This is a genomic window from Nostoc sp., assembly GCF_036919675.1.
Taxonomy (GTDB): domain Bacteria; phylum Cyanobacteriota; class Cyanobacteriia; order Cyanobacteriales; family Nostocaceae; genus Nostoc.
The window spans coordinates 57,672-115,342 of sequence record NZ_JBALCP010000022.1 but is presented as its reverse complement, the minus strand read 5'-3'; the positions used below and the strand labels follow the sequence as shown (position 1 = coordinate 115,342).

At 42.6% G+C, this 57,671-nt stretch carries 52 protein-coding genes, 1 tRNA gene and 2 pseudogenes (2 of these 55 cut by a window edge); 19 read left to right on the top strand and 36 right to left on the bottom strand.

The window, feature by feature from the left end; all coding sequences use genetic code 11:
• The 6 genes from V7K49_RS02535 to fdxB form a co-directional block, all read right to left on the bottom strand.
• On the bottom strand, positions 1 to 141 hold the 5' portion of the coding sequence (locus tag V7K49_RS02535) for a cupin (RefSeq protein ID WP_335204392.1). Its footprint begins 471 nt before the window's first position; only the first 141 of its 612 coding nucleotides appear in the window; it begins with the start codon at positions 139 to 141; the stop codon falls past the left edge of the window.
• A 202-nt stretch (positions 142 to 343) separates the two neighbouring features.
• On the bottom strand, positions 344 to 829 hold the full coding sequence (locus tag V7K49_RS02530; protein WP_335204391.1) for a hypothetical protein: 486 nt from the start codon (positions 827 to 829) through the stop codon (positions 344 to 346).
• A 72-nt stretch (positions 830 to 901) separates the two neighbouring features.
• Positions 902 to 1,501, bottom strand: a complete 600-nt coding sequence (locus V7K49_RS02525; RefSeq protein WP_335204390.1) for a cytochrome c oxidase subunit 3 — start codon at positions 1,499 to 1,501, stop codon at positions 902 to 904.
• 468 nt (positions 1,502 to 1,969) lie between these two features.
• The gene (gene ctaD, locus V7K49_RS02520) at positions 1,970 to 3,658 is read right to left on the bottom strand and encodes a cytochrome c oxidase subunit I (protein WP_335204389.1); all 1,689 of its coding nucleotides are present in this window, start codon (positions 3,656 to 3,658) and stop codon (positions 1,970 to 1,972) included.
• Positions 3,659 to 3,761: 103 nt separating this feature from the next.
• The gene (locus tag V7K49_RS02515) at positions 3,762 to 4,754 is read right to left on the bottom strand and encodes a cytochrome c oxidase subunit II (protein ID WP_334872443.1); all 993 of its coding nucleotides are present in this window, start codon (positions 4,752 to 4,754) and stop codon (positions 3,762 to 3,764) included.
• A 521-nt stretch (positions 4,755 to 5,275) separates the two neighbouring features.
• Positions 5,276 to 5,569, bottom strand: a complete 294-nt coding sequence (gene fdxB / locus V7K49_RS02510; protein WP_298918453.1) for a ferredoxin III, nif-specific — start codon at positions 5,567 to 5,569, stop codon at positions 5,276 to 5,278.
• Positions 5,570 to 6,643: 1,074 nt separating this feature from the next.
• Here fdxB and V7K49_RS02505 point away from each other — a divergent pair.
• Complete coding sequence (locus tag V7K49_RS02505; protein WP_335204434.1) at positions 6,644 to 8,239, top strand: helix-turn-helix domain-containing protein; 1,596 nt, start codon at positions 6,644 to 6,646, stop codon at positions 8,237 to 8,239.
• A gap of 222 nt (positions 8,240 to 8,461) precedes the next feature.
• Here V7K49_RS02505 and V7K49_RS02500 read toward each other — a convergent pair whose 3' ends face one another.
• Complete coding sequence (locus V7K49_RS02500) at positions 8,462 to 9,439, bottom strand: sucrase ferredoxin (protein ID WP_335204388.1); 978 nt, start codon at positions 9,437 to 9,439, stop codon at positions 8,462 to 8,464.
• 832 nt (positions 9,440 to 10,271) lie between these two features.
• On the bottom strand, positions 10,272 to 10,442 hold the full coding sequence (locus tag V7K49_RS02495; RefSeq protein WP_335204387.1) for a hypothetical protein: 171 nt from the start codon (positions 10,440 to 10,442) through the stop codon (positions 10,272 to 10,274).
• Positions 10,443 to 10,543: 101 nt separating this feature from the next.
• On the opposite strand from V7K49_RS02495, the gene V7K49_RS02490 reads away from it, so the two are divergent.
• Positions 10,544 to 11,296, top strand: a complete 753-nt coding sequence (locus V7K49_RS02490; protein WP_335204433.1) for a Mut7-C RNAse domain-containing protein — start codon at positions 10,544 to 10,546, stop codon at positions 11,294 to 11,296.
• 18 nt (positions 11,297 to 11,314) lie between these two features.
• On the opposite strand, the gene V7K49_RS02485 is transcribed toward V7K49_RS02490, so the two are convergent.
• Entirely contained in the window at positions 11,315 to 11,536 is a 222-nt protein-coding gene (locus V7K49_RS02485; RefSeq protein WP_335204386.1) for a hypothetical protein, read from the bottom strand.
• Between the two features lie 114 nt (positions 11,537 to 11,650).
• Here V7K49_RS02485 and V7K49_RS02480 point away from each other — a divergent pair, with 114 nt between their 5' ends.
• On the top strand, positions 11,651 to 12,637 hold the full coding sequence (locus V7K49_RS02480; protein ID WP_335204384.1) for an ROK family protein: 987 nt from the start codon (positions 11,651 to 11,653) through the stop codon (positions 12,635 to 12,637).
• 383 nt (positions 12,638 to 13,020) lie between these two features.
• Here V7K49_RS02480 and proB read toward each other — a convergent pair whose 3' ends face one another.
• The 10 genes and pseudogenes from proB to V7K49_RS02430 all read right to left on the bottom strand — a co-directional run bounded on the left by proB (position 13,021) and on the right by V7K49_RS02430 (position 22,093).
• Positions 13,021 to 14,130 carry a glutamate 5-kinase gene (gene proB / locus V7K49_RS02475; RefSeq protein WP_335204383.1) on the bottom strand — a complete coding sequence of 370 codons (1,110 nt, stop codon included), beginning with the start codon at positions 14,128 to 14,130 and terminating at the stop codon, positions 13,021 to 13,023.
• Between the two features lie 396 nt (positions 14,131 to 14,526).
• Positions 14,527 to 15,066, bottom strand: a complete 540-nt coding sequence (locus V7K49_RS02470) for a YqeG family HAD IIIA-type phosphatase (RefSeq protein ID WP_335204382.1) — start codon at positions 15,064 to 15,066, stop codon at positions 14,527 to 14,529.
• A 53-nt stretch (positions 15,067 to 15,119) separates the two neighbouring features.
• A pseudogene (locus V7K49_RS02465) lies at positions 15,120 to 15,371 on the bottom strand (hypothetical protein); the annotation flags it as partial.
• Between the two features lie 338 nt (positions 15,372 to 15,709).
• On the bottom strand, positions 15,710 to 16,282 hold the full coding sequence (locus V7K49_RS02460) for a DUF3727 domain-containing protein (RefSeq protein WP_334872431.1): 573 nt from the start codon (positions 16,280 to 16,282) through the stop codon (positions 15,710 to 15,712).
• Positions 16,283 to 16,422: 140 nt separating this feature from the next.
• Complete coding sequence (gene ruvX / locus V7K49_RS02455; protein ID WP_335072473.1) at positions 16,423 to 16,920, bottom strand: Holliday junction resolvase RuvX; 498 nt, start codon at positions 16,918 to 16,920, stop codon at positions 16,423 to 16,425.
• Complete coding sequence (locus V7K49_RS02450; RefSeq protein WP_335204381.1) at positions 16,901 to 18,157, bottom strand: GNAT family N-acetyltransferase; 1,257 nt, start codon at positions 18,155 to 18,157, stop codon at positions 16,901 to 16,903. Before V7K49_RS02450 ends, ruvX begins: the two co-directional genes overlap by 20 nt.
• Before the next feature lie 205 nt (positions 18,158 to 18,362).
• Positions 18,363 to 18,569 carry a hypothetical protein gene (locus V7K49_RS02445; RefSeq protein WP_298918420.1) on the bottom strand — a complete coding sequence of 69 codons (207 nt, stop codon included), beginning with the start codon at positions 18,567 to 18,569 and terminating at the stop codon, positions 18,363 to 18,365.
• Between the two features lie 145 nt (positions 18,570 to 18,714).
• Complete coding sequence (locus tag V7K49_RS02440; RefSeq protein WP_334872425.1) at positions 18,715 to 19,206, bottom strand: hypothetical protein; 492 nt, start codon at positions 19,204 to 19,206, stop codon at positions 18,715 to 18,717.
• Between the two features lie 195 nt (positions 19,207 to 19,401).
• A complete protein-coding gene (locus V7K49_RS02435; protein ID WP_335204380.1) occupies positions 19,402 to 21,561 on the bottom strand; it encodes a pentapeptide repeat-containing protein in 2,160 nt (719 codons plus the stop codon).
• A gap of 187 nt (positions 21,562 to 21,748) precedes the next feature.
• On the bottom strand, positions 21,749 to 22,093 hold the full coding sequence (locus V7K49_RS02430; RefSeq protein ID WP_298918411.1) for a hypothetical protein: 345 nt from the start codon (positions 22,091 to 22,093) through the stop codon (positions 21,749 to 21,751).
• Positions 22,094 to 22,153: 60 nt separating this feature from the next.
• On the opposite strand from V7K49_RS02430, the gene V7K49_RS02425 reads away from it, so the two are divergent.
• Both V7K49_RS02425 and V7K49_RS02420 read left to right on the top strand, forming a co-directional pair.
• Complete coding sequence (locus tag V7K49_RS02425) at positions 22,154 to 22,276, top strand: hypothetical protein (protein WP_335204378.1); 123 nt, start codon at positions 22,154 to 22,156, stop codon at positions 22,274 to 22,276.
• Positions 22,277 to 22,476: 200 nt separating this feature from the next.
• Positions 22,477 to 22,908 carry a hypothetical protein gene (locus V7K49_RS02420; RefSeq protein WP_335204376.1) on the top strand — a complete coding sequence of 144 codons (432 nt, stop codon included), beginning with the start codon at positions 22,477 to 22,479 and terminating at the stop codon, positions 22,906 to 22,908.
• 53 nt (positions 22,909 to 22,961) lie between these two features.
• Here V7K49_RS02420 and V7K49_RS02415 read toward each other — a convergent pair whose 3' ends face one another.
• The 6 genes from V7K49_RS02415 to petB form a co-directional block, all read right to left on the bottom strand.
• Complete coding sequence (locus V7K49_RS02415; protein ID WP_334872416.1) at positions 22,962 to 23,333, bottom strand: hypothetical protein; 372 nt, start codon at positions 23,331 to 23,333, stop codon at positions 22,962 to 22,964.
• A 447-nt stretch (positions 23,334 to 23,780) separates the two neighbouring features.
• Complete coding sequence (locus V7K49_RS02410) at positions 23,781 to 24,971, bottom strand: glycosyltransferase (RefSeq protein WP_335204375.1); 1,191 nt, start codon at positions 24,969 to 24,971, stop codon at positions 23,781 to 23,783.
• A gap of 10 nt (positions 24,972 to 24,981) precedes the next feature.
• Positions 24,982 to 25,971, bottom strand: a complete 990-nt coding sequence (locus V7K49_RS02405; RefSeq protein ID WP_335204374.1) for a GDP-mannose 4,6-dehydratase — start codon at positions 25,969 to 25,971, stop codon at positions 24,982 to 24,984.
• Positions 25,972 to 26,600: 629 nt separating this feature from the next.
• Positions 26,601 to 27,044, bottom strand: coding sequence for an ATP-binding protein (locus tag V7K49_RS02400; protein ID WP_273768440.1), 444 nt, complete (start codon positions 27,042 to 27,044; stop codon positions 26,601 to 26,603).
• Between the two features lie 651 nt (positions 27,045 to 27,695).
• Entirely contained in the window at positions 27,696 to 28,178 is a 483-nt protein-coding gene (gene petD / locus V7K49_RS02395) for a cytochrome b6-f complex subunit IV (protein ID WP_334722787.1), read from the bottom strand.
• A 261-nt stretch (positions 28,179 to 28,439) separates the two neighbouring features.
• Entirely contained in the window at positions 28,440 to 29,087 is a 648-nt protein-coding gene (petB, locus tag V7K49_RS02390) for a cytochrome b6 (protein ID WP_334722788.1), read from the bottom strand.
• Positions 29,088 to 29,638: 551 nt separating this feature from the next.
• On the opposite strand from petB, the gene ctpA reads away from it, so the two are divergent.
• From ctpA to aroQ, 3 genes are all read left to right on the top strand, one after another.
• Positions 29,639 to 30,883, top strand: coding sequence for a carboxyl-terminal processing protease CtpA (ctpA, locus tag V7K49_RS02385; protein WP_335072456.1), 1,245 nt, complete (start codon positions 29,639 to 29,641; stop codon positions 30,881 to 30,883).
• A gap of 107 nt (positions 30,884 to 30,990) precedes the next feature.
• The gene (locus tag V7K49_RS02380; RefSeq protein WP_334872401.1) at positions 30,991 to 31,152 is read left to right on the top strand and encodes a hypothetical protein; all 162 of its coding nucleotides are present in this window, start codon (positions 30,991 to 30,993) and stop codon (positions 31,150 to 31,152) included.
• Positions 31,153 to 31,244: 92 nt separating this feature from the next.
• Complete coding sequence (gene aroQ, locus V7K49_RS02375; RefSeq protein ID WP_335204373.1) at positions 31,245 to 31,925, top strand: gamma subclass chorismate mutase AroQ; 681 nt, start codon at positions 31,245 to 31,247, stop codon at positions 31,923 to 31,925.
• A 140-nt stretch (positions 31,926 to 32,065) separates the two neighbouring features.
• Here the strand turns inward: aroQ and V7K49_RS02370 are convergent, their stop codons facing one another.
• From V7K49_RS02370 to V7K49_RS02360, 3 genes are all read right to left on the bottom strand, one after another.
• Positions 32,066 to 32,311, bottom strand: a complete 246-nt coding sequence (locus V7K49_RS02370; protein ID WP_335204372.1) for a hypothetical protein — start codon at positions 32,309 to 32,311, stop codon at positions 32,066 to 32,068.
• A gap of 54 nt (positions 32,312 to 32,365) precedes the next feature.
• Complete coding sequence (locus V7K49_RS02365) at positions 32,366 to 36,946, bottom strand: AAA family ATPase (RefSeq protein ID WP_335204370.1); 4,581 nt, start codon at positions 36,944 to 36,946, stop codon at positions 32,366 to 32,368.
• A 753-nt stretch (positions 36,947 to 37,699) separates the two neighbouring features.
• On the bottom strand, positions 37,700 to 38,434 hold the full coding sequence (locus tag V7K49_RS02360) for an MBL fold metallo-hydrolase (RefSeq protein ID WP_335204369.1): 735 nt from the start codon (positions 38,432 to 38,434) through the stop codon (positions 37,700 to 37,702).
• 290 nt (positions 38,435 to 38,724) lie between these two features.
• On the opposite strand from V7K49_RS02360, the gene V7K49_RS02355 reads away from it, so the two are divergent.
• Positions 38,725 to 40,245 carry a site-2 protease family protein gene (locus V7K49_RS02355; RefSeq protein WP_335204432.1) on the top strand — a complete coding sequence of 507 codons (1,521 nt, stop codon included), beginning with the start codon at positions 38,725 to 38,727 and terminating at the stop codon, positions 40,243 to 40,245.
• Positions 40,246 to 40,753: 508 nt separating this feature from the next.
• Here V7K49_RS02355 and V7K49_RS02350 read toward each other — a convergent pair.
• The 3 genes from V7K49_RS02350 to V7K49_RS02340 form a co-directional block, all read right to left on the bottom strand.
• On the bottom strand, positions 40,754 to 41,320 hold the full coding sequence (locus V7K49_RS02350) for a phycobiliprotein lyase (protein ID WP_335204368.1): 567 nt from the start codon (positions 41,318 to 41,320) through the stop codon (positions 40,754 to 40,756).
• 75 nt (positions 41,321 to 41,395) lie between these two features.
• Positions 41,396 to 42,076 (bottom strand): HEAT repeat domain-containing protein, encoded by a 681-nt coding sequence (locus tag V7K49_RS02345; RefSeq protein WP_334722794.1) that lies wholly within the window; start codon positions 42,074 to 42,076, stop codon positions 41,396 to 41,398.
• Positions 42,077 to 42,363: 287 nt separating this feature from the next.
• Positions 42,364 to 42,448: transfer RNA gene (locus V7K49_RS02340), tRNA-Ser, on the bottom strand.
• Between the two features lie 107 nt (positions 42,449 to 42,555).
• On the opposite strand from V7K49_RS02340, the gene V7K49_RS02335 reads away from it, so the two are divergent.
• From V7K49_RS02335 to V7K49_RS02315, 5 genes are all read left to right on the top strand, one after another.
• Positions 42,556 to 42,924, top strand: a complete 369-nt coding sequence (locus V7K49_RS02335; protein WP_335204367.1) for a 2Fe-2S iron-sulfur cluster-binding protein — start codon at positions 42,556 to 42,558, stop codon at positions 42,922 to 42,924.
• 70 nt (positions 42,925 to 42,994) lie between these two features.
• Positions 42,995 to 43,540: a thermonuclease family protein gene (locus V7K49_RS02330; protein ID WP_335204431.1), complete on the top strand. Its 546-nt coding sequence runs from the start codon at positions 42,995 to 42,997 to the stop codon at positions 43,538 to 43,540.
• Positions 43,541 to 43,602: 62 nt separating this feature from the next.
• Entirely contained in the window at positions 43,603 to 44,415 is an 813-nt protein-coding gene (locus V7K49_RS02325; RefSeq protein WP_334872386.1) for an inositol monophosphatase family protein, read from the top strand.
• A 74-nt stretch (positions 44,416 to 44,489) separates the two neighbouring features.
• Positions 44,490 to 45,440 (top strand): J domain-containing protein, encoded by a 951-nt coding sequence (locus V7K49_RS02320; protein WP_335204365.1) that lies wholly within the window; start codon positions 44,490 to 44,492, stop codon positions 45,438 to 45,440.
• On the top strand, positions 45,440 to 46,654 hold the full coding sequence (locus V7K49_RS02315; RefSeq protein ID WP_335204362.1) for an ATP phosphoribosyltransferase regulatory subunit: 1,215 nt from the start codon (positions 45,440 to 45,442) through the stop codon (positions 46,652 to 46,654). Before V7K49_RS02320 ends, V7K49_RS02315 begins: the two co-directional genes overlap by 1 nt.
• A 211-nt stretch (positions 46,655 to 46,865) precedes the next feature.
• Here the strand turns inward: V7K49_RS02315 and V7K49_RS02310 are convergent, their stop codons facing one another.
• Together V7K49_RS02310 and V7K49_RS02305 are read right to left on the bottom strand one after the other, a co-directional pair.
• Complete coding sequence (locus V7K49_RS02310; RefSeq protein WP_335204361.1) at positions 46,866 to 48,095, bottom strand: TIR domain-containing protein; 1,230 nt, start codon at positions 48,093 to 48,095, stop codon at positions 46,866 to 46,868.
• Positions 48,088 to 48,246, bottom strand: a complete 159-nt coding sequence (locus V7K49_RS02305) for a hypothetical protein (RefSeq protein ID WP_335204360.1) — start codon at positions 48,244 to 48,246, stop codon at positions 48,088 to 48,090. Before V7K49_RS02305 ends, V7K49_RS02310 begins: the two co-directional genes overlap by 8 nt.
• A gap of 399 nt (positions 48,247 to 48,645) precedes the next feature.
• On the opposite strand from V7K49_RS02305, the gene V7K49_RS02300 reads away from it, so the two are divergent.
• Both V7K49_RS02300 and V7K49_RS02295 read left to right on the top strand, forming a co-directional pair.
• Positions 48,646 to 48,870, top strand: a complete 225-nt coding sequence (locus V7K49_RS02300; protein ID WP_104907250.1) for an indolepyruvate ferredoxin oxidoreductase subunit alpha — start codon at positions 48,646 to 48,648, stop codon at positions 48,868 to 48,870.
• A gap of 91 nt (positions 48,871 to 48,961) precedes the next feature.
• Positions 48,962 to 49,690: an ABC transporter ATP-binding protein gene (locus V7K49_RS02295; protein ID WP_335204358.1), complete on the top strand. Its 729-nt coding sequence runs from the start codon at positions 48,962 to 48,964 to the stop codon at positions 49,688 to 49,690.
• 535 nt (positions 49,691 to 50,225) lie between these two features.
• On the opposite strand, the pseudogene V7K49_RS34495 reads toward V7K49_RS02295, so the two are convergent.
• Both V7K49_RS34495 and V7K49_RS02290 read right to left on the bottom strand, forming a co-directional pair.
• Positions 50,226 to 50,443 (bottom strand): annotated as a pseudogene (locus tag V7K49_RS34495) (hypothetical protein); the annotation flags it as partial.
• 937 nt (positions 50,444 to 51,380) lie between these two features.
• A complete protein-coding gene (locus V7K49_RS02290) occupies positions 51,381 to 52,703 on the bottom strand; it encodes a hypothetical protein (RefSeq protein ID WP_335204357.1) in 1,323 nt (440 codons plus the stop codon).
• 623 nt (positions 52,704 to 53,326) lie between these two features.
• Here V7K49_RS02290 and V7K49_RS02285 point away from each other — a divergent pair.
• Positions 53,327 to 54,049 (top strand): carbonic anhydrase, encoded by a 723-nt coding sequence (locus V7K49_RS02285; RefSeq protein WP_335204356.1) that lies wholly within the window; start codon positions 53,327 to 53,329, stop codon positions 54,047 to 54,049.
• A 395-nt stretch (positions 54,050 to 54,444) separates the two neighbouring features.
• Positions 54,445 to 55,953, top strand: a complete 1,509-nt coding sequence (locus tag V7K49_RS02280) for a UbiD family decarboxylase (RefSeq protein WP_335204355.1) — start codon at positions 54,445 to 54,447, stop codon at positions 55,951 to 55,953.
• Positions 55,954 to 56,041: 88 nt separating this feature from the next.
• Here the strand turns inward: V7K49_RS02280 and V7K49_RS02275 are convergent, their stop codons facing one another.
• Positions 56,042 to 56,923, bottom strand: coding sequence for a TauD/TfdA family dioxygenase (locus V7K49_RS02275; RefSeq protein WP_335204354.1), 882 nt, complete (start codon positions 56,921 to 56,923; stop codon positions 56,042 to 56,044).
• A gap of 288 nt (positions 56,924 to 57,211) precedes the next feature.
• Between V7K49_RS02275 and V7K49_RS02270 the strand changes: the two genes are divergently transcribed.
• Positions 57,212 to 57,671 carry the 5' portion of an SH3 domain-containing protein gene (locus tag V7K49_RS02270; protein WP_335204353.1) on the top strand. It continues 80 nt past the right edge of the window, so the window shows 460 of its 540 coding nt (coding positions 1-460); the start codon lies at positions 57,212 to 57,214; its stop codon lies off the right edge, out of view.

The following is a 57,671-nucleotide window of genomic DNA, read 5'->3' as shown; positions in this document are numbered from 1 at the left end:
GTCAACTCTATTGAGAACATCTTCCACCTCAGTTAAAAACCGATAAAGGCGGTAATTTTCTCTCAATAAATCCCATGCTCTCACAGATTTACAGGCTTGATACTGACCGTCCCCCGTTAGCAGCCAATCCTTACCTTTCATAACTTTTAAATTGATAGCTTATAAGATTGGAGGACAATGATTGGAGAGACATTAGGAACACTGCCTACATCAAGTTTAGTAGGTATGTTAATAGGAGGAATGATAGAGTTACTATTAGTACCCGCTCCCAAGAGGGAGTAAGAGGAATACGATGTAGTAGATAACCAATTGTTCATGATTGTTCACCTTGATTCTTGACTAATTAATCATCTTCTTCTGCTGGACGTGTCAAAATATCCAGCAGAATTCCGGCTCCAAAATCATTCTTTTCGTCTATTTCTTTGACTTTAGTGCTGATTTCTTTTGCTTGCTCAAGTTCTCCTAAATTTGCTAGAACTAATCCAGAAGCAGCATAAGCATATAAGTACAATCGAATTTGTGGGTCTTCTTTACGATTGACTAATATAGGCTTAAGTTGCTCCCAGTCATCAGGGAATTTCTCTCGCTCTTTAATTTTATCTAATAATTTAACTGTTGTTTGCAAAGCCAAAGAATAATTATTTTTATAATAGAAATATCTATATGCTGCTACCAATACATCTGTATTTTCACCAGTTTTGGCTAAAGCTTGTTGAATATAATTTTCCGATTCTGATGTATTTTCCCAGCTTTGTGCAGCTAAAATTAATAATTTTTTGATGTCGTCTGGAACCTGAAACCATGAGAATTTGTTTGCATCAAGTTGCATAATAATCTCTTTGAGAGTTAGGAGTTAGAAGTTAGGAGTTAGAAATTCTTAACTTCTAACTTCTAACTTTTGTTAAAACAAAGTGAGAACGTACACCAAAGTGAATAACACAATCCAGATAATGTCTACGAAGTGCCAGTAAATTTCTGTCATTTCGATGAAAGTATGATTGGTTGCAGAATACTCACCAGAACGACGCGATCGCCACAATACACGTAATATCAATAACAGTCCCACAAAAACGTGCAAACCGTGGAACCCGGTCATGATATAAAAGCAGTTGGCGAAGACGTTGGTAGTCAGCCCGTATCCTAAAGTCGAGTACTCATAAAGCTGACCACCCAAGAAAATTGCACCCATGATTGCAGTAATTCCATACCACAGTTGCATTCCCTTGACATCATTCTTTTTAATCGCCGTATCACCGAAGTGAATGACGAAACTACTAGACACCAAAATAATGGTGTTAATCGTCGGTACGAGTAGTTCTACTTCACTCCCTTCTGGAGGCCAAACGGCTGTAGTACTTCTAAAAAACAAATAAGTGGCAAAAAATCCTCCAAACATCAGGGATTCAGAGGCGAGGAACGTCAACAGTCCCCAAACTCTTAAATCTGGATGTTCTTCGTGTACTACACTGTGATCTTCGCTCGTTGTTGTAGCTATAGTCATAGATTTATTGACAATATTATCCACTGTGTCTGTTGTGGAAGCTTGAATAAAGAATGAAGTCTGAAGCGGCAAATTTTCATTCCTCATCCAAAATCCTTATTTAACCAAACTCTTCACTTGTTCAGGAATTATCAAAATTCCGAGTTTCAAGTTATGAAGTTCAAATTTCGAGTTCTAATCTCGGAGTTCCGAATAATAATGCTCAAGTTTCGAGTTCCAAGCTCGGAGTTCCGAGTAATAATGCTCAAGTTTCGAGTTCCAAGCTTGGAGTTCCGAGTAATAATGCTCAAGTTTCGAGTTCCAAGCTCAGAGTTTCGAGTTCCAAGCTTGAAGTTCCGAGTTCTAAGCTTGAAGTTCCAAGTAATAATGCTCAAGTTCCGAGTTCCAAGCTTGGAGTTTCGAGTTCTCAAATCAAATGACTAGAAATTGCAGTCACCTTGAGTGCGATCGCACTACTCACTCTACTAACTAAGCAGTAGCTTCCGGCGTTGCAGATGGCTGTATTTTAGTACTGTGACCATGACCGTAGTCATAAGGCCCATGAGTCACAACCGGCAACACTTCCCAGTTTTCAATTGCAGGTGGTGAGCTAGTTGTCCATTCTAAGGTCAAAGCTTGCCAAGGATTATCACCTGCCAAGGGCCCCTTTAGCCAACTATAGATAATGTTGATGGCAAAGGGAATTACCGATATCCCCAAAACAATTGAACCATAGGTACAAATTTTATTGAGGTCGATAAATTGGGGGTCATACATTGCCACTCGTCGCGGCATTCCTTGCAAACCCAACTCGTGCATGGGTAAAAAGGTCAGATTAGTGCCGATGAAGGTGAGGGCAAAGTGAATGCGACCCCAGGTTTCATTCAGCATTCGTCCGGTCATTTTGGGGAACCAGTGATAAATGCCGGCGTAGATGCCAAACACGGAACCGCCAAACAGAACGTAGTGGAAATGTCCTACAACATAATATGTGTCGTGGATGTGAATATCAAAAGGGGCTGTTCCCATCGTCACACCACTTAAGCCGCCCATGACAAACATGGACAACAAGCCAATGGCGAAAAGCATCGCACTAGTGAAGCGGATTTTACCACCCCAGAGGGTAGCAACCCAGGCAAAAATTTTAACGCCAGTGGGAACTGCAACGATGAGAGTGGAGATGGTGAAGAACATCCGCATCCAACCGGGTGTACCACTGGTAAACATGTGGTGTACCCAGACGAACAGACCGACAGCGCAGATTGCTACACTAGAATAAGCGATCGCTTTATAACCAAAGATTGGCTTGCGGGAGTGAACTGGAATTACCTCCGACATGATGCCGAAGATGGGCAGAATCATTAAATATACTGCCGGGTGAGAATAAAACCAGAACAAGTGTTGATAAATTACAACGTTACCGCCTGCATCTGGTTTGAAGAAGGAAGTACCAAAGTTGAGGTCAAACAACAGCAGAATTAAACCCGCTGCTAATACAGGTGTGGAGAGAAGTGCCAGCAGGGAGGTTGCCAAGATTGCCCAGCAAAACAAGGGCACTTGATCCCATTTCATGCTAGGAACCTTCATCAACAAAATGGTGATCACAAAGTTCAGCGAACCCAAAATTGAGGAAGTTCCCACTAAAACGATCGCAAGTATCCACATAGTTTGAGCGATTGGTGCTGTGACCAAGCTCAAGGGTGGATAAGCTGTCCAACCCGATTGCGAACCGCCAAAGATGAAACTACCTAATATCAGCGCCCCTGCTGGTGGATTTAACCAAAATGCGACTGCATTCAGCTTCGGGAAAGCCATATCCCTAGCACCGACCATCAAGGGCACCAAATAGTTACCAAATCCCCCAATGGCGCTAGGGACAATCCACAGGAAGATCATGATCGTCCCGTGATTGGTCATGAAAGCGTTATACAGATTGGGGTCGAGTACGTCTGATTCTGGTGTTGCTAATTCGACCCGCAGAGCGATCGCCATCAGCCCGCCGATCAGATAGAACACAAAGGCCGTTACTAGGTATTGGATACCAATAACTTTGTGGTCAACATTAAATGTAAAATAGTCTTGCCATTTCCACGCCTGCGGATGGGAGGTGTGGCCAGCCACCATTTCCGGTTTATTTTCTTCTGGTGGAGTATTTCGGGGAAATTCTACCTGCGTCATATTTTTTACCACTATGCGGAGTTCAGGGTCAAACGTCCAAAGTAATTAAATGTGACTCTTGTACAGACGCGTGACTTTTGTACAGACGCGATTAATCGCGTCTCTACTCTTGACTCATGACTACTGACTCTAGAGTTGCTGCACTAATTCCCATATCATGGGTGTGGGGTGCGAGAAACTCTGATATTGATAAGTCGGCTGGATTAACTGCAACGACTTGATTTAGGTTTTCCTTTTGAGCAATCTGGTTTTCTGTCCGCCAGCTTTTATATTCTTCTGGTGTGTGGACAATTACCTGTGTCCGCATTGAACCGTGATAACCACCGCACAACTCAGCACAAACTACGGGATATGTACCTGGTTTGGTGGCAACAAATCGTAGTTCCGTAGGGATACCAGGAAGCGCATCTTGTTTCAGGCGGAAGTTTGGCACCCAAAATGAGTGAATTACATCTTGTGCTGAAAGGTTAAGTTGCACATCAGCACCGACGGGAATGTGCAATTCCCCAGAGGTAATGCCACTATCAGGGTAGTTAAATAACCAGGCGTACTGCATCCCTTTGACATCAACAACTAAGTCGGCTGGTTTGTTTAAGGTTTGAGGAGACGCGCCGATACCAATTGTTGGGGCAATTGACGGGGCAGTTGTTGCTTGGGAAGTATCGCTTAATGTGGCAGCAAGAGCGGTTCCCGGCATCTGAGCAACATGAGCTGCTGAATGAGGATGACCCGCAGGATCAAAGCCTCCCATTCGGTTAAAAACATCTACACTGTAGATGCCCAAGAGGAGGACAATCACTGTTGGAATTGCTGTCCAAAAGACTTCTAAGGGCAAGTTACCTTCTATTGGCACGCCATCGGTATCGTCACCCGGACGGCGACGAAACTGAATCAAAAAAACTACAATTGTTCCTTCTACCACCAAGAAGAGTGCGATCGCAATGGTAAACATGACGTTGAAAAAACCGTCTACCAAAGGCGCTTGTAGCGATGCTTGCACCGGCATTAGAGTGTGGTTTTGACCAATCCAAATGCTGATTGCTGTAACTACTATCCCAGCAACCAGAGTCCATAGTGAAACAGGAACTTGTTGCATACATGCTACCTGCTTTGTAAACCGTCTTTTAAGGTGTGATTTTCTGGGTTTTGGGCATTGGGCATTGTTATCTATTCCCTGTTCTCCATTCCCCATTCCCTGTTTGTAACTACTAGGTTTTACATTTTCACAGGGCAGCGTTTTTTGTTTTCACTTATTAACTTTCTAACGTGCAGTCATAAAAAATGGGGGAAACTTCCAGATTTTTTCCATATCTTTCCCCCATAAAATTACAAATTATATTTCCACTCCTATGAAAAAGGTAGCCCCCTGCTTTCAGAAAAGCTAGCTGTTCCAAGAGGGCACTGTAAGACCTAATATTGATTAGGCTATATTAGCAGCAAGTTTAAATTTGTTAATAGCTAACAATTTGCAATTTACGGATTTGTTCACTGTGAACTTTGTATCTAGCTCCAGTAAATATTTAGTATTCCCCTCAAGTTACCTTGCCTAGCACATTTGCGCTTTATACAAACAGTGCCTCCTTGAATGAACAACAATTTTGACTAACTCCAAAAACCTTAATTGCTTAATTCGACATGGGTGTAGCAGTTCTTGGGACAAATCCGTGAACACGCTTCACAACCAATACAGTTATCTGGAGAAGTAACTGCCATTACTTTGCGTTCAACTTCTTCTTCATCTTCATCTTCCACAAACTCCCCTTCTTCATTAAGTGCCTTCAAACCTAGCACATTGTACCCGCATACTTTAACGCATCTGCCACAGCCGATACATTTTTCTTTGTCAATTTCCTGAGCAAATTTTGGTGTCCAAGTCTTACCGCCAAATGTCAAACCAGTGAGTTGTGCCATGAAGAAATCCTCGACAATTTTGCCTGTCAATCTGTTTGGACTTTAATCATATTATCCTAATATTTTATTTCTTTATATTCAAAACTTACTTTTATCTCATCAAATTTCGATAACCTTGAACACAATTTTATATCCTTTTTTATTTCAAATATTAGATGAAATTTATTCCCAATAATAATTACGAATGTTTAAGTTTTCCTCGTTCCTATGCTCCGCATGGGAAGGCATTCATAGAGTCTCTGACTCAATGTCTGACTGGAGGCAGCAGCCCCTAATCAAGCATTTTTATGCAGAGCATAGGAACGATAGAAGGATAAATTGAGGGTTTGCAACCTACCTCCGTGAGTAAAGCCTTATGTAGATTCAGTTTCTAACCGCTGATTTAACTATTATTTCTAGCAAATGCAACTATATCTATAATAGTAATGATATTATTTTTCAACTATATTTATGTTTAGGCAAATAAATTTAGATAAACAGTATATTTGTATACAAAAACACATGTTCATTAATTACAATTTAATATCTGCAATATGTATTTTATAAAGCAACAATAATTATCAATTTAGTTTGATTCAAATATTTAGATGAATGCTGACAAAATAAATATTACTTTTTGCCTTCAATAAACAGAATCAATTTATGAATGAACTGTGATTTTTATGGCAGAATATTATCATGCATCAAATATTCAAGTTATTAATAAACTAGAGAAAGTCCAATTAGAATAGGCTTAAATATTTCCGAAAACCAGTTTATGGTCAAAGCTAAAATGTTCATTAAGTATGTAATTAAATAAATGTTAAGTTTTTTTTGTAAGCTCAGTACGAACAAATTCATCATTTTTTTTATGAAATGTATAGTTAATAAAGAAGTTTTATTAGGCTGATTTTTAAAGTCTTAAATAGCTTTCAATTGGATGTAAAGTCAAAATATGGATGTGGGGAGTAAGTGTGGTGAGAAAATATTATTCTCACCAGAAAGATAATGTGGTAGCGAGTCATGAAGAAACAGGACTCATCCAGGGGAGACCTGAACCAGACATCTCAACGATTAGAGTGGGAAAAGAGCCATATGCCTTATACAATTCCTAACAACAGTTGCGTTGGATGTGACAACTGCCGCCCCCAATGTCCTACGGGTGCAATCAAAATAGAGAACAATGAATACTGGGTTGATCCTGGTCTTTGTAATAATTGTGAGGGCTATTATTCAGAACCCCAATGTGTGATAGCTTGTCCAACGAATTCTCCAATTCCCTGGCAGGCGAAAAAGGGGAGATGCAAAGTTGAACCTAGAGATGCTACCAGCTTAGACTTGTTTTCTAACGGCAAGAATAACCCATTTGCTTCGGCGATCGCTATTTGGGAAGCTTGTAATGTATTGGCGCAACGCACATCGCTACATTGGGAAACTGATGAAGAAGGCTACCTATCTTATGGGCGACAAGTCAACCAAGGCCGAGGTGCGATCGCCTTTCACATCCAAGATCCATTTAAAGTTAGCGACAAGGCCACAGATTTAGCAGCAATTGAGGGACTTGACATTAGAGCCGCTTGCATACATCTGATTTTTGCAGCTTATGCCACAGCCTTAGAGCAACCTTGGGAGCAAGAATTTGCGATCGACGAGCGACAAATTGAGAAATATTTGGGGATGGAGAAACGCAAGGACTTGAGCAAAGCTGCCAAGCTGGCTTTAATGAAAAATATCGTTCAGCAAGCTTGCTCACTGATTATCTCGATTGATTGGCCTCAACAAGGTCGAATTAATGGATTCTCTGTTACAGGCAGCCGCTTATGGCACTTGGTGGACATTCAGCACCACTTTCAAGAAGACAATCTTGGATGCAAATATCTTGTTGGGCTAACTTTTAAAGTCAGAGCAGGCGTATGGGCACAATATTTCTTAAACAAACAAGCATGTAAAGAGCGAACTGCATTCTATCAATACGGTAGTCTCCCCAAAACGCTACTAACCACAGTCATGAGCATTTGGCAGCAACATGAAGGTGCAGTCCGACTAATGCTATGGTTGCTGTTTAAAACCAAAATGGGCAAAGAACAACGCATTACTATTCCTACCTTGCTGCGGATTGCTTACGGTGAAGAAAAAGTTGCCCTTGCATCCAGACAACGGGAAGAACGCAAACGTCTACTGCGAACTTTTGAAAGCGATTTGGAAATTCTCAATCATTATGGAATGAAACCACTTTTCGACCCAGTTACTTACCCACCAGAAATTCAACCTTTGTGGGCTAAGTTAGTTGATCTTCCTGAAGATCCAGATGAAGCATTAGAATTTTGGACTAATGACGGTGGTGCTGAAACTCGTCTCACAGACACAGGCCCCCGTGGTAAGTGGAATCTGCTAATGAATGCGCGGATTTTGGCTTTTGAACTCCCACCAGAGTGGGAACAGCAAATCTCAGAATCAGAAAAAAAGAAAACAAGAACTGCTAAAGCCAAAAGCAAGCCCAAAACTACAAACGATTTGCTGGGTGAACAGATTTTGCAGGCGCGAAAAAGTTTGAATCTCTCCCAAAGGGAGTTGGCAAAGCTCACAGGTAAAAGCCAAAGCTGGATTCGAGATATCGAAAATGGTCGTTTAAAAGCCAAATTAGAAGACCAAGTACTGTTACGAAAAGTACTAAATATGGCTCAATCTTGATTTTGGATTTGGAATTTGGGTTTTAAGTGAGGAGTTGTACTAATTTTCCAAAATCAGGCTACAGATACAAGCCTGGAAACCCAGATGAAATCTGACTGACTTTCTTAATTACGTTAGAGTCTGCGTACCCCTACGGGGAAGCAAGCTACACGCAGCGTCTCACCGAGAGCATCATTACGAATTACGAATTATCGAATTAGGTAGATGCATACCCCTAGCTTTTTATGCACTATAACTCATCACCTTACTAGAACTAAGCCAAAGACTAGCTATAGCATATTTAGTGACGACCAACTCTTGTGTAGCATTGCATGAACTCTTCAGTTGTTGAGTCTTAGTTTCATCTTTCACAAGTTTAGCCTGGTAAGTGTAGAGAGAACCAGAAGGTTGTTCAAAACTTAGCTCACCCAGAATAGTATTATTGTCTAAACTTTGCTCCAAAATTTTGCCTGCAACTTTGTAGTTAAACCAATCCCATCCATTGCAGAGGATTAGTTCTCTTTCCAAAATCTGAAGTGCAGCAGGCAGAATTCCCCAGCCTCGATAGACTTTATTTAAGCATTGAATATCGCCAGTTCGAGTCAAAATTGATCTAAATGAATCTTGATCGATACGACCGTAGTATCTTCCTTCTGGCAAGTCTATGACTGTTGGTGCAAACCGATGTCCACCAAAGTGTGATGATTTCCAAACTCGCACATTGTCTAAGCACAAATCAGCATTACTCGCTGTAACATTGAAGTAAAAGGGAGTGCCAAATCTGGCACAGCACTTATCATGGCTACCGTGGGTACACACTAAAATATCTTTAGTTGCACTGGTTTCTACCTGAGAGTTAGAACTGATACCCCATAACCATTTTTGGACAATTGCTGCTACTTGCTCAATATTTGCTAGCTTAAACTCTTGCTTATGGTATCCATTACTTAGTCCCTCTTCTTTTTGATAAATCAAAAGCGTAGTGTGGTTTACTTTGTGTGATACATCATTAGCAATTAAGAGGAATCTAATCGGTAGTTTAGCACGCTTTACTTCCTTTACCAAAATCCTCAAATTCTCAGGCACCCATTTGGAATTAAAGGCTTCTGATGTCCAAGGTAAAGGACACTCAACTAAAATATAAGTTTGATAATTAGTGGCGCTACCAATAACATCTTCTCCCGCTTGCTGTGAATCGTCAGAACAAAAAAAAGTATTCATCTCGCTGTACTCATTAGCATATTTTATGGACAAAAGGTATTACAAAATACAATTGTGTTTTTAGCTACAATATCCTTGGCTAAAGGAGATAAAAAAGAACAATATTCATTTCCCATTTCAAACTAGGTAGCCACTTAATAACATCATTGTTGATCAAGGTCTTTCCGGTTAATAAATTATCCATAATAGAGATAAACAGCGTCAAGATAGATTTTTCCGTATGACCGATGTTAATTTTGTATGTAGTTTTATTGCTATTTGGTATTTTATAAATTTTCACTTGCTGAAACTCGGCTTTTCTGAACTTGGTTTCTTTCCCAAAATCAAATATGTTCAATTTTGTGCAATCCCATGGAGAGTAATAGGCAATAAACGTGCTTATAATATCCATGTAGCTGATATTACAATCAAAAATATTCCTATAGCAATATAGTTATCTGAAGTTTTGCTGAAATTATCTACATAGCAAGTTACAGTGCCTGTTTTTACACATAAATATCTAATTTTGTATTGTTCTTGTGATGAATATATTCCTAAAGATAGATGCTATAATACATGAAAAAAATAAAATCCTTTGGTAGCCAATACTGTTTTAAAACTTTTTCCCCACTTCTCCTTTTAATCTATTTATCCATATATCTATATTGCAAACAATTCTCAATTGCTTGAGAAAAAATAAAAACAATTGAGTTAGGGGTAAATGCTTTAGTGCCCCGTACTTCATGCCTCATAAATTAATGTTCAAAACTAGTGACTAATTATTAGCAGCGTCACTGACATCAACATTAACAAACCTGTTATTTACCCTTTACCTAATCTAACTTCCTGAAGCTCATGTCAGGGTTTGATTATATCCATCTGCTTTGACTGTAACTGAACTCAATAATAAATGCAAGTATTTGAGAATCCTTATAATTTCTTTATACTTTGTCGCCTCTAAAAGGTTGGTTAAATCAAGGTTAACAGGCATTTTATCGTGGAGATAGCTCACTTGAGTAAGCATTGATTCTTTCAATACAATAGATAAAGTTTAGCAATTGTGACAAATTGTTGCCAGTAGGGGTACACACCTGTGCTACCCTACTAATCCAAATATCTGTAGCTATGGCGATCGCATATTTCTATTTTCATGCAGAATTGAATCATTTTTTACCACGGCATCACAAGCAAGTGAGAATCTCCCATTTTTTTGAGGAGAAAGCCTCAATTAAGGACATGATTGAGTCTTTGGGTGTCCCTCATCCAGAAGTTGATTTTATAAATGTTAATGGTGAATATGTAAATTTTTCTTACATAGTTTCGGATGGAGATACGATTAATGTTTATCCAATTTCAGCTAGGGGTGTTATTATACCAAGCGTTTCGGTTCTACCAAAACCGCTCAGTATTATCCGTTTTGTTTTAGATATTCATTTAGGCAAACTAGCAACATCTCTAAGACTTTTAGGCTTTGATACTTTATACCGCAATGACTATGAGGATGAGAAATTAGCCCAAATATCCTCCAGCCAAGGGCGGATTCTCTTGACCCGTGATAAAGGTCTATTGATGCGTAGTTTGGTAACGCATGGGTATTACGTTAGAAACACTAACCCTCAACAACAAATTTTAGAAGTACTGCAACGTTTTCACTTGTTTAAATTAATCTCACCATTTAAACGGTGTTTGCGTTGCAATGGATTATTAGAATCTGTAGATAAGCAATCGATCATTGACCAAGTGCCAGAGAATGTCCGATCGCAGATTGATCAATTCCAGCGTTGTCAAGACTGCGATCGCATTTATTGGAAAGGTTCACATTATGAACGATTACAACAGTTTATTGATGGAGTACTTAACTCACAAAGAGGTGAGTAATTTAGTCATGATAATTATTTACCCAGCTGAAATATTCCCACTAATTATTTGACTACCGCCCATTCTTGGATCTTCATCTTCGCGATTCAAATCATCAGGAGTGAGGTTTTGCTTACTTTGTCCACTAACTTCGTCTGGTTCAATGATATCTGCCTCTTGAGCTTTATCCATATCAATAGAGCGAGGAGGTTCTTTAGCGTGAGATAAATCGATAAGTGGATTGGGTTGATCTGGAGTCATAAGTTGCTAAATAATAATGTGGTTTTCTCTAGTGTTAAATGTATCTTGAGCGCAAACATCTTTCCTGAGAAATAAACCACGCGCTGTGATGGTGTAGAAGGAGTATAAAAGACTGTGACATTGATCCTAGCTCTCGATTTTGGCGGAACTAAGCTGGCGGCAGCAACTGTAAATATCGGTTCTAGAAAGTGGTTGCGTTATGAACGTCGTCTCTCGCCAGCGAATCCAAATGCTAGTAGTGACTTGGAAATTATGCAATCGCTCATTTACTCATTGCTGGAAGACACAAAACCAGCTGCGATCGGTGTCAGCTTTGGTGGGCCAGTTGACGCTTCCACGGGGACGGTGCGACTATCTCATCATGTCGCTGGATGGGAAAACATTCCCCTCAAAGGGTTCTTGGAGGAGGAGTTTGGTGTTCCTGTGGGTGTGGACAACGATGCTAATGTTGCTGCTTTGGGAGAACATCGTTTTGGTGCGGGACAGGGATACGATAGTTTGTTTTACATCACTGTCAGCACTGGCGTGGGTGGTGGTTGGATACTCAACGGTAAACCTTGGCGGGGTGCTGGTGGAATGGCTGGTGAAATTGGACACATGGTTGTAGATCCTGCTGGGCCAGTTTGTTTATGTGGCAAGCGGGGATGTGTGGAACGTTTGGCTTCTGGGCCTTATATGGCGCAAAATGCTAGGGAAATTTTGGAGAACGTAGACGCACCAGCGGCTTCCCGGAGGGTACCGCCAAGAAGCCAAGGAGAGGTCTTGAGGGGTTTGGTGGGGGATAATTTAACGTTATTGACAGGGCAATTGGTAAGTGAAGCTGCGGCGGCTGGGGATGATTTGGCTAAGGAAGTTTTGCACAAGGCGGCTTGGGCGCTGGGTATGGGCATTGGTAATGTGGCGAACCTGATGAATCCACAGCGCTTTGTGTTGGGAGGCGGTGTAACGAAGGCGGGGGAGTATTTCTGGCAGGTGATGCGTCAAGTGGCGCGGGAGACAGCTTTGCCCGAGGTTGATTTTGAAGTTGTGCCGGCGGTGCTGGGGGATGATGCGCCTTTGTGGGGGGCTGTGAGATTGGCTGAAATCAAGATGTCTGAATAAAGGAGATTACAAAAATCACCCAATCATTCCTGTAGAAAACTTTTCGGCTAGACATTTGTTTTTCCTTGATCAAGACTAAATGCATTGCCAAAATTTAGGAATTATCGAAATTATCAGATAGCCATTGCACAAATATCATAGCCTCTTGATATTAGTCGTATACTTCTTTAGCAGTCTTATCGATTGTATAGTTTGCAAAGTTCTGATGAACTAGACAATTCCTCATATTGCATAACTCTAAAAAAGCTTTTAGCGCAATATCCAATCTAGGCTATTTTTTGATTTTTTGTACTAATTGATTTTTAAAATCCTCACCAAACAATCCAAAAAATTAATCATTGAAGAATTTCTTCATATACATTGAATTTTTCTCGCCGACTTACTTAAGTCAAAACCAAATTATCCCGGTGAATCACAGTTTCTACACCGACATAACCTAAAATTGTCGAAATTTCCCGTGAATGATGTCCACAAATCTTTTGCAGTTCATTGCTGTTGTAATTCACAAGTCCTCTACCAATTTCGTTACCGTTGGTGTCACACAATTGCACGGCGTTTTGTGCGTCAAACTTTCCTTCTACTGCCTTAATTCCAGCTGCTAATAACGATTTTCCCGCTAGAGAAATTGCAGCGATCGCACCTTCATCTAAATGCAATTTACCCGCAGGTACAAGACCGTAAGCTATCCAACGTTTACGCGCAGAAGTTGGTTCAGGTTGCGGTTCAAAATGCGTCCCAATAAGTTCACCTTGGATAATTTTTTCGATATTGCGGGGAAATCGTCCTTGGGTAATTACAGTCCGCACTCCAGCAGCAATGGCAATCCTTGCAGCCGAAATTTTTGTCACCATACCGCCAGTACCCCACTGAGAACCTTGGGAACTTGTTTGTATCTGTAATTGAGCCAATTCTTTAATGCTACTAACTAAAGCGATCGGTCGGGCATCTGGCACGGAACGCGGATCGGCTGAGTACAGCCTATCGACATCGGTGAGCAAAAATAGCCAATCTGCTTTTACTAGGCTGGCAACCAATGCCGAAAGGGTGTCATTGTCGCCAAATTTTAGTTCGTCTATTGCTACGGTATCATTTTCATTGACTATAGGAATCACTCCCAGTCCCAGTAATTCTTTAAAAGTGTTGTAGACATTGAGATAGCGGCTGCGCTGTACCAAGTCATTCCGAGTCAGTAATACTTGAGCAATTGGCTGTTGTAAAGTAGTAAATAAATCATCGTATACCCGGATTAACCTGCCTTGCCCGACTGCTGCTACAGCCTGTTTCAATGCGATCGCCTTGGGACGTTCGGTTAAGCCCAACCGCGCACATCCCACCCCCACAGCCCCAGAAGAAACCAAAATTACTCGATGTCCCTGGCGTCTTAAATGACAGAGTGTTTCCGCCAAAGTGGCGATGGTAGAAAGTGCTAATTGTCCTGTTTCTGGTTGAGTTAGGCTAGAAGTGCCGATTTTGACAACAATTGTTAGTGACATCTTTCAATTTTAGATTTTAGATTTTAGATTAGACATCTTGCATAAGTTTTTTTAGACTTGCCCTAAGGCACACGCTACGCGAACAGACTAAAGCCTATGGAAACAGCCTTTTAGGCTTAAAATCCACCCACAGAGAAGTCTATTTTAGATTCAATCCAAAATCCAAAATCGTTCGACTGAGCGACTTGTACTGAGCGAAGTCGAAGTCTAAAATCCAAAATTGTAAAGCGCCAATCCCTCTATAGTGAAGGCTGACGCTTTACGGGTGGATATTTACTTAGTATAAATTAAGGTCTTTTTGGCTGATCCCATGTTATTAATACTTATGATCCCCGATTTTTGAATTACATGAAGATTCCTTAATTATTTCTTTAGATTTACTTTTCTGACGATTTCTCAACTTTTGTGAATCTTGGTTTTCTTGGGGGTAATAGAGGCTCCGAGAATTTCAGATATCCAAACTTCAAAGTTGCGGATAGGATGAGAACGCAGAGCTGCATCTGTATGAATGATCGGTTCGACTAAAATGGTAAACATCCCCAAGCGATTACCTGCTAAAACATCGGTAAATAAGCGATCGCCTACCATCCCCACTTGATGCACTGGTAGATCCATTGCCCTAAGTGCTGCCCTAATTTTGCGTCGGGAAGGCTTGGCTGCACCTAAGTAGTAAGGTAGGTTGAGCGATCGCGCAATTCCACCAATTCGCGCTTCACTGAGGTTGTTACTCACCAAGCACAATGCAGTACTGGCACGAATTTGCTCCACCCAATACTGTAGTTCTGGTGAAGCCACCCCTACTCTAAAGGGTACTAAGGTTTCATCTACATCCAACACCAGCCCCTTCAGTCCGTATTTTTGAATAATATCTAGTGTTAGGTTCAACACTGAACCCTCTAAAATCAAGTCAGGCTGTAAAAGATTGTTCCAGATCATAGTCAACAGTCAAATGTAGATAGCTCAGACAAATGAGCATAACCCAATATAGTTTAGTTAGTCGAACTCCATCCTGGAATATCTCCCTGAACACTTTGAGATAAAATCGCTAAAATCTTATCTATTTCTTTGATGTAATAATTACTCAAATCAATAAATATATCGTTTTCATCTAACTTCAAAAACTTCCAAATATCCCCTGTTGTTACCGCACCGGAAATTTTTCTGATTTCATTTCCTTCTTGTTGATTAAACAATTGTGCTGCCAACATTGCGGCCGCATATTGACCTAATCCACCTTGCACATAAATCAGTTTCTTCATCAATACGGATGCTAAATGACTTTTTAAATTTACTTAATGTAAAGTCGCTATAAGCCATTTTCAGCACCTCATACCAATTTTGGATTTTGGGTCGCACCTTTGGTGCGCTTCCAGCGCAACTTGAATTTTAGATTTAAAATCCTTGCCAAAATGCTTTTTTCAGAATCTTAAAGAACACAAACTATCCCAATTTTGTGTCAATGTTTCATTGCTTCCACATTTAATGGGACATGACAAAAGGTTTAAGTAGATTTTGATTACAATGAAAATTCTCAATTAAAAAATTCAAAATGAAAATGTAACATTTTGAATTTTTAATCTTATTCCACTTCATTAAAAAGATGTTCCTCTAACAGAGGTTGCACTTGGCGAAACTCCTCTGGAGAGAGTAATTCAGGTTCACCTGTTTTTGCTATCCGTGCAAAAAATAACAGGGGATCGAGGGGTGTATAAATTGCATACTCCTGATCTTCATCATAGAAGCTAGCGAGTAGCTGTAATTGCTCTGGCTCTAAATCTGCCTCTTCGTCTTCGATTTCTAAGGTGAAGAGTTCTGATTCTTCAACTGGAGGTAAATCACCTGCAACTGTCAAAGCGTATGCTGTGTTCTTCAGTATCAGGTTCTGCTCAGATAGTACAGCTTGGGCATTAGCAAAAATTTGATCAATGGTGGTGTCATCTTCTACCAGAACCGCTTCTTCTTCCTCACCGTCACCTTCCCAAGAAAAAATTTCTACAGGTGAGTCTACAGGAAGAAGCAAAACGTATTCTTGTCCATCTACCTCCAGGGAATGCTCTATGTAACATTCGAGCGATCGCCCTTTGTCATCGGTTAAAGTGATGGAACCCGCATGAGCGTTATCATTTTCTTCAGAGAATGGAGAGGAAAACATAGCCGAAATGTAGAAATTTAATAAATACCAGCAAGTTTGGAAATCGCTGAACTGCTTAATGACATATATGTCAATCAAATAGCTTTATACGTAGATACAACTGCTGGCTAATCGTTTTCAGAATATCATGTTAAAAGGTATCAATACTCAATAGCCGCCACTGAACTGCGGGATTTAGCACGCTTAACATCTAGCCATTGTTGTAAAATCAAAGCGGCTGCCTTGCGGTCAATCAAACCTTTATGGCGTGACGGGGAGCGGTTCTCAGCTATCAGCAGTTGCTCTGCTTGAAATGAAGTTAATCGCTCATCCACATATTCCACAGGCAGTTTCAGTGCTCTAGCAAGTCTTATAGTAAATTTCTGAACTTGACGTGCCTGAAATCCTATTGAGCCATCCATTGAATAAGGTAAGCCCATAACTAGGATTTGCACCTCACGTTCATTAACTATTTGCCGGATTTGCTCGACATCCTGCTCAAAAGATGTCCGATCAATTGTGGTAATCCCCGTGGCAATTAAACCCGTGCGATCGCACCCTGCTACTCCAATCCGCTTGCGACCGAAATCCAGTCCCAACGCTGAAATAAACGGTTTTGGTTGCTCTTGGGATATCACACTAATTCTCCTGCTGTGCATCTGCTGATTCAGGAATCGGCGATGCTTCCATGCTAGGGTTTTTTACCGAAAAGTTAATCGTTTCTAACTTGCTTGGCAGTGGTTTCTCTGCCGATGGCAGTTTTCCTGGTTGTATCCATGACATCCCGCCTGGTATCGGTTTACGGGCCGGTTGTAAACCTTGAAGCATATCAGTCCACTGAATTCCTTCTAAGGAGACAAATTTAGACTCCCGTAGCTTGTGCCACACAGAGCGAGACATAACTAATGTGTGTTCTATGCGTTTTGCTCCAATTCGTTCCAAATACTCTTCTCTCTCTGCCTGATAGTCTGAGGAAGCTAGTTGTAACCCTTGCTGGGGAAAATCTTGAGCAATCCGAGCCAGTTGAGATAGTAACTCTGGATACAGCCAGGTGTAAGCAGGATGAACCGTCAGCGTTGCCACGTGGGGAACTTCGCCCTTACGGTCAAGTTGCACCTGAAAATAGCCGATCGCAGCCTTGCGTTGGGGTTCAAATACGTAACCACTGACTACTTCTGTTTTGGTCAGCCATTGCTTGACTGCATCAGTTAAAGCGCCAAACAAACTGGTTTTAAAATCGCGGGTATTGCGGTCAAAAACTTGACGTACCAGAGGTGGCATAGATGCCGTATCAAGTTGATACAGCAACTGGGCATCAGCATTACTCACTGGCAAGAGATTGGGCAAATCTGGTTCTGCTTGTGTCAATTCAACCAGTAATTCTGGCCCAATTTCCCAGTACGTCATTTCTGCCAGACGCTGGAATCCATTTTGTCGATATAGTGCCAGCGCCTCAATATCGTTGATGTTAACTTCCAGTAGCCAAGTCCGAGCTTCCAAAATCGATTCAAAGCAATGACGCAAAAGTTGCGAGCCAATTCCTTGTTTATCGACACCACGCTCTAACAATACTTGATCAATGCGCCAAGTGCTGTGTGTCCGGTTAAACGGTGACACTTGAATCATCCCTACAAGCATCCGCCCTTGCTCTGCTACATAGGCACAGAGGCGATACTGTAGCGGGTTAGGAAACCAACTCAAAAATTTGAGTAATCCATACCAGCGACGCAGCCTTTGCATCTGGCTTATAGCAAAACCTCCTCCTTGGGGAGTATGGGCTGCGAATGACTCTTGAGTTATGCGCTCAATCCCGTCCAGATCCCGGTATTGGACTGGTCGGATAACAACGCTGAGGTTTCGGGGAAGTAATGAAGTCATTTTAATTCGAGCCGCCATTCAGCCTTAACTAACTGCTCTTCAAAGGAACTGCTGCAATAATATTAACTAGTTTCTGCCCCTTACTATTGCGCCAAAAGGGTGATTTTAGTAACTCAATACTTAAAAAAAGCAGAAAAAGCAGACCTTGTGAGAACACCATTGGCATTGACCCAACAACATCTGCCTTTATTTTATTTGAATTTTGATTAAAATTTGTATATATTTACAGCCCTTGTCGAGAAACTAGCTTTTCAAAGTGGGCTTGGGTTTGATGGAGTAATTGCTGGCGACTATCTACCAGTGTTTGCTTCAGGGTTGGAACAAGATTGCGAGCTTGCAGAGTCATATGAAGTTGCAGGTTGGCGACATATTCACTGAAATCTTGATTCACTTCATCTGCGCCCGCATTTGTTAATAAATTTGATTCCATTGCCACTGTGTTCTCCTGTGTTAATCCTGTGCTGTCTCTCTTCAATAACCAAAAACTATCACGTTGTTTGGACTAACTTATGAATTTGCAATGAAGTTTAACGCTTTTTAGGGATAGCGATCGCTGTAGGGTTTTCATCTGCCCATTAAAATCTCAAACCAACACCACCTTGTACGGCGATCGCTGTACCACCGCTGTCACGATAGGCATCAAAAGCAATGATGGCGTTGCCAAAAAGCACAGTATTGCTATTTGGGATCATATAATCAATGCCCGGTTGTAAAGCAAAGCTAATTTTGTCGCCCACAGGAGAAGAACCACCACCACCAGCCAACACTAACCCAGCACCCAGGTAGGCATCAGCTTGCCAGTTAAGGGGGAAATCGTAAGAAACCGTTGGTACAACTGCCGTATTATTACCAATTAACACTTGGGCACGGAGTGAAATTGGCGCTTCCAAAAGCTTGTAGCGTCCCGCGATAACCCCCCCGAATTGGATACCATCAGTAAAACCAATACTGGGGCCTATACCGATATAGCTACCATAGGCTACCTGAGCTTGTGCTGGTTTAGGACTCGCCAGACTCAAGACCAAGCCAGCCCCCAAAACTGAAACCAAATATGGAATATACTTCATAACCGAACTCCTCACACCATTTTGTTATTAGGCATTGGGCACTTGTACTGAGCATCTCGACTTCGCTTGATGGAGCCGACGTCGTTGGCGCAGGCTCTCCAAGAGTTGTATTGGGCATTGGGGATTGGGTAAAACTCATCGCTCCCCTAGCTCCTCCTGCTCCCCCTGCCCCTCTGCTCCCCTGCCCCCTCCATTCTACGGGCAACGGGGATGAATGCCTCCTTGAGTACAAATGTACGCTAATTGCTTGGCATCTAAATTTTTGGCTTGAGAAAAATCAACGCCTTGGACTACGGCAGATACTGAGCCTAAATCTGGGGTTTGGACAAATTGATCTGCTGGATCTTGTTTGCTAGGGGCGAGAATTGCCCCCTTAAAATCTGCTCCTGCTACATTTGCCCCTCGTAAATCTGCAAGACTCAAGTCGGCATTTTGCAAGTTGACGTTTTCCATCTGGGCAGAGCGCAAAACAGCACCAGCCAGACGTGTGGCGCTCAGGTTAGCATTGCTGAGATTAGCACGATCCAAATAGGCTCCTGATAAATCTGCCCCTTGCCAATCAGTGTTAGTTAAGTTGGCAAAGGATAATTGTGTTCCGATAGCAGTGACGCGACCTAAACGCGCAGCGTACAGATTGGCTTCGTTCAATTTAGCGTCGCCTAAATCTGCTCCAGTCAAGCTGGCTTTTTCCAAAACTGCGTTTCGCAGATCGGCTCCTACTAGTTGGGTGCTGTTGAGTTTAGCGTCAAATAGACGCGCGTTGGATAAGTTGGCTCTGTTGAGAGTGGCGCGGCTCAAATCGATCCGGTTCATCAAGACACGACTGAGGTTAGCATCAGTAAGATTGGCTTGCTGCAACTGAGCTTGGCTTAAATCAGCTATCACATCGTCGTAAGTATCCCAGCGTCCATCCTCACCCGCACTCCGGAAGCGGCTACCCTTCAAACTGGCTTGGTTAAGATTTGCAGATTTTAACTTAACTCCTGATAAATCAACGTTGTCTAGTACCAAGTTGAAGAAGGAACTTCCCGGAGTACCGCTTTGACCTAATTGGGTGCTACTAAGGTCAACGCCCTCGATTTTACCGCTGTAAACAGAGAGAATCTTATTGATTGTCCGCTGGTTTCTTTGTAGCCGCCCTTGCCGCAATTCCCGCTCTTGGGTTGCAGTACTACCCACAGACTCTAGTTTACCCACCAAAAACAGATTCTTATTTTTTAGTTCCGGGATGGCTTTGGGCCCGACAGTTGTCAAAGCTTGTTGAATCGTATCCACGAGGCTGGGGTTGGTTTCGCTAACTAAGAGATCCGCCAGAAATTTAATGGATTGTGGGTCATTAAGACCACCCATAGCCAGAATTGCACTTTGGCGTTGCTCGTTAGTCGCCCCAGAGTTGGGACTCAATTGTTTAACGAGTTCGAGGAACTGTTGGCTGTTGATTTGCTTAGTTGCTCGCTGGGATTGTTGAATTTGGATATAGACTTGAGTACCGATTAAAGTTGCCAACACAGCAGTCATGCTTGTAAGCCCTACCCCAAACAAAGTCAGATTAGGATTTTGCTGGATCTGCCGCCACAGATTAGGTGACTGGTTGGTTTGGTCTGCTGCTAATTCTTCATTTCCCTCTTGCCATTCTTCTGCTTGATCATTGCCGCCAGCAGACTGAGCTTGTCTGTTGTTAGCTAAGAGTGAGGATGGCAAGGGGCGAGCCGCATCTATTGTATAAGTGCCTGCAAGTTGATCATGTAGTGCGCGACGCCCCCGACGCGATGGTAAGCCTATCCCTTCACCCACAATCATTAACAAAGACAAAAATATGAATAATCCTAAATTAGGAAAAGCAAAGCTGTAGCGCCACAGCAGATAGGCGATGGAAATGGGTACAGTCCAACGCCCAACTCCTTCTCTAATTACAACTGCCCCCAATCCGGGTGGCTTGCCTTGCTCGTTGACAACCCGCACTTTTAACCAACGTTTAGGAATTGTGCTACCAGTCTTAGCCAGTAAATACAATTGCCACCACGAGAGAGTTACAGGCGCTAACAGGGCGATTGTCCACAAAATATTAGTCGGCCATGCTACGTTACGGATGCCATAGCTCACAGGCAGAGCCAGGGGTCTAGCGATCGCTCTTTCGGTGACTACCAGTATGGGGTTAAGCGGCACTCGATTAAAATCGCTTCTAGAATTGGCATAGACACCAATGCCGAAGGGAATCAACCCACTGGTAACTACTAGTGTGATTTCAGCCGCCCAAGCAGCAAAACGCCTACTTGATAGCAACAGCGAATTGGCTCTTTCCGGTTTTTTTGACTGACCAGATTGATTACTTCTGTTGACAATTGGTGTCGTCATCGCATAATTCCCTTTGACATTATTTCTACGCCGCGATCGGCACAAGTAAAATAGACTAAGCTAATCAGCAAAAAGAAAAGCATATTGAAATAGAATTTAGGAGTCATAAGTCAGAAGCGTTTTGTATTCTGGCTCCTGACTCTCATAACTCCAGGCAGAGTGCAAAGTAAATGCATATCAACATCAATTATTGCTTACCTTGAAAGCTACTAGACGCAAAAAATTTGTATCCAACATACACTAACACTGCCAAAAATGCCAGACTAATTACAGATGCAACTAGTTTAAACACTGCTTGCAGCATCGCCAAGCCTACTAGCACCGTCACACCCGAAACTACCAGCTTTTTCGCCCCAGATAAGCTGTTGAACCAAATCTGAAATCGCTCCAGTTGCAAGTTCAAGTTGGCAAAAACAGACTGACGTATCTGTTTTTGTTCTTGTGGTTGGGGAACCACTTTAGGCGAAGAATTAATCTCTGCCTCTAGCTTATCGAGGCGACGCTGCAAGTCTTCTTCTCTTTGAGGATTCATCAATTTTTTCTACCTCAGCTAGGTCACTTAATTCGACAGCAAACCAATCAAATTCTATTTTTGGTGCTTGTCTTAGTGATTTTAGCTAATGTCTGTGTGTGCAATGCCTTTGTGACGGTTAAAAATTATGATGATTTATGGAAGATTAACGTGTTACGGATTGAAGTGCGAAATGTCCGGTGAAATCTTTTGGTGCAAAAGCGCCACGGAACATAGATAATTTGCACGATTGATGGTCTCTACACCCATCAATCTTCACAAACAATCCTTAAGTGAATGGTATTGCTTTATACGACAGTTTTTGGAACCTAGACGGATTGCTGTCGTCTATTAAATCAGACTATATAACATTGCTCTAGAAAAAATCTGGAGCATTAATTAAAATGAAAACGCTTAGGCTACTTACAATTATTCCCACAGCTTTGGCGATCAGTTTGGTTTTCACTGAGGCTAATTTGGCACAGACACCAACAATCCAAATTAATCGGAATCTCCAATCAGATCCACTGATTTTGAACGGAAAGTCTGGGGGAACAGTCAAAAGTAATTGTGGCAATATTACCACTGAACCTAATGAAGTGATCCAGGTTACAGAGTCACTACCTTATTTGCGATTAACAGTAGAGAGTCAAGGCAAGCCAACGCTGTTGCTCAACGGGCCTGGGGGGCGCTTTTGTGTAATGGCAGATAGCTACTCTGGAGGCAAGTCAGAAGTTTCTGGTTACTGGCAGGCAGGAAAATACTCGCTGTATGTGGGCGAATTATCCAAGCAACAGTATAGCTACACCCTCTCAATCTCGCAAAAAACAAAATAAATAGTCATTTGTCCTTTACTAATGACTCATCACTAGTGAGCAACAAGCTTTGACTAATCTTCCAGTGATTGGGCTGGAATTTCGACAGCAGTGACATCAATTGTGCCTTGTGGTGCAAAGCGCTGGAAATGACTGTTTTGTACTAACAGCGACTCTCCACAGTTAGGACATTGCAACTGACTGTTATTTAAACCTGTAAATTCATATTCACAGACGGGACATTGGTCAGCAACCAAGTTGCGTTGCAGCCACCAACGAAAGCCAAAAAAAGCCACAATGGGTGCCAACAACAGCAACCCGAAAATAATTAGTAACGAATTAACCAACCAACCCAAGCCCACTGATGCCAGCAACCAAATAACTGCCAGTAGGGTGAGCCAAGGGCGGAGATTTAAAAGATTCAATTGAAATGACTTAAAGCTCATTTTTTAAATGTCGTCCTGCTGCTATACAAAACTTGACCAAACTTTTTCAGAGCTAGTCATTCAACTAAAGTAAACTTTAGAGGGTCTGCTTCTTGTTTCAACCAAGGGAGTCAGCTCCTTCTTGTCCACAAGCGTAAATTCGGGTGTAGCCCACCCTACCTTTATCTTATTTTAACGAGTATTTTCTTGAAGCTTTTAGCCATTGTTCATCCATTATTTTCAGCACATTTAACAAACTGTGGACAACAGGTTTGACCTTTTTACAGGCTTGCCAGTTTTGAATCGACCGTGGTTTACAAACCAGAAAATAAAAACCCTTGGTTTTCGGGATTAATTTGAGTATACAGGTACAAAAAGCGAAATAACTGAAATTGAAGCAAGTTTGATAAAATTTTTGGCTATTTAGTTTTATTTTCCCCCCTCTAGGATAGCGATTTTAGTCATAAGTCATTTGGACTTAAATGGATCTATTACTGAGTATAAAAGCATTTTTTGCAAGTGCTGTTGGAAGGCATCTATACCAAACAGAGCGATCGCTTGTTCTCGCAGCCACTCTCGATCACAGCGCTGGTCATCCCCTTGAAGCATTTCTATACAAGCCGCTGCTACAGCATCAGGACTGCGGTGTGGTACTCGCCATCCCAGTTTACCATCTTGTAAGGGGTCAGCGGAGCCATCGTCGTCACCGGATAATACAGGTACTCCACAAGCCATTGCCTCCAGATAAACAATGCCAAAGCCTTCTTGCGAAGGCATAATGTAGGCATCAGCAAGGCAGTAATGTTCCATTAATTCTTCTGTAGCAACGAAACCAGCAAACACGACGCGATCACTCACACCTAAATTTTTTGCAAGTTTAGCTAATCGCGGTTGGTCATCACCGCGACCAATTACCAAATATTTCACTTCTGGGAAAACCTGAGCGATTTCTGGTAATGCCCGAATCGTTACATCTACACCCTTGTAAATATCCCCTGACCATAACCGCGCGACTGTCATTAATACCTTAGCACCAGTTAAGCTATACTTCTGGACTAGTTCTGGCTGCTTGCAACCAGGAGTAAATTTATCCCCATCAATTGCACAAGGCATCATCTCTACCATTTTGGGGTTTAGAGCATTAGCAAGACAAGCGCGATCGCGGCTGTAGCGACTAATTGTCCAAATTCTATTTGCTGATGTCAGGGCGTGACGTTCTTGATTTTTCAGTGGTTCCCAGACTTCTTTGCCGTAAGTTAGTACGGTGTAAGGAATCCCCAAGGGCTGGCAAAGAGTTTGTACTAATACTGCTAAGTTAATATGACCGCAGAAAACTTGCTGCGGTCGGCTTTGCAACAGACACTTAAGTAAAGCTGCTGCCATTTGCAGTTTCCCCAAATAAGGAGACTGATTTTTAAAGTAATGAAATTTTAAGTTCTCGTCTTCAAACGGATTTAAGCTATCAGGACTATCTCGCAGCAAAAAGACTTCCGCCTTGTAAACTTGGCTAAATCTCAGATAGGCGCGAAAAATATCTTTTATATATGATTGAATACCACCTTCGTGGGCAAAAATTTCTAAAAACACGAAGACATGGTTAGTCTTTTTGTTAACTTTATCACCTAACTTTAGGTTTTCTGTCACTGGAGTGATCTGCATGTTAGATTATTTACACTCGCGGTAAAGGCGCGATCGCACCGCTTTGTAACCGCTCTAAATCTGTTTTTACCATTTTTTCTAAAAGTTCTTCAAAGCTCACTTGGGGTTCCCAGCCGAGGTTTATTTTAGCTTTACTGCGGTTAGCTACTAAGTTAAAATGCTCGTCTTTTCGCAATAAGCTGGTATTTTGGACTACATGATGCGTCCAATCCAATCCGACAGACTCAAAGGCTGTGGCAACTAAATCTCTAACACTGTGCAGTTTACCAGTGCCAATCACATATTCTTCTGGCTGATCAACTTGCAACATTAACCACATTGCTTTTACGTAATCTCCGGCAAATCCCCAATCGCGTTTGGCATCTAGATTACCCATTTCTAAAGTGTCAGTTAAACCCATTTTAATCGATGCAGCTGCCAAAGAAACTTTACGCGTGACAAACTGAGGTGGCCGTAGAGGGGACTCATGGTTATATAAAATTCCACTACAGGCAAATAGTCCATAGCGCTGTCTGTGATGCACCATCGTCCAGTGGGCGTGCATCTTGGCCGCAGCATAAGGATTTTTGGGACGAAAAGGAGTTTCCTCATCTTGAGGCGAAATAAATACATCGCCAAACATTTCCGAACTGCTGGCTTGATAAAACCTGGTAGACAAACCAACCTGTCGTACTGCTTCCAAAAGCCTGGTAGCCGTACCAGTTATCAGATCCAGGGTTGCCAACGGGTCCTTCCAAGAGTCGGGTACAAAACTGGGAGCCGCCAAATTGTAAATTTCTTGGGGACGCAGCTGTTCAACTGCGGTCAACAGCGCCGCATTATCTCTCAAGTCAACCGTAAAAATTTCTACCTGATTTGCCAGTATTCCCAGTTTTGTCAAATTAGGTTGTCGATGCGGGGGTACTAATCCTACAACTCGGTAACCTCGGTTGAGAAGCAAATGGCTGAGATAGTAGCCATCTTGACCAGTTATTCCTGTAATTAGGGCTGTCTTTGTCATATGTCCCCTATCTCCTCTATCTCTATGAAGCACTAAATTGCACTTGTTAGAGAACAAAAATTAAGACTCTCAACACTGCTGACAAATCTTAACAAGGGAGCTAGTGTAACTCGAATGCTATCTTTACTGTATTCATTAATTCTTTTTATACAACAATATTCTTTGAGGCTTTACAAAAAAATCATAATTACTAAGCAATTTCACGTAAAAAACATATTACCCCAATTCACATCACATATTCTTGAAAAAGAAGTACACTTTTATCAATCAAATAACTACATATTTGAGCAGAGAGTCCTTCTGCTGATGCTTCTGTTTTGAAGTGAGTGGCTCAACTTTGGGCAAAATCTCCGTACCCCTACGTAGATATTTCTCCGCACAACAGTGACCAGAGCAGAAGTTCTGTTTGTCTTACTCCTAAATATAATCAAGCTACGCGCAGCATTTCCAAGAGTTGACTAGTACTGGTCGGTGTCAGTTTGCCTACCTTGAACAAGGGAATTTTGCCCCAAGTATTGTCAATTGAGATGGTAGGTGAATTAACGCGCCCGATGCTGGTACTCCTTCCCCAAAACCAAAAATTGGCATCGGAAGTATTCTACCTTCCTTTAGCCTTGACTGCTTCACTTTTACTTTTGTGCTTCTACAGAGTATTTGACGATCAGGAGGCAATTTCTACCATCTGCACCACGTTCGTATACAACACGGTCAGCCAACCGCCGCAGGAGAAACCATCCATACCCGCCTACTTGCAGAGTCCCTGGGGCTGGTTCTGCGATCGCATCAGGATTGAAAGGTTTTCCATAATCCCAAATTCTAATCTCTAGTCGGTCAATCCACAGATAAACCTTAATCTCAATCGTTGTTTCCGGGGGTAAAGCATGATGAGCGTGACGAACAGCGTTGGTAAAGCCTTCTGCTAATGCTAAATTGAGGCGATCAAGTTGGGTTTTTGACCAGCCAAGTTGAGACAAATGTTGCAGACAAAATTGCTCGAACCATTCTTGCACCTGGTTTAGGAGACTGAGTTCGCTCTTAACCGTCAGATGGTCTTGCTGCACTATACTAAGCATTAACTGTGACTTAAGTACAAGTAAACCCAAGTTGCTAGTTATCAAATTTTGCCAATAGCGCAAAATTTCTCTGATATAGAAAAATCTCAATTGAGATATAGATATTTTGTGTACCAAAATACAAAACATCAACTATTTTGGCACTTCCAGGATTATAACTAGCAACTTACGTTAAGTAAGTGAAAAATGTTTGTATTTGGTGACTTTTGGTGATTTTAGATTTTGGAATAGCTTTTCAATCCAAAACTGAAAATCCCAAATGCAAGCTGGACTTTTAAAAAAGAATCCAGAACTCAGGAATCTTTTCGTGAAGAATTTAGAACCGCCACTAAATTCTCTTACACCAAATTTTCAATTTGGCGTCGTGTTTCACCGTTTATTCAGGAGTCCTTCAATCCCCGTAGGGCTACGGTTGACGCTGAAAGACTCGAAAAGGATGCGCTATCCCCCAGACTACTTGCTACAACTTTAGTAATATGAGCAAAGCAGTCGTTCCCCTTGGGTGATGACACGTTGGCGCAGCCTCCAAGAGTTGAGGTTGGGCTAATGAATTGTTTATTGTTAAAATTAACGCCTGTAAATTTATTTCAAAAGCACATCTGCATATGCTCTTGAAACTCACAGGCGTCAAAGCACTTTGTGGTGACTAATTTAGAATAGTCCCAAGGTCAAAGATTTATCCAATGGCAAGGCAGCACCAATACCCAGCCACAGGGTGACAAGGGTACCAAAGAGGAATACTGTGGTTGCAACTGGACGGCGGAAAGGGTTTTGGAACTTATTGACGTTCTCAATAAAGGGAACGAGGATTAGCCCCACTGGTACCGAACCCATTGCTAACACTCCTAAAAGTTTGTTAGGAAGCGATCGCAAAATTTGGAAGACTGGGTACAAGTACCACTCTGGCAAAATTTCCAATGGTGTGGCGAAAGGATTTGCTGGTTCACCGGTCATAGCGGGATCTAGCACAGCTAGAGCCACAATTGCAGCGAACGAACCCATGATCACGATTGGAAATACGTAAAGTAGGTCATTAGGCCAAGCGGGTTCACCATAGTAGTTGTGACCCATGCCTCTAGCGAGTTTGGCTCTTAACTGAGGATCGCTCAGGTCAGGTTTTTTTTGTGTTGACATTTTGAAATGTGCTCTCCTGCTTAAGTTAAATTAAAGCATTTGTGAAAGCTATCAGCTACTAGGCAACCCTAACAGGCGGTAAACAGCGTTTCGTTTGTCTATCTTCGGTCAGCCGCCTGGAGGGTTTCTACAGCTTTAGGCTTCAGATACAAGTGTTTGTTTTTGGAACTTATGTGCAATTAATTTCTTGTGTTTCATAAGTTTAGAACAAACAACTTGATCTGAAAACTGATAAATGTTGCCTTTCGCTAATAGCTGAGATTACAAAGGACCGGAAATGCCTTGCTTGCGGATCATCAAGAAGTGAAACAGCATGAAGACTGCAATCAACCAAGGCAGCACAAAGGTGTGGGCGCTGTAGTAACGAGTTAGTGTTGCTTGACCAACACTCGAACCGCCGCGCAGCAGGTCGGAGATCAAAACGCCAACCACAGGAATTGCTTCTGGTACGCCGCTAACGATTTTCACAGCCCAGTAGCCAACTTGGTCCCAAGGTAAGGAATAGCCTGTTACTCCAAAGGAAACTGTAATCACAGCCAGGATGACGCCACTTATCCAGGTCAGTTCGCGGGGCTTTTTGAAACCACCAGTCAGGTAAACCCGGAAGGTGTGCAAAATCATCATCAATACCATCATGCTGGCAGACCAGCGATGGATGGAGCGAATGAGCCAACCGAAGTTCACTTCATTCATGATGTACTCTACTGAAGAAAAAGCTTCAGCAACTGTTGGCCTGTAGTAGAACGTCATGGCAAATCCAGTGGCAAACTGGATGAGAAAGCAAACCAAGGTAATTCCACCCAGGCAGTAAAAGATATTGACGTGGGGAGGGACGTACTTGCTAGTGACGTCTTCGGCGAGTGCCTGAATTTCCAGGCGTTCCTCAAACCAGTCGTAAACATTGGCCATACAATCTCAAGTCCCTAAGAATCGGTTGCGGTTGATAAATCCCGAAGTTCTAAATCGGCGACCAAAGTTCCGATAGACCCAAGCCTCGGCATCCTGCGGATTCGCCTTTAGGCTTTCCTGTTCCCCATTGGCGATAGCGTCTTTGCTGGAGTTGTCGTTACCGAGGAGTAGGGTAGCAGCAAAATTGTCGTCTACGGACTTCTCAGAAGCCGCCGCTCAGACTTCTCTCCCAATTAGCAATTTTGGGATTTTAGTAAAGGAGAGTTTTTTTGTTTGCTTGTCAGCTTTCAGCGTGCTAAGAGTCTTCAGAAACTTTACACTCTGTAAAGAAGGAATATATTGCGATCTCTTTACGCCCCTGCACAGAAAAAGGTGGACACAAAGTAGATTTTATCCTTTGGTGAGTGAATACAACGCATCAGTTGAATGAACAACTTGATGAGAGAAATGCACCACTTCTATAAAAAAAGTAACATAATCGAGAGATAGATTTCATCAACAACAGGGCAAGTGAGCATTTCTAGGCAATTTGGGTTGAGGTGGAATTGATAATGGGGTTCATGAACAAACAAGTCTTTCGGGTTGGATTTTCATTGTTAATGGCGTTTTGGCTGGCGTTTGGTACGCTCACCCAGCCAGTGATGGCTTTGACGACGGAACAAAAGCTGGTTTCCGAAGTTTGGCGAATTGTTAATCGCACTTATCTAGATGAGACGTTTAATCATCAAAACTGGGCGGCAGTCCGGCAAAAGGCTCTAGAGAAGCCGCTGTCGGACTCAAATGCCAGTTATGCGGCAATTGGGAGGATGCTCCAGAGCCTCGACGATCCTTTTACTCGCTTTTTAGATCCGGAACAGTACCGCAGCTTACAGGTCAATACTTCTGGGGAACTGACTGGGGTAGGATTGCAAATTGCCCTAAATGTTAAGACTGGGAAGTTAGAAGTAGTGGCTCCTATAGCAGGTTCACCAGCAGATAAAGCGGGGATTAGACCACGCGATCGCATTCTCAAAATTGAAGGCGTCTCCACAGAAAATCTCACCCTTGATGAAGCAGCGACCAGAATGCGTGGACCGAGTGGCAGCCTTGTCACTCTCCTGATCGAACGGGACAAAGAGCCAGAAACAGAAATTAGACTTATACGCGATCGCATTGCTCTTAACCCTGTGGTTTCCGAATTGCGTGTTTCCACTGAGGGTACACCCATTGGCTACCTTCGCCTCACTCAATTCAATGCCAACGCCTCAACGGAATTGGCACACGCTATTTCTAGTCTAGAAAAAAAAGGCGCTGCTGCCTACATTCTCGATTTGCGAAATAATCCTGGGGGACTATTGCAATCAGGAATTGAAATCGCCCGTCTGTGGTTAGACTCTGGCACTATTGTCTACACTGTTAACCGACAAGGAATTCAAGGTAGTTTTGAAGCGTCTGGATCAGCCCTGACAAACGCTCCTCTGGTTATTTTGGTAAATCAAGGAAGTGCCAGTGCTAGTGAGATTCTCGCCGGCGCACTGCAAGATAACCGTCGTGCTCAGTTGGTAGGTGAAACCACCTTTGGCAAGGGACTAATTCAATCCTTATTTGAATTGTCAGATGGCTCGGGCTTGGCAGTCACAATTGCTAAGTACGAAACTCCTCAACACCGGGATATTAATAAACTAGGTATTAAGCCAGATAAAGTGATTTCCCAAGACCCAATTAACCGCGAACAGATTGGCACCCCAGAGGATCTGCAATATCAAGCAGCGGTGGAACTTTTGGTTGAAAACTCGGTTGTGGCGGGAAAGGCGTAAAAAGTTAGAAGTTAGGAGTTAGGAGTTACTTAGGAGGTTGCCTTATTCCTAGTCTCTAACTGGGAAGCGTAAAGAGTTAGGAATTAGGAGTTACTTAGGAGGGTACCTTGAAAATCTTTTATTTTTGCGATCGCTCCGCTCCTCCCATCAATAATTTCACCCTTAACTTGTTAACTTCTCCTCTACCCATTCTGAAAATCACCCTCAAAACCAGAGTCTTCCCAGCACATGCAACAGCTTTTTGTGCTGAACTTGCTTTTTCTCAGTAACTATGAGATATTTTGTCTGAGATTGAAAATCCTGTATTACTATCGGATTACTGTAAATTACTGTTAGGTAGCAGGGTGTACAACTTTTTGACATGAATTTAAGTTTTTTCAGAAAGTATCGACTATTGTTTTTTATCATAATTTTCTTTGAGCTTTTTTTCAGTAGTACAGTAATTGCTGCCAACTTAAAATTATATTTTGCTGCTCAAAACTCTGGGTCAGTACAATTAGCAAATCCTCAAGCTATTACGATCGCAGATCAACAAGTATCTGTAGATAAATTACTAAAATTGATCCAGCAGCGATTGCTAATTGCACATGATGTAGCCCGGTGGAAATGGAATCACAAACGTCCTATTGAGGATCTAAAGCGCGAACAAGAGTTACTATTAAAGGTTAGGCAACAAGCAACAACCCATAATTTAGAACCCGATACAGTTGCAGCATTTTTTCAAGCACAAATAGAAGCAGGAAAACTCATCCAAAGAGTTGATTTTCAAAACTGGCAAAAGCAAGGCATTAAATCTTTTCCTAACGTGCCAGACTTAAACCAGAAATTGCGACCATCGTTAGATAAATTAAACACAGAATTTGTCTTTGCCTTAACAGAACTGACTCCTGTTCTACGTTGTCCGCAGATACGGGAATTAATTCTGTCACGTTCCCAGGTGATTATTCAGGGAGATGGTATTGATCAGCGAGTGCAGAGCCTAGCAATTTCACCCCTACTGCAATTTCAAAATGCTTCTTGCAAAATTGGTAACTTCCGTTGAGCGCGCTAGAGACATACCTAATGCCAATTATGTATGAAGATGCGCCAAATTATGGGTTTCTGCTGTCAGGTCGTCCGTTTTTTAAGGTCATCAAGGTACTATCCAGCCTTTCTTTTCAGCCTTTGAAATTATCCATCCGATTAAACTCTCTGGGCTAACTGCTGCACAAAGGCTTGATGTTCAACAGAATTCACCCCTGCTTGCAATACGCTTAACACCTGTTGCATATCACCCGCCAGCAAGGCAGATTGATCTAACCAAAATCCTGGAAAAAGTTGACTTTGAATCACACCTGCCTGATTGGGGTGCAGATTTATATACACTTTATAATCTTTGTCGGCACGGGAGAAAGTTCGTAGCTGCTGATATTTTTCAGGCGATCGCACGCCATATTTATGGAATCAAAATGACTGGGATTTTTCCTGTTCTTGGGCATCCAGTCAGGTGTTTTCTAAAGAAATTGCAACTTGAGCGCAAAGTAAGTTGAGCAGTTCGACGCGATCGCTGGTAAATGCTCCAGTTGCTAAATTGTTTTCTAAGTACAACACGCCCAGCAACTTACCTTGATGCAAAATCGGGCTACACAAGACACTCTTGGGCTGCTGTTGCTGAATGTAAGGGTCATTGATTAATTGTGGATGCACCGTGGCATCAATAATCACTGCTGGTTGTAAGCTGCGTTTGACGGTATTAATTAAGCTAACTGGCACATCAACAGAGTCTTCAACAGGCTCTGGATTGAGCAACATTGGGTAAAAATTGATGTGGGTAATTCCCTTGTTCTGTAGAAAGGAAAGCTGTGCTGACGCCTGAATCAGTAAACGACCTGACTCCAAAAGCATGAACACACACTTATCAGCTCCCGCATTTTCAATGACAATATGCAGCAATACTGAGAGCAGTTTTTCCAGTTCGATTTTGCCAGAAAGGGTTTGGGAAACTTTGAGAATGGTAGCTAAATCCAAAGCAACAGAGACGTTGCTACTACTAGAAGTTGCAGAACTGGTAGGGGTGACACTTTCCAATGTAAAGATAGTTTCGTTGGTTGAGAGGGGAGAACGGGTTTGCTGGAGGATGGGGGCGAGTAATTGGGGATAGCGTTTTTCCAGGTCGGCGACTTTGGCTTTAGCACCCCAGTGAGCATAGCCATAGTAGGCTTGGGTCATATAGTCTTGAGCAATCCGTTCTTTGCCCCAGTTGAAGTAAAATTTGGCGGCTAGTTCATTGGCAAGTGCTTCTTCTTGGATGTAGCCTTGTTCTTTAGCTCCTTTGATGGCGCGATCGTAATAGTCTATTGCTTCTGCCCGATTGCCTAAGACCCGATACCGCTCGGCTTCCACCAAATCAAATTTGTGTTGAAAATTCATTGGTGCATGGGCTGCCCAGTAGTTGAGTTTTTCTTGGTTGGCAGCGATGCATTCCTTTATCTGCTGCTGTTCTGGGGCTGAGAGTTGCTCAAACCATGCTAGTTGGGCTAAAGACTCATAGAAATGAAAAATGGGTACATATAAAAAAGCAAGGATAGCATCCAAATACTGTCTTGCCTGCCCAGCCTGTTCTACGGCTTGTTCAAACTCTGAAAACAGGTAGGACACAATCAGTTTGTTAATCCACAGCAATGCTAATCCGGTGCGATCGCCCGTTGCTTGATGTAATGGAAGTTGATGCTGTTCATTGTAGGCTGCACCGCTCAACACCACAACGTCATCCGCATCCCCGATTAAATTCAGCAGAATTTGTCGAATCAACTGGGAATAGGTCAGAGTTAGATTTTGCTTAAGATACTTGAGCGCTTCACAATATTCGGCAATTTCCGACTCTAGTTGCTTTAAATTCTGCCCTGTAAAATAGGAGTAAAAACCGTAGTTATACGCAGAGTAACCGGCGAAAGCCAGATCGCCCACGTCTAAACAACTACAATAGGCAATCTGTAAGGGGTGTAATGTCTCACGCAGGTGCATTTTGCAATGCCTTGTGTACATACAGACTAGTAATAAAGTTTTCCCCTTCAATTCTGAATTTTGATAACGTGATAGCAGATTCAGGGCTAACTGACCAAATTCATAACCTAGTTCAACCTTTCCCAACACACCACACATCAATATCCCATAAGAGGCATAGCTAAAGGTCGAGGTTGATTCATTGCCATACACGACGGACAGATAAACCTTTTTTAAAATCACCAGTAAATACAGCAGTGGCTCAAACAGATAAGCGCAGGGTGCTATCGATGTCAAAATTCGAGCCGCCGCCACGATGTTCGCATCCATTGCTTCGCTGAGGTTGAGTAACTCAGCAGGTAACCGCTCTCCAATCACATCTGAGACGTTACTAAAGGCATCCACCACGTCGTCCTGGGTAGGCGCTGCGGGTAGTTCTACTCCCAATTGCTTTAAGATGGCAAGGGCTGCGGCGATCGCTTGGGCAAACTGACCCTGAGCAGTTAATGCCTCAATCTTCACTTCATAAATACTGATTTGATCTAATGGAGTTTTGGCGTGGTTCAGGACAAGGCTGGCAAAGCCCGCCATCTGCTCTAAGTCACCGGCCAGATAGGCGGCTTCTGTGGCGACTTGATGGAGTGTTAGGGTCAACTCATACTGATGCTGCCAACTGTTTTGGGCGAGTAACCCAATGCCTACCTGGGCATATTTGTAGGCGGCAGTATAGGCGATCGCTGCTTTTGCCTTGCGGCTTGCCATCAGGTTGAACTGGGCGAGGGTTTGACGTTCTCCGGATTGGGCCAATTCAGCTGCAACGTTGAGTTGACTGACGATTTCAAAAATGCGTTCTTCCCGATTGTTTTCGGGGGTGTTACTAAGAAGTAACTGTCCAATCTTTAGGTGAACGGGTTGTTTTTCATCGGTGGGAATCAGGGAGTATGCTGCTTGCTGGACGCGATCGTGCAAGAATTTGTAAACACAGGTGTTAACCTTCTGTACTGATGTTTGGACTGGGGGAACTGATGGCTCGGTTTGATAAAACTTGTAAACCTGATTGGTTGGAATCACAAATCCTTCTTGCAATGCTCTCCACAAGTCCGAAGCGGTTTCTGTCTGCGACTTCTGATAAACGATCGCCAGCGTTGCTAAATCAAACTGATTGCCAATACAGGCTGCCAGTTTAAGTATCGCTTGCGTCTGGGTGGGCAACTTTTGCAGTTGAATTGCCATGAACTCTACGACATTATCCGTTAGGGCAAGCGATGTCTCTTGACTCGCCGCTGCGCCTCTGGGCACAAGTCCTAGATCAAACTGCCACAAACCTGTATGCCAATCAAAGGTAATTCCGCCGTCCTCATGTAATACCTTGAGAAACTGGGTTGTAAAAAAAGGATTCCCTTTGGCTTTTTGATAAACTAATCCAGTTAACGGCAGGGCAACTTCTGTTGAACAACTCAATGTATCGGCAATCAAACGATTCACATCTGTCTGACTCAAAGGAGCTAATGTAATGGTGCTGACCGTGGCTTTCTTCTCAATCTCTTCCAGGGTAAGCATCAACGGATGAGCCGCAAATACTTCGTTATCGCGGTATGCGCCAATAATTAACAGATAACCCCTCAAGGTTTCACCCATCAATAGCCTGATCAAATTCAGGGATGCTGAATCTGCCCACTGTAAATCGTCGAGGAACAACACCAACGGATGCTCTCTTGTGGTGAACACCTGAATAAACTTGACAAACAGCAAATTAAAGCGGTTCTGTGCAGCATTACCTGATAATTCTGGTGCAGGCGGTTGCTTGTGAATAATCTGTTCTAATTCTGGAATCACTTCGATCATCACCTGTCCACTCTCAGACATTGCAGACAGAATTTTGTTTCGCCAGTGCTCCAGTTGAGCATCGCTTTGACTGAGCAACTGTGCCATCAAGTCGCCAAAAGCTTGCACAAAAGCAGATAGGGGAATGTTGCGATTTAACTGGTCATACTTCCCTTTGATAAAGTACCCATTCCAGCGGACGATGGGCTTATGCACTTCATTTACCACAGCAGTTTTGCCAATGCCGGAGAAACCTGCCACCAGGATCAATTCTGATGCACCATTGGCAACCCGCCCAAATACCTCCAGCAAGGTTTTTACTTCCGGTTCCCGTCCGTAGAGTTTTTCTCTGATCACAAAGCGATCGCTATTATCGTGCTGTCCTAAATCAAACCAACTATGTTTGCCTGTTTGCCACCATTGTTCTAAGCAGGTCACTAAGTCATATTTTAGTCCCAGCGCACTCTGGTAGCGGTCTTCGGCGTTCTTCGCCATCAACTTGCAGATGATCTCTCCCAGCATCAAGGGCATTTCGGAGTTGAGATTACAGATAGAGTCAGGCTGTTTGGCGATATGGCAATGCACCAACTCCATCGGCTTATCGGACTCAAAGGGCAGTTGTCCACTCAGTAGTTCAAAGAAAGTCACACCTAATGAATAGAAGTCGCTGCGGTAGTCAATACCCCGGTTCATCCGTCCAGTTTGCTCTGGCGACAGATACGCCAGCGTTCCCTCCAGTCCGTTGGGACTTTGGATCTCTTGCGTTTCTCGTGGTAAAAGCGAGGCAATACTGAAGTCAATCAGCTTAATTTCTCTGGTGTCAGGATGAATCAGGATGTGGTCTGGCTTGATGTCTTTGTGAAGGATGTGCTGTTGATGTAACTCGTGTAAAGTGTCTATCAGTTGCAGAGCAATCGGGAGGAATCGCTTTAAAGTCAGTGATCGTCCTTGGCTAAATTCCCGCAGGGAAATGCCATTAAAGTCTTCCATGACTAGGGCGTAGCCGTTTTGATAGAGTTCCAAGCTGTAGGGTTTAATGATGCTGGGAATATCTAGGTTTTTGGCGATCGCATATTGGTTGCGAAACTGGACTAATTCGCTGAAACTGGGGTATTCTCGTTTTAAGAGCTTGATGATCACTGGTTGGCGATCGCATTTTCGTATTGCCCGATACACTTGAGTGCGAGAACTTGAATAAAGTCGCTCTCTGATTTGGTAGCCAGCGACCCTTACACTTCCATCAAGTTTTGCGCTCATAAATTTTTACGAGAATTCCTCTGTACTAAGGTTAGAATTCCCCAGAGAACATCTTTTTTAACTTATATTTTACACCAGTATCAACAACCCCCATACCAATTATCTATGAGGTTGCATAGAAAAGGAGATTTTGCCCCAAGTCTTACCAAGCCTGATTTTGTGCAGTTTCACAAACAATTGGTATAAGTCTTATAAGTTAACAAACGTTGGAAAATTTGCATTGAGGATTGGGAACTTAGGATAAGTCTTTGATACTTGTGAACAAGCGTTTGATACCAAGTCCGGGTAATTAGTTATAATTCTCACAGTCATTACACCCCATCCCTTAATCCCCTTCCCGCAAGCGGGGAGACGAAGCGTAGCTTTGGCGGGGTGTGGTTCTTCGGGTTTAATAAGTAATCAAGCGGACATGAGATGATACTCGTGAACGAGTCTTTGAACTCCATTAATGAGTCTTTGATACTCGTGAATGAGTCTTTGAACTCCGTGAACGAGTCTTTAAACTCCGTGAATGAGTCTTTGATACTCGTGAACGAGTCTTTAGGTGATTTCTGATGAAAAAAAATACCTATGTTAACGAGTTTCGACTTCGCTCAACTCTCGACCACTCAGTTGGTTGAGCGACTTGTGCCGAGTTTAGCCTGAGCGGCGTCGTTGGCGCAGCCTCTCGTAGAGAAGGGCGGAGCCGAGGTAAGTCGAAATCAATGGCTATGGTAAATTTATTACTAGAATTCACCTTAAGCTAGATAAATGTTAAATTAGGGGCTGTATCCGCAGCAAATCTGGTAAATCTAGAGAGGCGAGGTGTTGATAAGCTTGATTGATGACACGCTTGCCTCTGAGAAAGCCTGTATTAGCTCCGGGACAAATGTAGCTGAGAGTTTCTGGTGTAAAATCTTCTAATAATAACCGAAGACTGTTAATTTGTCGGGGCCAATGAAAGGTTTTTGCTGTCCGTAATGGTACTGCTTCACCCTTCTGATTAGGAACTAAATGACGCCCAGAAAACAATATACCTCCAAGCTCACTGTAGTATAGGCAAGATGAGCCGGGAGAATGACCTGGTGTCCAAATAACTTGGACTAGTGGATCAAGAGTAAATTCTTGCCTAAAGGTAGTTACGGTTAAGCCTGGTAATAAATAAGCTTCTTGTTCTTGAATCAGGACTTCGCAGCCAAAGGTTTGCTGAATTTCAGCGGTCTTGCCAATAGCGCCTCGATGGGTGAGAAATAACCAACGTACGCCTCCATGCGATCGCAAAAAATCTTGATTTGTTTGATCTAAAGCAGGGCAATCTATGAGGATATTGCCTTGATTTCTTACAATAAAATAAGACGTTCCCCCTAATGTGTCCCGATTGGGTGCAAAAGCAAAAATACTCTCCTGTGCGAAGTCCGATTGTAGAGAACTTCCGCTAGGAACTTTGTCAGGGAACACAGGCCGTGGTGGCTTAGTTGTATGACTTGGCACTTGAGGTAAAGGGCACATGATAAAAGAGGCGAAACTGAGGAGTTGTAGACAATCTGCTTACAGTGTGGAAGTTCTCAAGAATTGAAATTTAAGCGTTTAACTAGTACAGTACAACGTAAATTCAGCTACCATCTCAGATTAACTAGATTTGGGGCAAACCCTTGTTAAAGGTAGGCAAACTGACGCTACAGTGTACTAACACTGTTAACCGTTCGTAAATAAAATTTGGATTTGAGGTCTGCCTTGTAGTTAATGCTATGGTGCTGAAGCTACTGGTGGGGCGTTTTGTCAAAATTACTGAAGATAACATGGCATTTTGGTTTCTGTTTATCCTCTTACTGGGGCTAGCTACTTATCTAATGGTGCACCACAGTGTGGCTCACATCACCCGGACGCCAGTATGGTTGTTGTGGCTGATTTTAATGACACCAGCATTTCTATTGAGTGGATGGACGCTGGTGTACGGGGCGAAACAATCTCCGCCGCCAGCGCTGATCATCTCGTCGTTATTTGTCTGCACATTGTTGTATTGGACGTTGTTTCAATGGGGGCGTGGAGTGCCAAGAGATACACAAACCCAAGCCCAAGCCCAAGCCTCAGAATCACAGCCGACTATCCAGCCTACCGCAGAACCAATAGTGCGTCCCATTGAGCTAAAGGAAGAAACCCAACTGCGAAATTGTTTTCCTTGGTCTGTATACTACGTTCAAAATATTGAGTATCGACCACAAGCGGTGATTTGCCGGGGTCAGTTGCGAACTCAAGCCAGCAACGCCTACCAGCAGATTAAAACTAATATTGAAGCACAATTTGGCGATCGCTTCCTGCTGATTTTTCAAGAAGGTGTCAATGGAAAACCTTTCTTTGTGCTGGTTCCTAACACTCAAGCTGCTAAAGAGAGAAATACACCACGACGCGACCAGGAACGGTTAACTCGACCAGGATTAGCACTTTTACTGCTAGTAGCTACTTTCCTAACTACTACCTTGGTGGGAATCCAAAATGCTGGTGTTTCTCTTCCGCCTCTATGGGAAATTAGTTCTTTGTTTAAAGTTCTATTTAACCCAGATGTCCTATTCAAAGGATTACCCTATGCTTTAGGATTAATGACTATTTTGGGTGTTCACGAACTTGGGCATTATTTGACAGCTAAATTCTACAAGATTCGCTCGACATTGCCTTACTTTATTCCCATACCTTTGTTCTTGGGAACTTTTGGTGCATTTATTCAGATGCGTAGTCCCATTCCTAACCGCAAAGCTTTATTTGACATTAGTATCGCTGGTCCAATTGCAGGCTTTGTCGCGACTTTACCATTACTAATATGGGGGTTGGCTCATTCTGACGTGGTTTCCCTGACTGAAAAAACCCGACTTTTGAATCCTCATGCCCTTAATCCCAAGTATTCCATCTTACTAGCGCTACTCTCGAAGCTAGCCTTGGGTAGTCAGTTAACAGAAAAAGCAGCTCTTGACCTACATCCAGTGGCAGTGGCTGGTCTTCTAGGACTAATTGTCACGGCCTTAAATTTAATGCCTGTGGGACAATTAGATGGAGGTCACATTGTCCATGCAATGTTTGGGCAACGAACTGCGATCGTAATTGGTCAAATTGCTCGCTTGCTGTTGCTATTACTTTCTTTAGTTCAGAAAGAATTGTTGCTGTGGGCGATTATCTTATTATTTATGCCGTTGATTGATGAACCTGCACTGAATGATGTTACTGAATTGGATAATGGACGTGATATTTGGGGATTACTGGCAATGGCTTTATTGATTGTAATTGTTTTGCCACTACCGCAGGCGATCGCTAACTTTTTGCAAATTTAAAAAGGATCAACGCAAAAGAGAAATATATCTGATGTTTTTCCAAACTATGGTATAATCACAGTTTGAGATTTGGTGATTGAGATTATATACAATATTAAATAACAGCCCTCTTTTAAAAGTGCTTTTTGCAGTTTTGTCAGCAGAGGGTAAATAACAAATATATCCCTTGCCCCATTGCTCAATACTAGGGCTTACGCCCTGTACAAATTAAGTAATGGTATGCATTTCACAAATAGGTCGTTTCAGACTTTTATTAATTCTATAAAACGCAACACTAGGTACACACAAGTCTCATTAGCAATTTATGGTTTATCAAATAGCCCAATCAAACCTCACCCCGGTTGTGCTAGGCAAAACCTGTCCCTCTGCGTGAGTTCAAAGAGAGATGTCAGTTAGGACAGGGTGAGGTTTTATTTACCTTAATCTTGTAGAAAAGGACTTTTGGGTAATCAGATAACTTATGTGTACACCGCGTAGCTAGGGAAAAGGGGATTATTTCGTATTACAACTAACTTGATACTGAATTAGCCGTTTTGTCAGCTTTCGCAGCTGGTGGAAAGCCACCCATGCGAATCTCAGAAGTGAAGGAAGTGATACTAAATCCACCAAAACTCTTGAGGACATTTACCCGCATTCGCAAATTGGGACTAGCAAACCACACGCGCTCCTCTAACCACATGGTTTCATCTTCTGTAGTTAGGATCAAGGCACCATCACTGTCAAATTTATAGTGTCCGGCTATTGGGCTTTTATCACCATCAAGTATTTCCCGCAGTAACTTACCTTGCGCCGCATTATCTGCATCAGGTATCGAAACTAACACAGTTGAACCACTGTGTTTTGCTTGATCCTTTTCCATTGTGCCATTCCAGGTAATTTTGATCGCACAAGAGGCGGAACTAGGATTAATTTTGTCCTGTTGACATAGTTTGATCACTTCTGGATGATCTACTGCCAGCGTCTCAATGATGATGTCTGACTTGCTATTTTCAGATTGGTTAAAAGCCAAATGTTGACTAGTCCGATGAGAAAACCATTTGCCAGCGCTTAACTGAAAAAATTCTTCAATATTCATGAATGAAATTACCCTGCATCAAAATGCTAAAATTCCCACTTAATTATTATTAAAAGGTAGCAGGAGGCTTTAATATTAAGCTTGATTGTCTATTTCCTCAAGCTTCTTGAGGCCAATTCTGGCTGCCTCAGCAACGTTGAAATGATTGTCTTTTTCCAGGTATTTTAAAGCTGAGACACTCTTGGGAGTGGGAAGATTTCCCAAGGCTTCTGCCAAACGCTGCCTTACTATCCAATCATCTGATTGGGCGAAGCGCAGGATATTATCAACAGACTCAATATCTTTAATTTCTCCCAGTGCAGAAATTGCAGCTTGTTGCAACACAACTTCTTTGCTATCCAATGCTTGAAGAAGAACCTGATGGGCCCGAGGGTCTTTAATGTTACCTAGAGAAACGGCTGCACTAAAGCGTACTAGCCAATCAGTATCTTCATAAAACGCCCGTGAAAGCACCTCAAAGGCTCTGGCATCACCCAAATATCCTAAGGCCCCAGCGGCATCAGCGCGTATACCATAATCTGGGTCATTTTCGAGAATTCTCACCAAAATTGAATAACATTCTGGCGTCGGCTTGATTCCCAGAGCAAATATTGCCATCGATCGCAGTTGCAAAGATTCGTCCTCTAGTACCTTTTTAATCAAAGGAACTGCATCCTCAGCGGGAACATGACGCAGATTGGCAAGGGCTACCATGCGATCGCGTAAATTCGGACTTTCTAACTGAGTAGAAATTTCTTGTAAGCTTAGAGCTGCCATTTAGTTCAAAGCGTTTTCTTTACTTATCTTAATTTACCTGATCTGTTCATCAGGCTGTCACCATAGTGAAGTAGGAGTTTGGCGACTTTACAAAATGCCTCAATTATGAATGAAAAATAAACAAATGTTACTTCCCACGAAATCTTTTGAATTTAGCAGTCAGATTTAACACTTGATCGCCCTTTCAAAGCAATTTTAAGAATATATTTAGCAATATCCTGCTATTACTGAACCCGACGATTTGTAGAAGTCTAGTTCAAACTATATATATATACTAGGTTTGAGAACGGAGAGGGAGGGATTCGAACCCTCGTTAAGTTTCCCTAAACAGACTTTCCAGGTCTGCGCCTTAAACCGCTCGGCCACCTCTCCAGGTGCCACAAGTCCCGATTCTACTATAGAATCCCAGAAAATGCAAAGATAAAGAAAGATATTTTTAGGTTGAATCTGAAAGTCCCAATCCCAAAACGCAAATCCAGATGTCCCGTACATACACAATTAGAGTTCGCGATCGCGCCACTGGCAAAACATATACCCTACAAGTGCCAGAAGACCGCTACATCCTGCACACTGCTGAAAAACAAGGGGTGGAACTGCCGTTTTCCTGCCGCAACGGGGCTTGCACCACTTGTGCGGTGAGGGTGTTGTCGGGAGAAATTCACCAACCAGAGGCGATCGGATTGTCGCCAAATTTACGTCGGCAAGGTTATGCCTTGTTGTGTGTGAGTTACCCACGTTCTGACTTGGAGGTGGAGACACAAGACGAAGATGAAGTCTACGAACTCCAGTTTGGACGCTATTTTGCTAGGGGGAGAGTTAAAGCGGGTTTACCCTTAGATGAGGAATAAACAATTCAAAATCACCGTACCCCTACTCAAAAGCCAGCTAGCAAGAGCTGCGACCAGAGGAGAAGTTCTGATGCCTGTGCGTCTTGGTGACTGGGTGCGAAAAATAGCCATTTTGGCTTGCTTATTGCTTTTGGTGAGTTGCCAAGGTAAAAACCAGCTGGCAAACAATCAGGCTCAGGTGAAAGTAGCGCGGGTAGTTAGTGGGCAAAGTTTGGAAGTGTTAGGCATGGCTGAACAACCAAATTTGATTTCCCAAGTGCGGTTAGTTGGTATTGATGCACCAGATTTGCGACAGCGACCTTGGGGGGAAGAAGCAAAAGAACAGTTAGAGAATCTAATTGGTGGTGCAGAACAATCGGTAACCCTGGAGTTTGATTTAGAAGCAAAAGACAAAATCGGCCGAACTCTAGCTTATGTGTGGAAAAATAAGGTGTTGTTGAATGAAGAATTAGTCAAACAAGGGAATGCAATGTTTATTGGGCGATCGCCTAACCACAAATATGATCAACGTTTAGAACGTGCCCAACAATGGGCTAGACTTATGGGCCAAGGAATCTGGAACCCTGAAAAACCCATGCGCCTTACTCCCGCCGAGTTTCGCCGCCAAAATCTTTAAGGAGTGCTTAGTGATAATCCTAACCCCTGTACAGACGCGATTAATCGCGTCTCTCCTAACTAATGACAAATCTACAAATCTTTCTAGATATTGCTACAGAAGCGGCCTTAGCTGCTGGTGGCATTTTGCAAGGTTACTTGGGTAAGTTAGAAGACGCAATTGTTGAAAAAGGACGCCCTGGTGATTTAGTCACTGCTGCTGATAAAGCCTCAGAAGAGTTGATTTTAGAAATTTTGCGTCGCCACTTTCCCCAACATTCTATCCTCGCGGAAGAATCAGGGAAATTAGGTAATCAAGAGAATGAATACCTTTGGGCAATAGATCCTCTAGATGGCACAACCAACTACGCTCATCAATACCCATTTTTTGCCGTTTCCATCGGGCTGTTAATTGATGGCGTTCCGCAAGTTGGTGTAATTTATGACCCCTTTCACAATGAGGTATTCCGTGCTGCTGCTGGCTTGGGAGCAACGCGTAACCGTCATCCTATCAAGGTTTCGGCAACCTCGAAACTGAGTAAAAGCCTTCTGGTAACTGGATTTGCCTATGATCGCCGCGAAACCTCTGATAACAACTACGCAGAATTTAGTCACCTCACCCATCTTACCCAAGGAGTCAGACGTAGTGGTTCTGCATCACTAGATTTGGCGTATGTTGCCTGTGGACGTGTCGATGGTTACTGGGAACGGGGACTTTCTCCTTGGGATATTGCCGCCGGGATAATTTTGGTACAAGAAGCTGGGGGCAAAGTCACCGCCTACGATGGTACTCCCGTCAAAATTGAGTCAGGTAGAATTATTGCAACAAATGGTTATATTCACGACTCCCTTAGTAGCGAACTTTTACAAGTTCCGCCACTGTCAGCATGGGTGTAGCAGATGGGGGCTTTCCCCCCGACTTTGGGTAAACTAAAAAGAATCTAACTGATCCTTTGGTGCAAAACCTGTATATGTCTTTCAAAATAGATCGTGGATTATTTAAATATGATTTCATAGATCATCACGCAGTATTATGCGTTCCAGTTGATGCGGATGTCAAAGAGATTCGCAAACGCTATCTCAATATTGCCCGCCGCTTACACCCGGATAGTAGTTTTACTGAAAGTGTTGCACAAAAACAGCTAGGGAACGAATTGTTATCAAAGCTGGTTAACCCAGCTTACGAAAAACTTTCTGGCGATCGCACTCGCGCGGAATATATTCTAATTTTGTCGCAAATTGGCAAGCGCCTGGTACAAGAGTCTACTTCGGTAATTCTAAACACTGACTTGGGGAAACAGTTAGCTGATACCGCCAATATCGATCATTTCTATAAAAGTGCGATCGCTAAACTAGCCCAAACCCAATATGATTCTTTAGAGCAAGCGCTGCAAGTCATTGCCCAAGTTAGTGAGTTGAATTTAGTCTATTTAATGCGGAGTGGGGGCAAAGCATCCGCACTACCGCCACCATCTGCTCAACCCAAAGTCCAATCAGGAACATCTGAGCCAAATACACCAAAAAATACACCACCAGCGCCAGCCAAAGAAGACTCGATTGTAGAACAGTATGTTCGTCGCGCTCAATCTTTAATTGACAAAAACCAATTTGCCCAAGCCAAAGTAGAGTTGCAAGATGCCCTAAAGCTAGAACCTAAAAATAGTCGCTGCCATAGCTTAATTGCAATGGTGTATTTGAGGCAAAATCAGCTAAAAATGGCAAAAATCCACTTTGACAATGCTCTAAAATTAGACCCCAATGACGAAATAGCTTTGCAATGGAAACCTAAAATAGATAAGGCTTTAGGACAACAACCTAATGATCATAAGGTGACTTCATCCCCCAATAATAGAGATAAGCAACCAGATAAATCTGGTAGTGGCGGTTTGTTCGGTGGTTTGTTTGGTGGGAAAAAAAAATAATGGTGTATCAACCAGCAGCGGGAGCCAGGGATTTATTGCCCTTGGATGTGGAGAAAAAACGCTGGATTGAAGAGCGGTTACAGCAGGTGTTTCACCGTTGGGGATATCACAGGATTATCACCTCGACTTTAGAGCGCATGGATACTCTGATGGCGGGGGAAGCAATCCAGCGTCAGATGGTGATTCAACTACAACAAAATGGCGAAGATGATGAATTAGGGCTACGTCCAGAATTAACAGCATCCATTGCTCGGACTGTTGTCACTCGGATGGCAAGTCTGCGTTATCCGCAACGGTTGTACTACAACGCCAATGTGTTTCGCCGCACTTGGGAAAGTAGACACAATCGCCAACAGGAGTTTTATCAAGCTGGGGTGGAGTTGTTAGGTGCTGGCGGATTGCTGGCAAATGCGGAAGTACTACTATTAGTAGCAGATTGTTTGGCAGCACTGGGTTTGCAGGAATGGCATTTAATTTTAGGTGAGGCGGGAATTACCCGATCGCTCCTGAGTGCCTTTCCTGCTAATTTACAGGATAAAGTTCGCAGTGCGATCGCTCATCTCGACCGCATTACTATAGATACTTTACCCCTAAGTGACAAACTACGCGATCGCGCCCGAATCATCATGGATCTACGTGGCTCTAGTGCAGACGTGTTGCAAAAAGTTAGTAGTTTGGATCTAGACGAAGAACAGCGAGAGGCAGTGAATAACCTCAAATCTCTAGTAGAATTACTGGAATCAGAGAAAAAATTTCCCTTAATCCTTGACCTTAGCCTCATCCAGACCATAGATTACTACACTGGTATTGTCTTTGAAGTTGTCAACGAGACCGAATCCCAAACAAGAGTTTTAGGGCGTGGTGGTCGCTATGACCAGCTTTTGGGGCTATATCATCCCCAAGGAGAAAACATCCCCGGAATTGGTTTTGGACTGAATATCGAAGATTTATACCAAGATTTGTTGTCTACTCAGCAATTACCACAGGCAATCCCAGCGAGTGACTGGTTGGTAGTACCAGAGACGGACAGTGCTGACGCCGCTGCCTTTGCCTACGCGCAAAAACTTAGAGATTCTACTGATTTGGTGCGGGTAGAAATTGATTTGGGGGGAAGGGATGTAGACGCTATTCGCCAATATGCACGCGATCGCGGCATTGCCCAAATTGCTTGGATTAAAGCTAATGGCTCACCAACCATTGAATCATTGCGTTAAGTGAGGCTGTTGTTGCAGTCTGTTTGCTTCCTGTTGTTGCTGGAGTATTTCTGCTTGTTGCTGTTGTATTTCAGCTTCATTATCTATAAAGCAATACAGTTGAGTTAAGCTTTTTTCTCTCCCCCTGCTCTCCCTGCCGTTTTTGTTGGCGTTCTCCCTTGAGTTGTTGAGCAGCCCTAATAAGAAGGAATACTTAAGTTAAAACAACAGTCTAAGCCAATAAACGATTACGTAGCTTCACCAGATTCAAAGCCGTAAATGGTTCACCATCAAATTCAATTTGCCTTTTTCGTTTGCCGTGCTTTGCTAGATAGTCAGATACATTCATCCAACGGATTTGTTGGTCTGAAGTACGGATGACAAGCATCACCGGATAATTTTGGCTGTCGGGATGCCAGTATTTAGCGTGGCCTGGTTTAATGGGGAAAATCTCTTTACCGTCTCTTTTGCGCTTAGATAGATACGAGTTTCCAGACTTAAGGTGCAGATAAACTCGCTTACCGCTGGCTTCTCCTTGGTCATTTTTGAACTCGATCTCACCATCAATGCCCCAGTCAGAGTTTGAGATTTGGCGAAAGATTTGTCCTGCCTCGCCTGCAAACGTGGCTCGGCATTGTCCAGTAGCTAAATCCCAAACCTTGAAGGTCTTATCCCCAGACCCCGATACAACGGTCTTGCCATTGGGAGTAATAGCAACTGCCCACACAGCATCCATGTGGCCTGTAAACGTGGCTCGGCATTGTCCAGTAGCTAAATCCCAAACCTTGAGGGTCTTATCCTCAGACCCCGATACAACGGTCTTGCCATCGGGAGTAATAGCAACTACTAACACACTATTCGTGTGGCCTTCAAATGTGGCTCGGCATTGTCCAGTAGCTAAATCCCAAACCTTGAGTGTATTATCCTCAGACGCCGATACAACGGTCTTGCCATCAGGAGTAATGGCTATGTATAGAATAATACTGCCTTGTTTAAGAACTATTGGCTCCTGGATAATAGAGTCCATTGACGGAGCAGATTCTGATGGCTCAACTTCTCGCCCTCGGCATGTAGCTAAAAGCTTGTCGTAAGTCTCATCCGATGTATTGCGCCAGTCGATGTAGAGAAAGTGGGCAATAATGTTGGGTCGTTCACAATCAGCAATCAAAATGGGAATAAAGCGACGTTGGGTATTGGTAGGATCGCGAAATAAAAGTGATAGGTGTTCCAGCTTGCCCCACTCAGATTTAAAGTAGTTAGGCGACATGCACATTAGCAGTGTGCGTGACTGCTCTACTCCCTCCTGAATCTTAAGCGGTATTGAGTCTCCCGGTTCAATCACCCAAGCATCAAGCCATACCCGCACACCATCATTCTTTAGCCTTTCCGCCAGGTCATGAACAACAATCTTGTCTTTTGTGCTATAGCTCAAGAAAACATCAAATGCAAACTTACTACTCATGGCTCAACTGGGCAGCTTGTTTTTGAATTGTAATTGCCTGAGTACGCACACCCTGCCGTGTCAAAGTACTCAGGTGATTAGCTAGTTCATCCCGTAAAGCTTCGTCTTTCTGAGAATAAGATAAGAAAAGCTGTAGCGATACCTCTGGCATTTTGCGTTTCAGGAGTAGGATAAATTACGCTTGTAACAAATTATAGTACTTTTGTCTGAATTTCTATAGAATCTAACGGCAATAGCCAAAACAGCTTGCTGACGCCAAAAATATTGATTTTGTTACTACTAAGGGTAAATTTGAAAATTCCGAGTTCTGAGCTAGTAATGAATAAAAATTGCAGTCTCATCCAGACTCACCTTGACCAGAAAGAATAAAGTACAAGCCCCTAAATTTATTTATGGGGTTCTAATTTTTGACTTTTGACTTTTGACTTTTGACTTCCCCGTTCGCGTAGCGTCTCGCAGAGAAGGGACTGACACCAGTATCTCCAATCCCCACTCCCCACTCCCCTGCTAGGCTAGAAATAGCCGATACAGAAGAGAGGGAATCGAGAATATGCCGCATACAATTGTTACAGAAGTCTGTGAAGGCGTTGCAGACTGCGTAGATGCCTGTCCAGTAGCTTGTATTCATGATGGCCCAGGCAAAAATGCCAAGGGAACTGATTGGTACTGGATTGACTTTGCCACTTGCATCGACTGTGGCATCTGTCTCCAAGTTTGCCCAGTAGAAGGGGCGATTCTTCCAGAAGAACGACCAGAGTTGCAAAAAACTCCGTAATAGTCCATAGTCAACAGTCAATAGTTATGTTTGACTTGACTGTTGACAAATGACCAATGACCAATGACAAATGACCAATGACAAATGACAAATGACAAATGACTATTTATTAGACGTTCAAAATGTCCACGCTGGATACATCAAAGATGTAGATATCCTGCAAGGTGTAAATTTTCGGGTTGCACCAGGGGAATTAGTGACAGTGATTGGCCCCAACGGTGCGGGTAAATCTACTTTGGCAAAAGCAATTTTTGGGCTTTTGATCCCCCACACAGGCACAATTACCTTCAAAGGTGAAAACATCGTGGGGCTAAAGTCCAATCAAATCGTCCAACGAGGAATGTGCTACGTACCGCAAATCACCAATGTCTTCCCCTCTCTCAGTGTTGAAGAGAACTTAGAAATGGGTGCTTTTGTGCTTAACGTTCCCCTGAAACCAATCAAAGATAAAATATTTACCATGTTCCCCAGACTGAGCGATCGCCGTCGTCAACGCGCTGGTACTCTCTCAGGAGGAGAACGCCAGATGCTAGCTATGGGCAAAGCTTTGATGTTGGAACCTAGTTTGCTGATTTTGGATGAACCATCTGCTGCTTTATCCCCCATGCTGGTGACACAAGTTTTTGAGCAGATTAAACAAATTAATCAGGCGGGTACTGCGATCGTATTAGTGGAGCAAAATGCCCGTAAGGCTTTAGAGATGGCTAATCGTGGCTATGTATTGGAGTCGGGACGCGATGCGATCTCCGGTTTTGGTCAAGAACTGTTGAATGACCCGAAAGTGGGTGAGCTATATCTGGGAGCAGGTAAGAGACATTAAATAGTTAGTTGCCAGCTATGGGGAACCAAAAAGCATGTTGACAGTAGTACTTTCAGGTGTGCCGTTAGTGGCTGTAATAGTAAATACCCGCAACTGGAATCTACGAATGTCAATTTTACCGTTAACAATTTGACCATAACACCAGTTTAATAAGGGAACTTCACCAAGCGATAGCGATCGCTATCTATAACTTATTACCCAAGTTGCTAGTTATCGGACTCCAGGGTGCAAAAAGTCGAATGCGATGCCTGCGGTGGTCACTGAGCGGCTGGTGAGCGCACTTGTACTGAGCGGACCTGTACTGAGCGACTTGTGCCGAGCGAAGTCGAGGTAAGTCGAGGTTAGCCGAAAGGAGCCGAAAGGAGCCGAAGTAGTCGAACCATGCCCAAGTGCGGGCTGTTCGGTATCGCACGCAACCAGATGTACGGTTGCGCTACGCGCAACTGCAAATCAAACTCAATCAAATACTCCAGTAATGAATTATTAATTAGCATTGAGATACCGTGTAATCTTCGTTAAATCGTGACTTTTGTCACATATATGGGCTAAACTTGTGGTCTTTGAGATAGCAGCAAGCCTTATTATGGTTACTATCAAAGAACATTGCAGCACAAATAGCCGTTGTAATAATTTCTGCATCGCTCATCTTTATAAGACAATCTTCATGAGCAGTGACACCGAATAGCCTGCTGTAGGCATCGCCTTCAAGAGATCATCAGTGATAGCATAGACAGTAATTATTTCATTTAACATATGCCCCTCCTAATTTTCTGACTGGAGGGGATTTTATTACTTAAGTTACCTGAAGTGATCGCTTGGCAGCATAACTAGCATACTTGGGTTAATGCAAAAGCTATAACAATTCCTGCCACTGCCGCGACCGTCGTTTTCGATGCTCAAAGAATTCTCCCCAATAATCCTTGCGTTTCTAATCACATCTACAGCGAGTAAAAAGGTAAAACAGGACATTCATTCAGGAAAAAGTCACCAGAAAGTAAATTACCCGGATCTGCCAAAACCCCCATTAAATAGGAATGCATAGTGAACTTCCTATATATAAATAGGACTTATGCAGAAGAGATCCCCTAACCTCCTTAAAAAGTTGGCTTTTTAAGATCCCTCCTTTTTAAGGGGAGCCACTTACTCAGAGGGGTTTCCCCAAGTACAGGGCCGCGTGGGCGGGTCTTTTGACTTAAGCGGACTGGCATCAAGTGGCATGGGTTAGGGAGGAGTGCGCTACGCGAACGAGGTTTCAGGTTTTCGATGCGTAAGTCCTGATAAAGCTCTGCATCACTTCTTGATATACTGCTGAGTCACAACAACTCCTGCAAAGCCTCTCCAGAGAAAAGCTGGGGCGTTTTTGCATCGGATAAAAATGCCTATGTTTGCCCCAATCAAAATTGATTGAGTGCTTTTGGCAATTTGGCATCCAAAATTTTTCTATTGCAGTTTTAATTGAGATATCAGCAGGGTTACTGGGACATTGAGAAAGTTCTACAAGGGATCGATTCCCGTCTCAAAAATCCCACCCAATGGCCAGTTGTTGACTTTTGCGCTCTGTGAACTACCCTTTTAGGGTGGATGCAGTAAACAAGCAGAGCGAACGTCACCGCTTCACCACAACTGGCTAGAAATCAAACAAAAAACACATAGTTAGCCAATCGGATCATACCAAAGCGATCGCCACTATTTATTGAGCCTCAAGCTGCCTTAGTTTATTATTTGCCGACAGTAGTAACTCTTGAGCTTTTAGATAGGCTGTTGTGCCATTTTGCACTTTTCTTAATTGATTAATAATACTCTGCAATTGGCTCAACACCCGATTGCGCTCCACATCATGAGCATCAGCAGGAATTGAAGCCAGCAACCTTCCGATTTCTCGTTGCGCTGCGTCTATTGCCTCCACAGCATCCGCCTCAGCTTGCCGCCTGATTTTAACTTGACCTAAATTAGCCTGATAAATTGCTAATAACTTCTGTGCCTCGGTATAACCGGCCACGTCTTTTGAAGGAATCTCTTTGAGCCGCTCAATTGCCTCTATCCATAAATTTTCTATCTGTTGCCATTCAGTTACGGTGTGCGGCGGATTTTGACCAGCTTTGGCAGCTTGCCAGGAAAACTGCCGGGCTGCGGTGATTAAGGCACTGATGCGATCGTTCCCAGCTGCCAATCCAATAACTTCCTGAAACTCATGCTTATAAGTATCTAGTTGATTTTGTACAGTTTTTCCTGCTAGGGTTTGACCAGGAATCTGCTCTAATTGATTAAGCGCCGTCTGCCAAGCAGCTGTTGCAGTCTGTTTATCAGTTGCTGTTGCAGCCCGTTCATATTGCTGTTTTGCATTTAAGAGGGTCTGCATATTATCGGTAAGCAAGGACTGAGCATTCTTTTCCTGAAAAACCTTAGCTTCTAGCTGCCCAACTTTACTCCGAAATGCATTAAAACCGTAGATGCTAAAGTGCGAGTCGTACCACCAATATCTGTATTCTGACCAATCGTTGACAAAGGAAGTTGGCAACTTATCTAGATGTTTTTGTGTTTCTTGTAGCTTCTGTTCTCCCAAAGCCAAATCTGCTGGACTAGTAGCTTTTTCAATCAATTGTTCAGCTTGCTCGACTGATACCAACGCCTGTCGATAGTGATTATCCATGCTGATGTAGCTGGGTAGCAACAAAAAAGGCGCATGGAGCATCACTGGACGGCGAATTACCGGGTAAGGCTGGTTCGCCACCCAAATTACACCAACGGGAATGCCTATAAGTATTGCTATCCAAATAAGTCTACTACCTATACCCCGCTTGGCTTTGCTATGCAGTTGCTGAGGGGAGGTTTTGAGAACCCGCCTCTCTAACTCCATTTCATGCTCTAATTCAGCAAGGTTTTTGGGGGTTGATGGTGTTGTAGGTTTCTTCTGCACTACAGGTTGAAGGCTTGGGGCAGACGGATCTATCCCAGAGCTATTTTGAGAATTTTTACGTAGTAAATTCCAGTTTATTTTGTTTAAAAAAGTCATATCTATAGCCAGTACTATGTTAAGTATTCCCAAAAAATATAGGAAATATAAACAATAGATCATTTTGGCTTTTGACACGAATTATACTCTTTTGTAACTAGAAGATAATGTGTTGGAAAAACTATCCTAGTTATGACTCAATACCTTGGATTAGTGATACTTTGTCCAGGAAGATCCCCCCAATCACTTGCTCATAAGGGAAACCCCCAAGCCGCAGTGGTTCCTTAAGACCCTAGTACGCCACGGCGTAAATAGAGCAACCATTTAAAATCCCTAAAAAGCCCATTCCATAATACTTTTGACTTTTGACTTTTGACTTTTGACTTCCGCCTTGCGGTACTAGTGGCTCCCCTTAAAAAGGCTTGCTCTAATTTAAGGAGGGTTAGGGAGGATCAAGCCTTAACTGAGCCGTATTGGGTTATGGCTAACTCTAGCTTTAAATTTGACAGATGATATCGATTTTCCTTGATACACATAATAGTCAATCTGTACAGTGTAGAAGTTCTAAATTCCCATGTAATGTGAAGATTAAATGACTCTTAAATCGTGTAAAAGGGTACTCTTACATCTTGCTTGAGTCTGATATCTTCCGGAGAACAGCTTTGTTGTTGTCAGGTAGATTGATGAGTCGAATTAATGGATTTGTAGGGCGACGTGATTTCTTAAAATTCGCAAGTGTGGTAGGTATTGCAGCTACTACTTTTGGTGATAGTTTTTGGAATACAGAGCAAACTACTGTTGCTGATATTCATCCAGTTAACCCTAATCTAATCAGTCCTAATGAAGCTATCAGACGCTTGCTTGATGGTAATCAAAGATTTATCGATCAAAAACGTAAATATCCCGATCAATCATTAGAACATCTGCGATTAGTTGCTAAAGCTCAGTATCCCTTTGCTGCCATATTGGGCTGTGCAGATTCCAGAGTACCAGCAGAAATCGTCTTCGATCAAGGACTTGGAGATTTATTTGTCGTGCGAGTTGCTGGTAATGTTGTCAGTGACACGGTTATAGGTAGTCTGGAATATTCTACAGCAGTATTGGGTTCGCAGTTGATTGTGGTTTTGGGTCATAAAAGATGCGGTGCAGTAGCAGAAGCAATCAAAAACGAACCACTTCCTGGCAGAATTGGTTTGATTATTGAGGGCATCAAACCTTCTGTAGAAAGAGTAAAGTTAAGAACGGGTGATAATATGCAAAATGCGGTTATAGCTAATATTCAATATCAGACTGAAAAATTACAGGAAAGCTCAACGATTTTAGCCAAATTGCTCCGTGAGGATAAACTAAAAATTGTTGGTGCTTGTTACGATATCGACACTGGTAAAGTCAACATTATTACCTGAAAATCTCACACATTTTAGGCGTAGGATTTTTAGTTTAATGATGTTGCAAAAAATTATTAGTTATAAAATATTTTTTATTAATAATCTTGAAAATTAATCACATTCATTAGTCAAATTAGAAAAATATTCCTTATATTATTTCACCAAACACCCATTAGAGACTATTTATAAAGTAAATCAAAAGTTAGGGTGTGTTACGGCTTTAGACTAACGCACTGTTATATAAAACGGTGCGTTAGTCGCGAGAGTCATATTTTTTGTGACAAATCATATCGAAATATGCGCCTAACACACCCTACAAGAATTTTGCTGAAATTTCTTTTAGTTTTACACCGATCGCTTAGACTGATAAGAAAGCGCTTCACACTTCTTAAATAATCAGCTTTATTAGAACAATGGCGAGAGACTTGCGGGGATTCATTAAAATTCTAGAAGAAAGAGGACAATTACGGCGGATTTCAGCTTTAGTTGACCCAGATTTAGAAATTGCTGAGATTTCCAACCGAATGCTACAAAAAGGTGGTCCAGGGTTGTTGTTTGAAAACGTCAAAGGCGCTTCCTTCCCGGTGGCGGTGAATTTGATGGGAACTGTGGAAAGGATTTGCTGGGCGATGAATATGCAGCATCCAGAGGAGTTGGAAACTCTGGGGAAAAAACTGGGTATGCTGCAACAACCAAAACCGCCGAAGAAGATTTCCCAGGCGATAGATTTTGGAAAAGTACTGTTTGACGTGGTGAAGGCGAAACCAGGACGGGACTTTTTCCCTGCTTGTCAGCAAGTTGTGCTTCAAGGTAATGATTTAGATTTACATAAGTTGCCCTTGATACGTCCTTATTCTGGTGATGCTGGCAAAATTATCACGCTGGGACTGGTAATTACCAAAGATTGTGAGACGGGTACACCCAATGTAGGTGTGTATCGCTTGCAACTACAATCTCAGACTACGATGACGGTTCACTGGTTATCGGTGCGGGGTGGGGCAAGGCATTTGCGAAAAGCGGCCGAACGTGGGAAGAAATTAGAAGTTGCGATCGCACTTGGTGTAGATCCTCTAATTATCATGGCAGCTGCTACACCCATTCCTGTAGATTTATCAGAATGGTTGTTTGCTGGACTTTACGGCGGTTCGGGTGTGCAATTGGCGAAGTGTAAAACCGTAGATTTGGAAGTTCCCGCAGATTCAGAATTTGTCTTGGAAGGAACGATTACACCAGGGGAAGTTTTGCCAGATGGGCCTTTTGGCGACCACATGGGTTATTACGGCGGCGTGGAGGATTCGCCGTTGATACGCTTTGAGTGTATGACGCATCGGAAAAATCCGATTTACTTAACAACATTTAGCGGTCGTCCACCTAAAGAAGAAGCGATGATGGCGATCGCACTAAATCGCATTTATACTCCCATTCTGCGGCAACAAGTCTCAGAAATTGTCGATTTCTTCCTACCAATGGAAGCTTTGAGTTACAAAGCAGCGATTATTTCTATTGATAAAGCATATCCAGGACAAGCGCGACGGGCAGCTTTAGCGTTTTGGAGTGCTTTACCACAATTTACATACACAAAATTTGTCATTGTTGTGGATAAAGACATAAATATTCGCGATCCGCGTCAAGTGGTGTGGGCAATTAGTTCCAAAGTTGACCCAGTGAGGGATGTATTTATTCTGCCAAATACACCTTTTGATACGTTGGATTTTGCCAGTGAAAAGATTGGCTTAGGTGGACGCATGGGAATTGATGCGACTACAAAGATTCCGCCGGAAACAGACCATGAATGGGGTTCGCCTTTGGAATCTGATCCAGATGTGGCGGCGATGGTAGAGAGGCGATGGGCAGAGTATGGTTTGGCAGAGTTGCAGTTAGGAGAAGTAGACCCGAATTTGTTTGGTTATGATATGAGGTAACGTGTTAGATAGAAACTGGTAAAAATCTCTGCTGGCTATCAGCTTAACTGATTTTTATCAGTTGAACTTACCCAAAACTAACAAAATATCAGAATGAAAAAGCTGGAGAACATAGCCTGATATAAATATCTCTTTGATCATCAGCAAAAGCTCTTCTACCATGAAGTATTCTTGTATTATCAATCATTAAAATATCCCCTTTTTGCCACGAAATTTCCGTGGTTATTTTTTCAGCAATTTCATTAAGTTCAGAGACAACCTCTTCAGGAATTTCTGAATCATCCTCAAACTTAAGAATTTTTGGGCTTAACTGCTTTGTGGGCAATAGACTATTAATAAACACTTGATACTTTCCACATCTGCTGGGGATAATGGCTGAAAAAATGTATTCAAGCAGAATTGATTGATCATCATTTACTGTCAAATGTGTATTATTCTTCTGACACATTTCTTCTAGTGTATTCAAGTTATTGGTTTGGTATTTTTTCTGCCAGTCCTCTTTAGATATCCGAACAGTAAATTTTAACTTATTTTTCCTGAATAACTCTTTGGTTGAACTACTAATTTCATTAAAAAAATGTCTGCCATCACATACCGTAGTTTCACCATCTTCTAATGGTGGATTAGCACAAAAAAACCACAGCATAAGTGGGATATTCTGCTGATAATACATTTCTCCGTGCAATTTAATCTCAGACTTAAAATCATTTACACTTAAAAGAGTTTCATCTCCATTAATTACCCTCCTACTGAATGCACCACCAGCATAATTTATAAAATCGATACTCAATAGATTGGTAAATTCTTTAAAAATGCCAGTATCAACATCAAACCCTCTAAAAAGTAAAATCCCATTAGCTTTAAATAGGCTAATAATTTCTTGTTTGTCTAATTCTAAAATACTGACATTATCGAGATTAATAATCTCTTGACCTATGGCATCTGATATGGGCTGTATCTTGGTATTCATATAACTTAATAAAAGTTTGTCGAAATTTTAACTCACTGTTGGCGTTAACTACACCATATACCGACAATCTTAATACTCAATATGTCGTTGTGTTGCATCCATCTGCGTAGGCGTAGCCCGTCGTAGACATCGCCGGACTAAATTTTGTAAAATTATAAGTGTTATTACAGGACTAAAATCCCTTTTAAGGAACTACGTTACAAAGTTAACCCTAATTTATTTGGGTAGATTATCAGATACAAATAAGACTCCAACTTTAGGTACTGATGCCAGAAAATTAAACAAATTATGACAAAAAAAGTGAAAAATCCAGTATCAAAGTTAGTGATAGGATTGGCATTCAGTTGTATTAGTGTGATACTCAATACAGGTATAGCTCATCAAATAGCTTTAGCGAAATCAACTAATCCTCAAAAGTGCGATATTCTTGCCTATGTCACCGATACAGATCCACAGGGTTTAAATGTGCGGAGTGGTGCTAGTACATATAACACAATTCTAGGGCAAATACCCATCAACGAAACAGTTCAGGTTATTGGTGCTGCTGGAGATTGGGTACAGATTACTAATGCTAGTGATGGTTTTCAAGGAACTGGATGGGTATTTGTGCCAAAATTAGGCTTAACAACGCGGGGCTACGGTACTAATGGCGTGGATTTATATGCTAGTACCAGTCAACAAAGCCAAAAAGTGCGAAGAATTCCTGCTAATACGGTTGTCAAATTGTTAGGCTGTCAGAAAGATTGGG

Excerpts from the sequence above, each read along its gene's own strand:
- V7K49_RS02530 (WP_335204391.1), bottom strand. The coding sequence starts at position 829 with ATGCAACTTGATGCAAACAAATTCTCATGGTTTCAGGTTCCAGACGAC.
- V7K49_RS02525 (WP_335204390.1), bottom strand. The coding sequence starts at position 1,501 with ATGACTATAGCTACAACAACGAGCGAAGATCACAGTGTAGTACACGAA.
- ctaD (WP_335204389.1), bottom strand. The coding sequence starts at position 3,658 with ATGACGCAGGTAGAATTTCCCCGAAATACTCCACCAGAAGAAAATAAA.
- V7K49_RS02515 (WP_334872443.1), bottom strand. The coding sequence starts at position 4,754 with ATGCAACAAGTTCCTGTTTCACTATGGACTCTGGTTGCTGGGATAGTA.
- fdxB (WP_298918453.1), bottom strand. The coding sequence starts at position 5,569 with ATGGCACAACTCACTGGTTTGACATTTGGCGGTAAGACTTGGACACCA.
- V7K49_RS02505 (WP_335204434.1), top strand. The coding sequence starts at position 6,644 with ATGCCTTATACAATTCCTAACAACAGTTGCGTTGGATGTGACAACTGC.
- V7K49_RS02500 (WP_335204388.1), bottom strand. The coding sequence starts at position 9,439 with ATGAATACTTTTTTTTGTTCTGACGATTCACAGCAAGCGGGAGAAGAT.
- V7K49_RS02495 (WP_335204387.1), bottom strand. The coding sequence starts at position 10,442 with ATGCTTACTCAAGTGAGCTATCTCCACGATAAAATGCCTGTTAACCTT.
- V7K49_RS02490 (WP_335204433.1), top strand. The coding sequence starts at position 10,544 with ATGGCGATCGCATATTTCTATTTTCATGCAGAATTGAATCATTTTTTA.
- V7K49_RS02485 (WP_335204386.1), bottom strand. The coding sequence starts at position 11,536 with ATGACTCCAGATCAACCCAATCCACTTATCGATTTATCTCACGCTAAA.
- proB (WP_335204383.1), bottom strand. The coding sequence starts at position 14,130 with ATGTCACTAACAATTGTTGTCAAAATCGGCACTTCTAGCCTAACTCAA.
- V7K49_RS02470 (WP_335204382.1), bottom strand. The coding sequence starts at position 15,066 with ATGATCTGGAACAATCTTTTACAGCCTGACTTGATTTTAGAGGGTTCA.
- V7K49_RS02460 (WP_334872431.1), bottom strand. The coding sequence starts at position 16,282 with ATGTTTTCCTCTCCATTCTCTGAAGAAAATGATAACGCTCATGCGGGT.
- ruvX (WP_335072473.1), bottom strand. The coding sequence starts at position 16,920 with ATGCACAGCAGGAGAATTAGTGTGATATCCCAAGAGCAACCAAAACCG.
- V7K49_RS02450 (WP_335204381.1), bottom strand. The coding sequence starts at position 18,157 with ATGGCGGCTCGAATTAAAATGACTTCATTACTTCCCCGAAACCTCAGC.
- V7K49_RS02445 (WP_298918420.1), bottom strand. The coding sequence starts at position 18,569 with ATGGAATCAAATTTATTAACAAATGCGGGCGCAGATGAAGTGAATCAA.
- V7K49_RS02440 (WP_334872425.1), bottom strand. The coding sequence starts at position 19,206 with ATGAAGTATATTCCATATTTGGTTTCAGTTTTGGGGGCTGGCTTGGTC.
- V7K49_RS02435 (WP_335204380.1), bottom strand. The coding sequence starts at position 21,561 with ATGACGACACCAATTGTCAACAGAAGTAATCAATCTGGTCAGTCAAAA.
- V7K49_RS02430 (WP_298918411.1), bottom strand. The coding sequence starts at position 22,093 with ATGAATCCTCAAAGAGAAGAAGACTTGCAGCGTCGCCTCGATAAGCTA.
- V7K49_RS02420 (WP_335204376.1), top strand. The coding sequence starts at position 22,477 with ATGAAAACGCTTAGGCTACTTACAATTATTCCCACAGCTTTGGCGATC.
- V7K49_RS02415 (WP_334872416.1), bottom strand. The coding sequence starts at position 23,333 with ATGAGCTTTAAGTCATTTCAATTGAATCTTTTAAATCTCCGCCCTTGG.
- V7K49_RS02410 (WP_335204375.1), bottom strand. The coding sequence starts at position 24,971 with ATGCAGATCACTCCAGTGACAGAAAACCTAAAGTTAGGTGATAAAGTT.
- V7K49_RS02405 (WP_335204374.1), bottom strand. The coding sequence starts at position 25,971 with ATGACAAAGACAGCCCTAATTACAGGAATAACTGGTCAAGATGGCTAC.
- V7K49_RS02400 (WP_273768440.1), bottom strand. The coding sequence starts at position 27,044 with ATGCTTAGTATAGTGCAGCAAGACCATCTGACGGTTAAGAGCGAACTC.
- petD (WP_334722787.1), bottom strand. The coding sequence starts at position 28,178 with ATGTCAACACAAAAAAAACCTGACCTGAGCGATCCTCAGTTAAGAGCC.
- petB (WP_334722788.1), bottom strand. The coding sequence starts at position 29,087 with ATGGCCAATGTTTACGACTGGTTTGAGGAACGCCTGGAAATTCAGGCA.
- ctpA (WP_335072456.1), top strand. The coding sequence starts at position 29,639 with ATGGGGTTCATGAACAAACAAGTCTTTCGGGTTGGATTTTCATTGTTA.
- aroQ (WP_335204373.1), top strand. The coding sequence starts at position 31,245 with ATGAATTTAAGTTTTTTCAGAAAGTATCGACTATTGTTTTTTATCATA.
- V7K49_RS02365 (WP_335204370.1), bottom strand. The coding sequence starts at position 36,946 with ATGAGCGCAAAACTTGATGGAAGTGTAAGGGTCGCTGGCTACCAAATC.
- V7K49_RS02360 (WP_335204369.1), bottom strand. The coding sequence starts at position 38,434 with ATGTGCCCTTTACCTCAAGTGCCAAGTCATACAACTAAGCCACCACGG.
- V7K49_RS02355 (WP_335204432.1), top strand. The coding sequence starts at position 38,725 with ATGGCATTTTGGTTTCTGTTTATCCTCTTACTGGGGCTAGCTACTTAT.
- V7K49_RS02350 (WP_335204368.1), bottom strand. The coding sequence starts at position 41,320 with ATGAATATTGAAGAATTTTTTCAGTTAAGCGCTGGCAAATGGTTTTCT.
- V7K49_RS02345 (WP_334722794.1), bottom strand. The coding sequence starts at position 42,076 with ATGGCAGCTCTAAGCTTACAAGAAATTTCTACTCAGTTAGAAAGTCCG.
- V7K49_RS02335 (WP_335204367.1), top strand. The coding sequence starts at position 42,556 with ATGTCCCGTACATACACAATTAGAGTTCGCGATCGCGCCACTGGCAAA.
- V7K49_RS02330 (WP_335204431.1), top strand. The coding sequence starts at position 42,995 with ATGCCTGTGCGTCTTGGTGACTGGGTGCGAAAAATAGCCATTTTGGCT.
- V7K49_RS02325 (WP_334872386.1), top strand. The coding sequence starts at position 43,603 with ATGACAAATCTACAAATCTTTCTAGATATTGCTACAGAAGCGGCCTTA.
- V7K49_RS02320 (WP_335204365.1), top strand. The coding sequence starts at position 44,490 with ATGTCTTTCAAAATAGATCGTGGATTATTTAAATATGATTTCATAGAT.
- V7K49_RS02315 (WP_335204362.1), top strand. The coding sequence starts at position 45,440 with ATGGTGTATCAACCAGCAGCGGGAGCCAGGGATTTATTGCCCTTGGAT.
- V7K49_RS02310 (WP_335204361.1), bottom strand. The coding sequence starts at position 48,095 with ATGAGTAGTAAGTTTGCATTTGATGTTTTCTTGAGCTATAGCACAAAA.
- V7K49_RS02305 (WP_335204360.1), bottom strand. The coding sequence starts at position 48,246 with ATGCCAGAGGTATCGCTACAGCTTTTCTTATCTTATTCTCAGAAAGAC.
- V7K49_RS02300 (WP_104907250.1), top strand. The coding sequence starts at position 48,646 with ATGCCGCATACAATTGTTACAGAAGTCTGTGAAGGCGTTGCAGACTGC.
- V7K49_RS02295 (WP_335204358.1), top strand. The coding sequence starts at position 48,962 with ATGACAAATGACTATTTATTAGACGTTCAAAATGTCCACGCTGGATAC.
- V7K49_RS02290 (WP_335204357.1), bottom strand. The coding sequence starts at position 52,703 with ATGACTTTTTTAAACAAAATAAACTGGAATTTACTACGTAAAAATTCT.
- V7K49_RS02285 (WP_335204356.1), top strand. The coding sequence starts at position 53,327 with ATGAGTCGAATTAATGGATTTGTAGGGCGACGTGATTTCTTAAAATTC.
- V7K49_RS02280 (WP_335204355.1), top strand. The coding sequence starts at position 54,445 with ATGGCGAGAGACTTGCGGGGATTCATTAAAATTCTAGAAGAAAGAGGA.
- V7K49_RS02275 (WP_335204354.1), bottom strand. The coding sequence starts at position 56,923 with ATGAATACCAAGATACAGCCCATATCAGATGCCATAGGTCAAGAGATT.